Origin of the sequence: uncultured Aquabacterium sp., from assembly GCF_947366995.1 — a bacterium.
GTDB lineage: Bacteria > Pseudomonadota > Gammaproteobacteria > Burkholderiales > Burkholderiaceae_C > Aquabacterium.
The window spans coordinates 1-44821 of the sequence record NZ_CANBCC010000028.1 but is presented as its reverse complement, the minus strand read 5'-3'; the positions used below and the strand labels follow the sequence as shown (position 1 = coordinate 44821).

At 66.2% G+C, this 44821-nt stretch carries 40 protein-coding genes, 1 pseudogene and 2 riboswitches; of the genes and pseudogenes, 24 read left to right on the top strand and 17 right to left on the bottom strand.

What is annotated here, in order from left to right:
- Positions 1-696: 696 nt before the first annotated feature.
- The 17 genes from tsf to Q0Z44_RS09480 all read left to right on the top strand — a co-directional run bounded on the left by tsf (position 697) and on the right by Q0Z44_RS09480 (position 16514).
- Positions 697-1593 carry a translation elongation factor Ts gene (gene tsf, locus Q0Z44_RS09560; protein WP_298011993.1) on the top strand — a complete coding sequence of 299 codons (897 nt, stop codon included), beginning with the start codon at positions 697-699 and terminating at the stop codon, positions 1591-1593.
- Positions 1594-1788: 195 nt separating this feature from the next.
- Positions 1789-2499, top strand: coding sequence for a UMP kinase (gene pyrH, locus Q0Z44_RS09555; protein WP_109036269.1), 711 nt, complete (start codon positions 1789-1791; stop codon positions 2497-2499).
- 82 nt (positions 2500-2581) lie between these two features.
- Positions 2582-3142, top strand: a complete 561-nt coding sequence (gene frr, locus Q0Z44_RS09550; protein ID WP_298011991.1) for a ribosome recycling factor — start codon at positions 2582-2584, stop codon at positions 3140-3142.
- A gap of 110 nt (positions 3143-3252) precedes the next feature.
- Entirely contained in the window at positions 3253-4035 is a 783-nt protein-coding gene (gene uppS, locus Q0Z44_RS09545) for a polyprenyl diphosphate synthase (RefSeq protein WP_298011990.1), read from the top strand.
- 2 nt (positions 4036-4037) lie between these two features.
- A complete protein-coding gene (locus tag Q0Z44_RS09540) occupies positions 4038-4961 on the top strand; it encodes a phosphatidate cytidylyltransferase (protein ID WP_298011989.1) in 924 nt (307 codons plus the stop codon).
- Positions 4954-6159 carry a 1-deoxy-D-xylulose-5-phosphate reductoisomerase gene (gene dxr / locus Q0Z44_RS09535; RefSeq protein WP_298011988.1) on the top strand — a complete coding sequence of 402 codons (1206 nt, stop codon included), beginning with the start codon at positions 4954-4956 and terminating at the stop codon, positions 6157-6159. Before Q0Z44_RS09540 ends, dxr begins: the two co-directional genes overlap by 8 nt.
- Positions 6160-6201: 42 nt before the next feature.
- Positions 6202-7596, top strand: a complete 1395-nt coding sequence (gene rseP / locus Q0Z44_RS09530) for an RIP metalloprotease RseP (protein ID WP_298011986.1) — start codon at positions 6202-6204, stop codon at positions 7594-7596.
- A 10-nt stretch (positions 7597-7606) separates the two neighbouring features.
- Positions 7607-9910, top strand: a complete 2304-nt coding sequence (gene bamA / locus Q0Z44_RS09525) for an outer membrane protein assembly factor BamA (protein WP_298011984.1) — start codon at positions 7607-7609, stop codon at positions 9908-9910.
- Between the two features lie 2 nt (positions 9911-9912).
- Complete coding sequence (locus Q0Z44_RS09520; RefSeq protein WP_298011983.1) at positions 9913-10422, top strand: OmpH family outer membrane protein; 510 nt, start codon at positions 9913-9915, stop codon at positions 10420-10422.
- A 53-nt stretch (positions 10423-10475) separates the two neighbouring features.
- The gene (gene lpxD, locus Q0Z44_RS09515) at positions 10476-11504 is read left to right on the top strand and encodes a UDP-3-O-(3-hydroxymyristoyl)glucosamine N-acyltransferase (RefSeq protein ID WP_298011982.1); all 1029 of its coding nucleotides are present in this window, start codon (positions 10476-10478) and stop codon (positions 11502-11504) included.
- Entirely contained in the window at positions 11501-11941 is a 441-nt protein-coding gene (fabZ, locus tag Q0Z44_RS09510; RefSeq protein ID WP_294638334.1) for a 3-hydroxyacyl-ACP dehydratase FabZ, read from the top strand. Before lpxD ends, fabZ begins: the two co-directional genes overlap by 4 nt.
- A 5-nt stretch (positions 11942-11946) precedes the next feature.
- On the top strand, positions 11947-12735 hold the full coding sequence (lpxA, locus tag Q0Z44_RS09505; RefSeq protein WP_298011980.1) for an acyl-ACP--UDP-N-acetylglucosamine O-acyltransferase: 789 nt from the start codon (positions 11947-11949) through the stop codon (positions 12733-12735).
- 25 nt (positions 12736-12760) lie between these two features.
- Complete coding sequence (lpxB, locus tag Q0Z44_RS09500; RefSeq protein WP_298011978.1) at positions 12761-13900, top strand: lipid-A-disaccharide synthase; 1140 nt, start codon at positions 12761-12763, stop codon at positions 13898-13900.
- Entirely contained in the window at positions 13869-14603 is a 735-nt protein-coding gene (gene rnhB / locus Q0Z44_RS09495) for a ribonuclease HII (RefSeq protein WP_298011976.1), read from the top strand. Before lpxB ends, rnhB begins: the two co-directional genes overlap by 32 nt.
- Before the next feature lie 18 nt (positions 14604-14621).
- The gene (locus Q0Z44_RS09490; RefSeq protein WP_298011975.1) at positions 14622-15458 is read left to right on the top strand and encodes an RNA methyltransferase; all 837 of its coding nucleotides are present in this window, start codon (positions 14622-14624) and stop codon (positions 15456-15458) included.
- Positions 15459-15505: 47 nt separating this feature from the next.
- Complete coding sequence (locus Q0Z44_RS09485) at positions 15506-15724, top strand: hemin uptake protein HemP (protein WP_298011973.1); 219 nt, start codon at positions 15506-15508, stop codon at positions 15722-15724.
- A gap of 94 nt (positions 15725-15818) precedes the next feature.
- On the top strand, positions 15819-16514 hold the full coding sequence (locus Q0Z44_RS09480) for a Bax inhibitor-1 family protein (RefSeq protein WP_298011972.1): 696 nt from the start codon (positions 15819-15821) through the stop codon (positions 16512-16514).
- A 121-nt stretch (positions 16515-16635) separates the two neighbouring features.
- On the opposite strand, the gene dnaB is transcribed toward Q0Z44_RS09480, so the two are convergent.
- The 7 genes from dnaB to ppsA all read right to left on the bottom strand — a co-directional run bounded on the left by dnaB (position 16636) and on the right by ppsA (position 23592).
- Positions 16636-18063, bottom strand: a complete 1428-nt coding sequence (gene dnaB, locus Q0Z44_RS09475; RefSeq protein ID WP_298011971.1) for a replicative DNA helicase — start codon at positions 18061-18063, stop codon at positions 16636-16638.
- A 217-nt stretch (positions 18064-18280) separates the two neighbouring features.
- Complete coding sequence (gene rplI, locus Q0Z44_RS09470) at positions 18281-18733, bottom strand: 50S ribosomal protein L9 (protein ID WP_298011970.1); 453 nt, start codon at positions 18731-18733, stop codon at positions 18281-18283.
- 12 nt (positions 18734-18745) lie between these two features.
- Complete coding sequence (gene rpsR, locus Q0Z44_RS09465; protein WP_058086160.1) at positions 18746-19039, bottom strand: 30S ribosomal protein S18; 294 nt, start codon at positions 19037-19039, stop codon at positions 18746-18748.
- A 28-nt stretch (positions 19040-19067) separates the two neighbouring features.
- Positions 19068-19358, bottom strand: a complete 291-nt coding sequence (priB, locus tag Q0Z44_RS09460; protein ID WP_298011968.1) for a primosomal replication protein N — start codon at positions 19356-19358, stop codon at positions 19068-19070.
- A gap of 65 nt (positions 19359-19423) precedes the next feature.
- Positions 19424-19789: a 30S ribosomal protein S6 gene (gene rpsF, locus Q0Z44_RS09455; RefSeq protein WP_109036303.1), complete on the bottom strand. Its 366-nt coding sequence runs from the start codon at positions 19787-19789 to the stop codon at positions 19424-19426.
- Positions 19790-19925: 136 nt separating this feature from the next.
- Positions 19926-21128, bottom strand: coding sequence for an HPP family protein (locus tag Q0Z44_RS09450; RefSeq protein ID WP_298011967.1), 1203 nt, complete (start codon positions 21126-21128; stop codon positions 19926-19928).
- A 55-nt stretch (positions 21129-21183) separates the two neighbouring features.
- Complete coding sequence (gene ppsA, locus Q0Z44_RS09445; protein ID WP_298011966.1) at positions 21184-23592, bottom strand: phosphoenolpyruvate synthase; 2409 nt, start codon at positions 23590-23592, stop codon at positions 21184-21186.
- Positions 23593-23811: 219 nt separating this feature from the next.
- On the opposite strand from ppsA, the gene Q0Z44_RS09440 reads away from it, so the two are divergent.
- Complete coding sequence (locus Q0Z44_RS09440) at positions 23812-24630, top strand: pyruvate, water dikinase regulatory protein (protein WP_109038278.1); 819 nt, start codon at positions 23812-23814, stop codon at positions 24628-24630.
- On the opposite strand, the gene Q0Z44_RS09435 is transcribed toward Q0Z44_RS09440, so the two are convergent.
- The 7 genes from Q0Z44_RS09435 to Q0Z44_RS09405 all read right to left on the bottom strand — a co-directional run bounded on the left by Q0Z44_RS09435 (position 24624) and on the right by Q0Z44_RS09405 (position 35627).
- On the bottom strand, positions 24624-27371 hold the full coding sequence (locus Q0Z44_RS09435) for an ATP-binding protein (protein ID WP_298011964.1): 2748 nt from the start codon (positions 27369-27371) through the stop codon (positions 24624-24626). The two genes, Q0Z44_RS09440 and Q0Z44_RS09435, sit on opposite strands and share 7 nt — an antisense overlap.
- A 160-nt stretch (positions 27372-27531) precedes the next feature.
- A complete protein-coding gene (gene gcvP, locus Q0Z44_RS09430; protein WP_298011963.1) occupies positions 27532-30435 on the bottom strand; it encodes an aminomethyl-transferring glycine dehydrogenase in 2904 nt (967 codons plus the stop codon).
- A 121-nt stretch (positions 30436-30556) separates the two neighbouring features.
- Positions 30557-30931, bottom strand: coding sequence for a glycine cleavage system protein GcvH (gene gcvH / locus Q0Z44_RS09425; RefSeq protein ID WP_298011962.1), 375 nt, complete (start codon positions 30929-30931; stop codon positions 30557-30559).
- Positions 30932-31041: 110 nt separating this feature from the next.
- Positions 31042-32169: a glycine cleavage system aminomethyltransferase GcvT gene (gcvT, locus tag Q0Z44_RS09420; protein WP_298011961.1), complete on the bottom strand. Its 1128-nt coding sequence runs from the start codon at positions 32167-32169 to the stop codon at positions 31042-31044.
- 91 nt (positions 32170-32260) lie between these two features.
- Positions 32261-32401, bottom strand: a riboswitch (glycine riboswitch).
- Between the two features lie 21 nt (positions 32402-32422).
- Positions 32423-32519: riboswitch (glycine riboswitch) on the bottom strand.
- Positions 32520-32611: 92 nt separating this feature from the next.
- Positions 32612-33892: a TRAP transporter large permease subunit gene (locus Q0Z44_RS09415; RefSeq protein ID WP_109036317.1), complete on the bottom strand. Its 1281-nt coding sequence runs from the start codon at positions 33890-33892 to the stop codon at positions 32612-32614.
- An 11-nt stretch (positions 33893-33903) separates the two neighbouring features.
- Positions 33904-34512 carry a TRAP transporter small permease gene (locus Q0Z44_RS09410; protein WP_109036319.1) on the bottom strand — a complete coding sequence of 203 codons (609 nt, stop codon included), beginning with the start codon at positions 34510-34512 and terminating at the stop codon, positions 33904-33906.
- A gap of 86 nt (positions 34513-34598) precedes the next feature.
- On the bottom strand, positions 34599-35627 hold the full coding sequence (locus Q0Z44_RS09405) for a TRAP transporter substrate-binding protein (protein WP_109036321.1): 1029 nt from the start codon (positions 35625-35627) through the stop codon (positions 34599-34601).
- Positions 35628-35797: 170 nt separating this feature from the next.
- On the opposite strand from Q0Z44_RS09405, the gene Q0Z44_RS09400 reads away from it, so the two are divergent.
- The 6 genes from Q0Z44_RS09400 to rimO all read left to right on the top strand — a co-directional run bounded on the left by Q0Z44_RS09400 (position 35798) and on the right by rimO (position 42970).
- Entirely contained in the window at positions 35798-37825 is a 2028-nt protein-coding gene (locus tag Q0Z44_RS09400; RefSeq protein WP_298011959.1) for a PAS domain S-box protein, read from the top strand.
- Positions 37822-38463, top strand: a complete 642-nt coding sequence (locus tag Q0Z44_RS09395) for a response regulator (protein WP_298011958.1) — start codon at positions 37822-37824, stop codon at positions 38461-38463. The genes Q0Z44_RS09400 and Q0Z44_RS09395 overlap by 4 nt, the downstream gene beginning before the upstream one ends.
- Before the next feature lie 125 nt (positions 38464-38588).
- Positions 38589-39335 (top strand): hypothetical protein, encoded by a 747-nt coding sequence (locus Q0Z44_RS09390; protein ID WP_298011957.1) that lies wholly within the window; start codon positions 38589-38591, stop codon positions 39333-39335.
- Positions 39336-39337: 2 nt separating this feature from the next.
- The gene (locus Q0Z44_RS09385; protein ID WP_298011956.1) at positions 39338-40846 is read left to right on the top strand and encodes a M48 family metalloprotease; all 1509 of its coding nucleotides are present in this window, start codon (positions 39338-39340) and stop codon (positions 40844-40846) included.
- Positions 40846-41505: a hypothetical protein gene (locus Q0Z44_RS09380; protein WP_298011954.1), complete on the top strand. Its 660-nt coding sequence runs from the start codon at positions 40846-40848 to the stop codon at positions 41503-41505. Before Q0Z44_RS09385 ends, Q0Z44_RS09380 begins: the two co-directional genes overlap by 1 nt.
- A 58-nt stretch (positions 41506-41563) precedes the next feature.
- Complete coding sequence (gene rimO / locus Q0Z44_RS09375; protein ID WP_298011953.1) at positions 41564-42970, top strand: 30S ribosomal protein S12 methylthiotransferase RimO; 1407 nt, start codon at positions 41564-41566, stop codon at positions 42968-42970.
- Positions 42971-42976: 6 nt separating this feature from the next.
- Here the strand turns inward: rimO and Q0Z44_RS09370 are convergent, their stop codons facing one another.
- The 3 genes and pseudogenes from Q0Z44_RS09370 to Q0Z44_RS09360 all read right to left on the bottom strand — a co-directional run.
- On the bottom strand, positions 42977-44221 hold the full coding sequence (locus Q0Z44_RS09370; RefSeq protein WP_298011952.1) for an ROK family transcriptional regulator: 1245 nt from the start codon (positions 44219-44221) through the stop codon (positions 42977-42979).
- A gap of 28 nt (positions 44222-44249) precedes the next feature.
- On the bottom strand, positions 44250-44720 hold the full coding sequence (locus Q0Z44_RS09365; protein WP_298011951.1) for an RbsD/FucU domain-containing protein: 471 nt from the start codon (positions 44718-44720) through the stop codon (positions 44250-44252).
- Positions 44714-44821 (bottom strand): annotated as a pseudogene (locus Q0Z44_RS09360) (sugar ABC transporter ATP-binding protein); the annotation flags it as partial. The gene Q0Z44_RS09365 and the pseudogene Q0Z44_RS09360, both read right to left, overlap by 7 nt.

The window sequence follows — 44821 nt, the reverse complement described above, 5'->3', positions numbered from 1 at the left end:
GTTATCCGGTGACTGGAGTTCAGACGTGTGCTCTTCCGATCCGTGATGATGATCGGCACCAAGCGTCAGGCCCGTGACACCGTCGCCGAAGAAGCAAGCCGCGCTGGCGTGCCCTTCGTGAACCAGCGTTGGCTGGGCGGCATGCTGACCAACTTCAAGACGGTCAAGGGCTCGCTGAAGAAGCTGAAGGACATGCAAGTTCAGGTCGAAGCCGGCCTGGACAACCTGAAGAAGAAGGAAGGCCTGCTGTTCCAGCGCGACCTGGCCAAGCTCGAAAAGGACATCGGCGGCATCCAGGACATGACCGCGCTGCCGGACGCCCTGTTCGTGATCGACGTTGGCTATCACAAGATTGCCATCGCCGAAGCCAAGAAGCTGGGCATTCCCGTCATCGGCGTGGTGGACACCAACCACTCGCCCGAAGGCATCGACTACGTCATCCCGGGTAACGACGACTCGTCCAAGGCTGTGGCCCTGTACGCCCGCGCCGTGGCCGACGCCATCCTCGAAGGCAAGGCCAACGCCGTGAACGAAGTCGTGGCCGCTGCCGCTGGCGACGACGAATTCGTGGAAGTCAACGAAGCCGCCTGAGTCCCCGTGATTCGGCAAGAAGGGGCTGTTGTTCAGCCCCTTTTTTTCAACAGATTCTGATGTGACGCGGCCGTGACGCCGCGCCCCAACTCAACGGAGAACAATATGCCCGCAATCACCGCCAGCATGGTCGCCGAACTGCGCGCCAAGACCGATGCCCCGATGATGGAGTGCAAGAAGGCGCTGACCGAAGCCGACGGCGACATGGCCAAGGCAGAAGAAATCCTGCGCGTCAAGCTTGGCAGCAAGGCTTCGAAGGCCGCTTCGCGCGTGACCGCCGAAGGCGTTGTCGCCGCCGCCGTGAACGGCACCACCGGCGCCCTGGTCGAAATCAACTGCGAAACCGATTTCGTGTCGAAGAATGACTCGTTCCTGGCGTTCGCCAAGTCGGTCGCAGAGTTGATTGCGCAACACAACCCGGCCGACGTGGCTGCCCTGGGCGAGCTGCCGCTGTCGCAAGACGGCTTCGGCCCGACCGTGGAAGAAGTGCGCAAGGGCCTCATCGGCAAGATCGGCGAGAACATGTCGATCCGCCGCTTCAAGCGCTACGCTGACGGTGGCAAGCTGGCCGCCTACCTGCACGGCGCCCGCATCGGTGTGGTCGTCGAGTTCGACGGCGAAGACGTGGCTGCCAAGGACGTCGCGATGCACATCGCCGCCATGAAGCCGGTGTCCTTGTCGGCTGCCGATGTGCCCGCCAACCTGATCGAGACCGAGCGCAATGTCGCCACCGCCAAGGCTGCCGAGTCCGGCAAGCCCGCCGACATTGCTGCCAAGATGATCGAAGGCGCTGTGCAGAAGTACCTGAAGGAAGTCTCGCTGTTCAACCAGGTCTTCGTGAAGGCCGCCGACGGCAAGCAGACCGTGGAAGCCTACCTCAAGGGTGCCAACACCACCGTCAAGGGCTTCACGATGTTCGTCGTGGGCGAAGGCATCGAGAAGAAGCAAGACGACTTTGCCGCCGAAGTTGCTGCGACGATGGCCGCAGCCAAGGGCCAGTAAGCCGGCTCGACACACAGGGGGCTTCGGCCCCCTTGTGCTATCTCTGATCAACAGAACAAGATCTCGGGTGCCGGAGAGGTTTCCAAGGGGAACCTGATCCGCTTACCCCTTCTCCAAGCCTTCGGGCACGTCCGGGCGGGTTGCTGGTGCAACAGGCAGGTTGTGCGCCCTGGCACAGAACACAAGGACGACTGCATGGCCGCCTACAAGCGTATCCTCCTGAAACTTTCCGGTGAAGCCCTGATGGGCGACGATGCCTATGGCATTAACCGCGCGACCATCGTGCGCATGGTCAAGGAAATCCAGGATGTGACTGCGCTGGGTACGCAGGTGGCGGTCGTCATCGGCGGAGGCAACATCTTCCGCGGCGTGGCCGGCGGTTCGGTGGGCATGGACCGCGCCACCGCCGACTACATGGGCATGCTGGCCACGGTGATGAACTCGCTGGCCCTCGCCGACACGATGCGTCAGGAAGGCATGACGGCCCGCGTGATGTCTGCCATCAGCATCGACCAGGTCGTCGAGCCGTATGTGCGTCCCAAGGCACTGCAATACCTCGAAGAGGGCAAGGTTGTGGTGTTCGCTGCAGGAACCGGCAACCCCTTCTTCACGACCGACACGGCCGCTGCCCTGCGTGGCGCCGAGATCGGTGCCGAGGTGATGCTGAAGGCCACGAAGGTCGATGGCGTCTACACGGCCGATCCGAAAAAGGATCCGTCTGCCACCCGCTACAGCACGATCACGTTCGACGAGGCGCTGATCAAGAATCTGCAGGTGCTGGACGCGACGGCGTTTGCGCTGTGCCGCGACCAGAATCTGCCGCTCAAGGTGTTCTCGATCTTCAAACCCGGCGCACTCAAGCGCGTGGTGCTGGGCGAGGACGAGGGCACGCTGGTCCACGTCTGATCGTTCGCTGTCGTCCCATTTTCATCCTCACGCGTTTGTCACTCTTCAGGCCGTCGGCCGCACATCCGCACGGAGTCTCTCCATGAGCATTGCAGACATCAAGAAAAACGCCGAACAGAAGATGGCCCGCTCCATCGAGGCCTTCAAGAACGAACTGGCCAAGATCCGCACGGGCCGCGCCCACCCCGGCATCCTCGACCAGGTTCAGGTGGACTATTACGGCTCGCTCGTGCCGATCAGCCAGGTCGCCAACGTGGCGCTGCTTGACGCGCGCACCATCAGCGTGCAACCGTGGGAAAAGGGCATGGGCGCGAAGATCGAGAAGGCCATCCGCGAATCCGACCTGGGCTTGAACCCTTCGGCGCAGGGTGACCTGATCCGTGTGCCGATGCCTCCGCTGACCGAAGAGCGCCGCAAGGAGCTGACCAAAGTCGTGAAGGGCGCCGGCGAAGACGCAAAGGTTGCCATTCGCAATCTGCGCCGCGACGCCAATGAACAGGCCAAGCGCCTGCTGAAGGACAAGGCGATCACCGAGGACGAGGATCGCCGCTCGCAGGACGACATCCAGAAGCTGACCGACAAGGTGATCGCCGAGGTCGACAAGCTGGTCCAAGCCAAGGAAGCCGAGATCATGGCGGTCTGAGGCCGCGGGCTTTGTCATAATCCAGCGCATCGCGAGGCGGCCCGTCCGCCTCGTCGCGTTTCTGACCGTGCCGCATGTGGCGGCGCACGCTTCCCCTCCATCCACGTTTCATGGCCTCATCTTCCACCGCCGCCTTGGTTCCCCGCCACGTCGCCATCGTCATGGACGGTAACGGCCGCTGGGCCCGCAAACGCCTCATGCCGCGCGGCGTCGGGCACAAGGCGGGAGTGGATGCGCTGGTGAAGGTGGTTCAGGCCGCAGCGGACCGCGGCATCGGCTACCTCACGGTGTTTGCGTTCTCGTCCGAGAACTGGAAAAGGCCGGAAGAAGAGGTGTCGGGTCTGATGAGCCTGTTGCTCGTCGCCCTGTCCAAGCATCTGGTGAAGCTGAAGTCGGACGGCGTGCGCATCCGCATCGCGGGCGACCTCGAGAGCGTTTCGCCCCGGATCCGCGATGCGCTGCGCGGCGCCGAGGCCGACACGGTCGAGAACAGCCGACTGGTCCTGACCGTGGCCTTCAATTACGGGGGGCGCTGGGATGTGGTCCAGGCCTGCCGTGCCGCCATGGCCGAAGGTGTGCGTCCTGAGGAATTGACGGAGGCAGTGCTCTCCCGCCACATGGCGATGTCGTACGCGCCGGATCCCGACCTGTTCATCCGCACGGGTGGCGAAGTGAGGCTGTCGAATTTCCTGCTCTGGCAGAGCGCCTATGCGGAACTGGTGTTCACCGACTGCCTCTGGCCCGACTTCGATGGTGGCGAGCTCGACAAGGCGATTGCCACCTTCGCGCGGCGTGAGCGGCGTTTCGGTGACGTCGGGGCATCCGGGCAGGGTGAAGGCGCGCTGGGCGGGGCGGCCGAGCCGCAACCGCCTTCTTACTCCGAGGAGCGCTGATCATGTTGCGTCAACGGGTCATCACGGCGCTCGTCCTGGTCGCCATCCTGCTGCCCACGCTGGTGGTCGATGCGGTCTGGCCTTTCTCGCTGTTGTCGCTGGTCTTCATCTCGGCCGCCGGCTGGGAGTGGTCCCGCCTGAACGGCGCTCCGGGCGCGCGCGCCTGGCTGATGGCTGCGGCAGTGGCCGGTGGCTGTGTGTATGCGGCCCAGGTGTTCGGTCTGCCTGTCTGGCAAGCGGCTGACAGCCTGCCGGCGGCCGCGCTGACGCACGTCCACGGCGTCGCGCACCCGCTGGTCGGTTTCTTCACGCCGACCTGGGTGTGGCTCGCCGCGTTGCCCATCTGGGTGGTGGGTGGCGCGCTCGCGCTGCGCTACGGCCCGCTCTACTGGGGGCAATGGCCGGATTGGCCGCGCCGCCTGCTGGGCCTGTTGATTCTGGTGGCGGCCTGGCTGGCCCTGGCCGACATCAAGGCGCAGGGCGGCAACTTCATGCTTTCCGTGTTCTGTCTTGTGTGGGCGGCTGACATTGGTGCCTACTTTGGCGGGCGGACCTTCGGGCGCCGCAAGCTCGCCCCGGCCATCAGCCCGGGCAAGAGCTGGGAAGGGGTGTGGTCAGGCATGCTGGCCGTGCTGCTGCTGGCCGTGCTGTGGATCGCAATCGACCGCCAGGTGGGCGTCGATTCACCCAGCCTGTACAGCCGCCTCCTGCTCGGTGTGGGGCCTTTCGGCATGGTGCTCGCGCTGGCCTTTCTGGCTGCCATGAGCGTCGTCGGCGATCTGTTCGAGTCGATGATCAAGCGGCAGGCCGGCGCCAAGGACAGCAGCCAGCTGCTGCCAGGGCATGGCGGCGTGCTCGACCGTGTGGACGCCTTGCTGCCCGTCCTGCCTCTGTCGCTTGCCTTGATGGCCCTTTGTCATGCCTGATCGTCGTCACGCTGCCCCTCAACGCGTCACCGTGCTCGGGGCCACGGGCTCCATTGGCACCAACACGCTGGATGTGATTGCGCGCCACCCGGGGCGGTTCGAGGTGTTCGCGCTCACCGGTGCTCAGCGCGTCGAGGAGCTTGCCGCCTTGTGCGCCAGGTGGCAGCCGCGCTTTGCCGTGATGCCGGACGAGGCGGCCGCGGCGCGTTTGCGCACGCTGGGGCGCGAGCAAGGCTGGCGAACCGAGGTGCTCTCCGGTGCCCAAGCACTGTCCGACGTGGCGGCCCATCCGGCGGTCGACATCGTGATGGGTGCCATCGTCGGCGCAGCCGGGCTCGCGCCCTGTCTGGCGGCGGCCAAGGCAGGCAAGCGCCTGCTGCTCGCGAACAAGGAAGCCCTGGTGGTGGGCGGCGGCCTTTTCATGTCGGCCGTGCACGAAGGGGGCGCCACGCTGCTGCCCATCGACAGTGAGCATTCAGCCATCTTCCAATGCCTGCCGGAAGACCCGTCCAACTGGCCGTCCCGCATCGACCACATCGTGCTGACCGCCTCGGGTGGGCCTTTCCGCCAACGTGATCCTTCGACGTTTGCCGGCATCACGCCCGAACAGGCCTGCGCCCACCCCAATTGGGTCATGGGCCGAAAGATTTCGGTGGATTCGGCGACCATGATGAACAAGGCGCTGGAAGTGATCGAAGCGCGTTGGCTTTTCGGCCTCGCGCCCGAGCAGATCCGCGTGGTGCTGCATCCGCAGAGCATCATTCACTCGATGGTTGTGTGCCGCGACCGCTCGGTGCTGGCCCAGCTCGGTACGCCGGACATGCGTGTGCCGATTGCCTATGGGCTCTCGTGGCCCGAGCGCATCGAGTCGGGCGCCGAGATGTTGGATTTTCTCGCCCTCAAGGCCCTCACTTTCGAGGAAGCCGACGCCGCGCGTTACCCTGGTCTGCAACTGGCCTGGGAAACGCTGCGTGGTCCTGCTGGCAGCACGTGCGTGCTCAACGCGGCCAACGAAGTGGCGGTGGAGGCGTTCCTGGCGCGGCGGATCCGGTTCGACCAGATCCACCAAGTGAACACGGAGTCGCTTGCCGCCGGCCTCATCGAGGATGGCATGAGCGAATCGGTCGACGGATTGCTGGCTCTGGATGCACGGGTGCGGCGTCATGCGGGCGAGCAGGTCGTGGCCCTTGCCCGGTGAAATCCACGGTGTCCGCCGTCTGATGATCGAAGAGGTGTCGCGATGCTGATGACTGTGCTGTCCTTCCTGCTGACCATCGGCGTGCTCGTGGTGATCCATGAGTATGGTCACTACCGCGCGGCGGTCGCCTGCGACGTCAAGGTCTTGCGCTTTTCAGTGGGCTTCGGGCGCGTGCTGTGGCGCCGGCAGCGGGGGGAGACCGAGTTTGTCGTGTCGGCGCTGCCGTTCGGTGGCTACGTGCGGATGCTGGACGAGCGGGAGAGCCCGGTGCCGGCGCAGGAGCGAGACCGCGCCTTCAACCGAAAGCCGCTTCGGCAGCGGGTGTTCATCGTCGCGGCGGGGCCGGCGGCCAACCTCCTGCTTGCGATCGCGTTGTACGCGGCGGTGAACTGGTCGGGCGTGCAGGAACTCCGCCCGTGGCTGTCTGCTCCCCAGCCGGGCAGCCTGGCGGAGCACGCGGGACTGCAGTCCGGCGATGAAGTGCTGGCGGCGCGCATCGCCGGCGCTGCGCCGGAGGACGGTGAGTGGCAGGCCGTGCGCTCCCTGACCGACCTGCAGTGGCGCTTCACCCGGGCGGCCCTCCGTGGCGAGGATCTGCAGCTGCAGGTTCACGCGCGCTTGCGTGAGGACGATCCCGGCCGCGGTGTGCGCCAGCTGGCACTGCCCCTGTCGCGCATTCCGGCCTCCGAAGTGGACGGGAAACTGCTTGATCGCGTCGGCCTGACGGGCCCTTATGCAGAGCCCCTGGTCGACGATGTGGTGGCGGCAGGGCCGGCCGCGCGCGCGGGCCTGATGAAGGGCGACCGCGTCCTGCGTATCAATGGGCAGGTGCCGCGTGATGCGGCCGAGCTGCGTCGCCTGATCCGCAGCAGCCTCAAGGGCGGGCAGGCACAGCCGCTGGCGCTCGACGTGGAGCGGGCAGGGCGCACGGTCAACGTGGTCGTTCAGCCCGTCATCAAGGACGTGCAGGGGCAGAAAGTGGCGCGCATCGAGGCTGCCCTCGGCGCCATGCCGTCCATTGTCGAGGTGCGTTACGGTTTGGTCGAAGGCCTGGGCATGGCGCTCGAGAAAACCTGGGACACGGCCGTCCTCAGCCTCAACATGCTGGGCAAGATGCTGATCGGCGAGGCGTCGATCAAGAACCTCAGCGGCCCTCTGACCATCGCCGACTACGCAGGCAAATCGGCCTCGCTCGGCTGGGTGCATTACCTCGGGTTCCTCGCGCTGGTGAGCGTGAGCCTGGGCGTGCTGAACCTGCTGCCGCTGCCCGTCCTCGATGGCGGGCACCTCATGTATTATCTTTTTGAAGGCGTCACGGGGCGTCCGGTCTCGGACCTGTGGCTGGAGCGCCTCCAACGTGGTGGCGTGGCCATCATGCTGGCGATGATGTCGCTGGCGCTTTACAACGACCTGGCCCGCCTGATCGGCGCGCACTGAGTTTCACTGCATGCACATCCCCTCCATGACGTCCGCTCGGCTGAAGCCGACCCTGCTGGCTGCCTTGTTGGCTTCCTCGCTGTTCCAGTCTGCATGGGCCGTCGAGCCCTTCGTGCTCAAGGACATCCGCGTCGAGGGCCTCCAGCGCGCCGATGCCGGCACCGTGTTTGCCGCACTGCCGTTCCGTGTGGGTGACACCTACACCGACGACAAGGGCGCGACAGGCCTGCGTGCCCTGTTCGCCACCGGTTTGTTCAAGGACGTTCGCATCCAGATCGACGGCAACGTCGCTGTGGTGGTGGTGGAGGAGCGTCCGGTGATCTCGCGCGTCGAGTTCGTCGGGACCAAGGAGTTCGACAAGAACAACCTTGTGAAGGCGCTCAAGGACATCGGCATCGGCGAGGGCCAGCCGTTCGACCGCGCGCTGGCCGACCGCGCCGAGCAGGAGCTCAAGCGCCAGTACCTGTCGCGCAGCCTATACGGCGTCGAGGTCGTCACGACGATCACGCCGGCCGAGCGCAACCGCGTCAACGTGACCTTCACCGTCACGGAAGGCGAGGTCACCAAGATCAAGTCCATCCGCATCACCGGCAACAAGGCCTTCTCGGAAAGCACGCTGCTGGGCCAGATGGACCTGACAACCGGCGGCTGGCTCAGCTGGTACACCAAGTCCGACCAGTACGCGCGCGCCAAGCTGAATGCCGACCTGGAAACGATCCGCTCGTACTACCTGAACCGCGGCTACCTTGAGTTCCGCATCGACTCCACCCAGGTGGCGATCTCGCCGGACAAGCAGGACATCTCGATCGCGATCAACGTGACCGAAGGTCCGCGCTACGTCGTCACGGGCGTGCGCCTCGAAGGCGATTTCCTGGGGCAGGACGAAGCGTTCCGCAACTTGGTGACCGTCAAGCCGGGCGAGCCCTATCGCGCCGAAGACGTGGCGTCGACCACGCGCGCTTTCACCGACCGGTTCGCCGCCTTCGGGTATGCGTTTGCCAAGGTCGATTTCCGCCCTCAGCTCGACCGCGAGAAGGGGCAGGTCGAGGTCGTGATGGTGGCGCAGCCACAGCGGCGCGTGTACGTGCGCCGCGTCAACGTGGCCGGCAACTCCCGCACGCGTGACGAAGTCATCCGCCGCGAGTTCCGGCAGTTCGAGTCGGCCTGGTATGACGGCCAGAAGATCAAGTTGTCTCGCGACCGCGTGGACCGCCTGGGTTACTTCAAGCAGGTCAGTATCGACACCGTCGAGGTGCCAGGCACTGCCGACCAGGTGGACCTCACGATCACCGTGGAAGAAAAGCCGACCGGCAACCTGATGCTGGGTGCGGGCTTCTCGAGCGCCGAGAAGTTCACGGTGACGGCCTCGATCCGCCAGGACAACGTATTCGGCTCCGGCAACTACCTGGGCCTGGACGTCAACACCAGCCGGTACAACCGGACGATCGTGGTCAGCGCCACGGACCCGTACTTCACCGACAACGGCATCTCGCGCACCTACGAGGTCGCGCACCGCACCTCCCGCCCGTACAACACCACCTCGGGCGACTACAAGATCGTCACGCAGTCGGGCACGATCCGGTTTGGCGTGCCCTTCACCGAGTTCGACCGTGTGTTCTTCGGGGCCGGCATCGAGCAGAACAAGATCGAAGGCAGCACGGGTCTGCCGGTCCGCTTCACTCTGGCTCGCGAACAGTTCGGCTCGCCGGCCACGTCTTATCCGCTGAGCGTGGGCTGGGCCCGCGATTCCCGCGACAGCGTGATCGCTCCGACGCAAGGCCGCTACCAGCGCCTGAACGTGGACGTCAGTCTGGCCGGCTCGACGCAGTACGTGCGCGGCAACTACCAGGCGCAGCAGTACATCCCGTTCAGCAAGGCCTACACGCTGGGCCTGAACGGTGAAATCTCGTACGGCAAGGGACTGGGTGGCAAGCCTTATCCCGTGTTCAAGAACTACTACGGCGGCGGCCTGGGCACCGTGCGGGGCTTCGAAGTGAGCTCGCTGGGTCCGGTCGACATCGAAGGCTCCTACCTGGGCGGCAACAAGCGCCTGAACCTGAACGCCGAGTTCTATGTCCCCTTCCCGGGCGCCGGCAATGACCGGACCCTGCGGCTGTTCGGTTACGCGGATGCCGGCAACGTCTGGGGCGAAGAGCAGTCCATCCGCGCGCAGGACCTCCGCGCCTCGGTGGGCGTGGGCATCAGCTGGGTCTCTCCGGTGGGACCGCTGAAGTTGAGCTACGCGAAGCCCTTGCGCTATTTCGATCAAGATAAAATCCAGCGTCTCCAGTTCCAGATCGGCACCGCATTCTGACCATGACCTCGTACCTCAAGACCCTGGTGGCCGCAGGCCTCCTGATGGGTGCCCTGGCTGTGCAGGCGCAGGAACTCAAGATCGGTTTCGTGAATCTCGACCGCGTGCTGCGTGATGCGGCACCGGCCAAGTCGGCCCAGGTCAAGCTGGAGTCGGAGTTCGGGCGCCGCGAGAAGGATCTGCTCGACAACGAGAATCGGCTCAAGGCTGCCTCGGACCGTTTCGAGAAGGACGCCCCGACGCTGGCCGAGAACGAGCGTGCGCGCCGTCAGCGGGAACTGATCGAGCAGGACCGTGAGCTCCAGCGCAAGCGCCGGGAGTTCCAGGAAGACCTGAACCAGCGCAAGAACGAAGAGCTGTCGTCGGTGCTGGACCGCGCCAACCGTGTGGTGCGTCAGATCTTCGATCAGGAAAAGTACGACCTCATCGTTCAGGAAGCCGTGTTTGCCAGCCCCCGCGTGGACATCACCGACAAGGTCATCCGGGCCTTGAACGGCGGATCGAGCAAGTGAACGGGCCGGCTTCCGATGACCGTGCACCTGTAGCCGACAGCCAGCCCACCGGGATGGCTGTTCGCCTCGGTGAGCTGGTGGCCGCCCTGGGCGGTGAGCTCCACGGCTCTGCCGAGCAGCTGGTTCACCGCATCGCGCCTTTGGAATCGGGCGACGCAGGCAGCATTGCGTTCCTCTCCAACCCCAAGTACCGAGCACAGTTGACCACCACCCAGGCGGGTTGCGTGATCGTCAGCCCGGCGGTGCAGGAAGAGGCAGTCGCTCGCGGTGCGGCCATCGTCACGGCCGATCCTTACCTCTACTTTGCGCGTCTGACCCAATGGTGGGCCGAGCGCGTTCGCCCCCGCCCCGCGGCCGGCATTCACCCGAGCGCCGTGGTCGATGGCACGGCGGTCATCGGCCAGAACGTGCACATCGGACCCCTGGCTGTGGTCGAGGCGGGTGCCATTCTGGAGGACGGCGTCGTCATCGGACCGCATTGCACGGTGGGTGCACGCGCGCGCATCGGTGCCGACACGCGCCTGGCGCCCCGCGTCACCATCGGGTTCGACTGCGTGGTGGGTGCACGCTGTCTCTTTCACAGTGGCGTGGTCATCGGTGCCGATGGCTTCGGCTTCGCGCCCCACCAGGGCACGTGGGAGAAGATCGAGCAGTTGGGCGCCGTCCGCATCGGTGACGACGTGGAGTTGGGAGCCAACACCTGCATCGACCGCGGTGCGCTGGAAGACACGGTCATCGGCAACGGCGTCAAGCTCGACAACCTCGTGCAGATCGCCCACAACGTCCACATCGGCGACCACTCTGCGATGGCCGGCTGCGTCGGCGTGGCCGGCAGTGCCCGCATCGGCAAGCACTGCACGGTGGGCGGCGCGGGCATGATCCTCGGACACCTCACGCTCGCCGACCACGTTCACGTGTCGTCGGGCACCCTCATTTCCCGCTCGGTGCTCAAACCGGGCCTCTACAGCGGCGCCTTCCCGTTTGACGAGAACGCGAACTGGGAGAAGAACGCGGCGACCCTGCGTCAACTCCACGCGCTCCGCGACCGCATCCGTACCCTAGAAAAGCAAGTGAAAAGCTGATGGACATCCACAAGATCCTTCAAAAGCTCCCCCATCGTTACCCCTTCCTGATGGTGGACCGTGTGCTCGAAGTCGAGAAGAACGTGCGCATCCGCGCGCTGAAGAACGTCACGATCAACGAGCCGTTTTTCCAGGGTCACTTCCCGAACCGTCCGGTGATGCCCGGCGTGATGATGCTCGAAGCCCTGGCCCAGGCGGCCGCGCTGCTGGCGTTCGAGACGCAGGGCAGTGGGGTGGACGACAACTCGGTGTACTACTTCGTCGGCATCGACGGCGCGCGTTTCAAGCGCCCGGTCGAGCCGGGTGACCAGCTGTTCCTCGACGTGGCCATGGACCGCAACAAGGGCGGCATCTACAAGTTCAAGGCGCGTGCGCTGGTGGGCGAAGAGCTGGCGGTCGAAGCCGACCTGATGTGCACTGTGCGCAAGGTGTCCTGAGCGCCATGGCGAGCATCCATCCGACCGCCATCGTCGACCCGAAGGCCGAGCTGGCCGATTCGGTCACCGTGGGGGCGCACACGCTGATCGGCCCCAACGTGCGGATCGGCGAGGGCACCACCGTCGGGCCGCACTGCGTGATCGAAGGGCACACCACGATCGGCTGCGACAACCGCATCTACCAGTTTGCCTCGCTGGGTGCCGACCCGCAGGACAAGAAGTACAAGGGCGAGCCCACCCGGCTCGTCATCGGGGACCGCAACACCATCCGCGAATTCACCACGTTCAACACGGGCACGGTGCAGGACAAGGGGCTGACCGAGATCGGCCACGACAACTGGATCATGGCCTATGTGCACGTGGCGCACGACTGTGTCATTGGTGACCACAATGTGATCGCCAATGCGGTGCAGTTCGCAGGCCATGTGCTGGTGGGCAACCACACGCTGATCGGCGGCATGAGCGGCATCCACCAGTTCGTGCGCATCGGTGACTTCGCCATGTTGGGCTTCCAGACCCGTCTGTCGCAGGACCTGCCGCCGTTCACGGTGGCCGCCGGCAACCCGGCCGAAGTGCAGAACGTGCATCAGGAAGGGCCGCGTCGCAAGGGCTACTCGCCCGATCGGCTCAGCATGCTCAAGCAGGTGCACAAGGTGCTGTTCCGTCGTGGCCTGACGCTCGAGGCCGCCAAGGCCGAGATCGCCGCGCTGCGTGGGCAGCAGCCCGATGCCGACGCGGACATCGACAACATGCTGTCCTTCCTGGCGCTGGCCAGCCGGGGCATCGTGCGTTGATGATGGCGCAGGCAGGAGCGGGCGCATGACCCGCATCGCGATGGTGGCCGGCGAGGCGTCCGGCGACCTGCTGGCTGCGCTGATGCTGGGCGGCCTGAAAGGACGCTGGCCCGATTTGCAGGCCGCAGGCATTGGCGGCCCCCGCATGGCGGCCGAAGGGTTCGAGGCCTGGTGGCCAAGTGACAAGCTGGCCGTGCATGGTTTCAACCTCGAACTGGTGCGCCGCTTCCGGGAGATCTGGACCATCCGCGAGCGCCTGGGCGACCGGCTGCTGGCCGACCGCCCGGACGTGTTCGTGGGTGTGGACGCGCCGGACTTCAACCTGGGCCTGGAAGCCCGCCTGAAGGCCGCGGGGGTCCGGACGGTGCACTTCGTGAGCCCGTCGATCTGGGCCTGGCGTGGCGGGCGCATCAACAAAATCCACCGCTCGGTGGACCACATGCTGTGCCTGTTCCCGTTCGAGCCAGAGCTTTACCATGCCAAGGGCATTGGCGCGACCTTCGTGGGACACCCGCTTGCCGACACGATCCCAATGACGCCGCCGCGCGAAGCGGCGCGGGCTCGCCTCGCTGTGGCTGAGGGCACGCCACTGGTGGCCGTGCTGCCCGGCAGCCGGCGTGGCGAGATCCGCTACATCGCACCCGCGTTCCTGGACGCTGTGGCCCTGCTGGCCCGGCAGCGGCCCGACCTGCGCTTCGTGCTCCCCATGGCGCCCGGGCTGCGCGGGATGATCGAGCCGCTGGTGCAGGTTCATTGCCCGGACGCACCCCTGACGCTGCTCGACGGCCAGTCGCACGATGCGTTGGCCGCCTGCGATGTGACGCTGATCGCATCCGGCACAGCCACGCTCGAAGCGGCCCTGTTCAAGCGTCCGATGGTAATCGGCTACCGCATCAGCACCCTGAGCTGGCACATCATGCGGCACATGGGCTACCTGCCGTGGGTGGGGCTGCCCAACATCCTGGCGCGCGATTTCGTGGTGCCGGAACGGCTTCAGGATGCCGCCGAGCCCGCGCAGCTCGCGCGCGATGTGCTGGACTGGCTGGACAACCCGGCCCGGGGCGAAGCCGTTCAGCAGCGTTTCATCGAACTTCACCACAGCCTGCGCCGCGACACGGCCCGGGCTGCCACCGATGCGATCGCCCAGGTCATCGGCGCGCGCTGACCCCCAGGCGCCTCCCGAGCAGTTGGATCTGCTGTGGACGCCGCCCGTGATCGGTCTGCTGGCCGGGGTCGACGAGGCGGGGCGCGGGCCGCTCGCCGGGCCGGTGGTGGCCGCCGCGGTGATCCTCGATGACCTTCAGCCTATTGCTGGGCTGAACGATTCGAAGAGGCTGACGGCCCGTGCCCGCGAGCGTCTGTTCGACGAGATCCGGGCGAAGGCGCTGTGCTGCTGCATCGCCGAAGCGAGCGTCGAGGAGATCGACCGGCTGAACATCCTGCACGCGACCATGCTTGCGATGAAGCGGGCGGTGGACGGCCTGCGCCTCAAGCCGGCCCTGGTGCAGGTGGATGGCAACCGGGTGCCACCGCACCTCGGTGTGGCCGCCCAGGCCATCGTCAAGGGCGATGCGAAGGTGCAGGCCATCTCGGCGGCATCCATCCTGGCCAAGGTCCATCGCGACCGCCTGTGCGATGCACTGCATGCTCGCTATCCTCACCATGGTTTCGAGTCGCACAAGGGGTATCCAACGCCAGAACACCTGGCGGCCTTGGGTGAGCACGGCGTGACGCCGGCCCATCGGCGCAGCTTCGCCCCGGTGCGCCTCGCACTCGCCGAGGGCCGCGTCGCGGTACCGGTCGAGCTCGCCACTTCGCCGGACGTGCTGTCCACTGCCGCCGCGGCCGACGGTCTGTCGTTGGCGTGATTGTTTGATTTGTCTGCCATGAGCCACACTGACCGCGCCACCCCGCGCCCGCCGCAGTTCGTCACTTCGCGCGACAACGCCCTCGTGCAGCGCTTGCGCAAGCTCGGGCAGGACCCGACCGCCTACCGCAAGCTCGGTGAGGTCTGGCTGGAGGGCGACCACCTGTGTGCTGCCGCCGTTCAGCGCGGTGTGCCGGCAGACACCGCCGTGGTGGCCGACACGGCGTGGCTGGGCGAACACGGCTGCGCGAGTGGCCAGGATGCGCAGGCGGCCGCCCTGAGCCAGTTGGCCCGCCATGCGGCCCGTGTGGTGGTGGTGCCCGAAGCGCTGTGGCGGCATTTCACGGGCTTGGAGTCGCCTGCGCGCATTGGCTTCCTGCTGTCGCGAGCGGATGCCAGCGAGGCGTTGCGCCCCGGTCTGGCGACCGTGGTGCTCGACCGACTGCAGGACGCTGGCAATGTCGGCTCCATCCTGCGGAGTGCCTCGGCGCTGGGTGTGCAACAGGTGGCCGCCATCAAGGGCACCGCAGCACTGTGGTCGCCCAAGGTGCTGCGCGCCGCCATGGGGGCCCATTTCGGCCTCCATCTGGTGGAGCAGGTGGAGGTGGCCGAGCTGGACGCCCTGGCCGTGCCCCTGGTGGCCACCAGCTCTCATGCCGAGCACCTGCTGCCGGCGGCGCCGCTGCCGGATCCTTGTGCCTGGGTTCTGGGGCATGAGGGGCAGGGCGTGGCTCCGGCGCTGATGACGCGGTGCGCCATGACGGTGTCCATCCCGCAGCCCGGGGGCGAGGAGTCGCTCAATGTGGCCTCGGCTGCGGCAATCTGTCTGTACGAGTCGCTCCGACGTCGCCATTGATCGCTTTGTCTCTTGTAGTGCGAATTATTCGCATTTAGAATGATGGCATGCAAGAACTTCCATGCGACTCCGAGTCGGCGGCTGGCCGACCGGTGCCCGGTGCTCCCGTCCAATCGGCCAACCCGGATGGCGTTGCCGAGGCGGCACTGCAGACCGTGGACAGCGAGCAGCTGTTTCGCGGTGGTCGAGTGCTGCACATCCAGCACGAAGGTGCGCTCTACCAGCTTCGCCTGACCAAGCTCGGCAAGCTCATCCTCACAAAGTGACGTTGCGGGCAGGGCCTGCGAACCCACCCGTACAATGCGCTCATGTCAGAATCGCGCGCCGCGCGGTCTGTAGCTGTCTTGCTGGAGGATGAACATGGATCGCTCGCTCAAACCCCTTGACGTCGTGTATGGCGGCCAGGCCGTCGGTGCACAGCGTCGCGTGTTGCGCAACACCTATGCCTTGCTGGCCCTGTCGATGGTGCCGACCGTCATCGGTGCCTGGTTGGGCGTCTCGATGGGTTTCAGCTTCTTCAGCGGCAGCCCGCTGATCGGCTTTGGCATTTTCATGGCCGTCGCGTTCGGCTTCTTCTTCGCGATCGAGAAGTTCAAGCACTCGGGCGTCGGGGTGCTGCTGCTGCTGGGCTTCACTTTCTTCATGGGCCTGATGCTCTCACGGCTCATCGGGGCGGTGCTGGGCCTCTCCAATGGCGCCCAATTGATCGGCTTTGCCTTCGGCGGCACCGCGGTGGTGTTCGGCGCCATGGCCACGCTGGCATCGACCATCAAGCGCGACCTGTCCGGCATGGGCAAGTGGCTGTTCGTGGGTGTGTTGGTCGTGCTGGTGGCCGCTGTGGCCAACATCTGGCTGCAGATGCCGGCGCTGATGCTCGCCGTGTCGGCGCTGATGGTCGGCATCTTCTCGGCCTACATCCTGTACGACCTGAAGCGCGTGATGGACGGCGGCGAGACGAACTACATCACGGCCACCCTGGCCATCTACCTGGACATCTACAACGTGTTCACCGCACTGCTGCAGTTGCTGGGTATCCTCGGCGGCAGCGACGACTGATCCGCATCCCGGTGCGTGCGCGCACTTGGAACAAGGGCCGCACGCCTGGCGCGTTGCGGCCCTTTTTTTGTTCGCAGGAACGTAAGCGCCCCCGGCAACGCCCTTGAGGGCGACACCTGGGTCAGTATTCGTCGCCGCCGATGTAGGTCCCTGGGGCCAGGTTCTCGAAGCGCGTGTTTGCCTTCAGGAAGGCCAGGTGCACCGCACCCACCGGGCCATTACGCTGCTTGCCGATGATGATCTCGGCCATGCCCTGCAGCTTCGATTCGCGGTTGTAGTACTCATCGCGGTAGATGAACATGATCACGTCGGCGTCCTGCTCGATGGCGCCGGATTCCCGCAGGTCGGACATCATGGGGCGCTTGTCGGGTCGGGTTTCGACCGAGCGGTTTAACTGCGACAACGCGATCACCGGGCACTGCAGTTCCTTGGCCAGTGCTTTCAGGCCCCGGGAAATTTCGCCGATCACGGTGGCGCGGTTTTCCTCGTTGCCGCCCGAGCCGCTCATCAGCTGCAGGTAGTCGATGATGATGAGGCCCAGCGTGCCGCCGAACTGACGCGCCAGCCGGCGGGCGCGTGCCCGCAGTTCATTGGGCGAGAGGCCCGGTGTCTCGTCGATGAAGACGTTGGCCGTACGCAGCTTCTCGACGGTTTCGCTCAGGCGGCTCCATTCGTCGTCGGTCAGGCGGCCGGTACGCAGGTTCTGCTGGTTGATGCGCCCGATCGAGCCCACCATACGCAGGGCGAGCTGCGAGGCGCCCATTTCCATCGAGAACACGGCCACTGGCAGGCCTTCGTTGACCGCCACGTTCTCGCCGATGTTCAGCGCGAACGCCGTCTTGCCCATGGACGGGCGGGCCGCCAGGATGATGAGGTCACCCTTCTGCAGACCGGCCGTCATCTTGTCCATCTCGATGAAGCCAGTGCGCACGCCGGTCACGTCCTCGGAGCCGTTGTCGGCCAGTTCGGTCACGCGGTCCAGCAGGTCGACCACCAGACCATCCATCGAGTGGAAGCCCTGTTTGCTCTTGTTGCCTTCTTCCCCGATCTTCATGATCTTGGCCTCGGCTTCGTCCAGGATGTCCGAGACGTTGCGGCCGGCAGGATTGAAGGCGTTGGTCGCAATCTCGTCGCTGACGGTGACAAGCTTGCGCAGCACCGCGCGCTCGCGAACGATTTCGGCGTAGCGGCGCATGTTGGCCGCGCTGGGCACGGACTGGGCGAGGGCGTTCAGGTAGGCCAGGCCGCCCACCTCGGCGCCTTTGCCAGCCATCTGCAGTTGCTCGTAGACCGTGATCACGTCTGCCGGCTTCGATGCGTTCACCAGCTGCTGGATGGCGGTGAAGATCAGCTGGTGCTCATGGCGGTAAAAATCGCTTTCGCTCAGCAGGTCGGAGGCGCGGTCCCAGGCGCTGTTGTCGAGCAGCAGGCCGCCCAGGACGCTCTGTTCGGCCTCGATGGAGTGGGGCGGCACACGCAGCTTGGCGATCTCGTCGCTCGGGATGCGGGTGTCGTTCGAGGCGTTGGAGGAGGGGAACACAGCGGCCATGACGCAATGATAAGTGGGGCAGGGCCCGTGCGGCATCGCCGTTTCGGGGCGCCTGTGGACAAGGCTGTGGGCAAGCCTGTGAACGGGCGTGGGACAGCCTGGGGGCGACCTGTGCAATGCGGTGGACAAGTCGACGCCCAAAATGAACAAGGCCGGCAAAAGCCGGCCCTGCAGGGTCGAGCCGGAACGAGCCCGGCTCAGTGTGTGCGTGACGCGATCAGACGGTTTCGCCGACCACAGCCACGGTCACGTCGACCACCACATCGGTGTGCAGGGCGACGGAAACCGGGTGCTCGCCCACGGTCTTCAGCGGGCCGTTCGGCAGACGGATCTGCTGCTTGGCCACGTCGAAACCAGCGGCCTTCAGGCCGTCGGCGATGTCGTGGTTGGTGACCGAGCCGAACAGACGGCCGTCCACGCCAGCCTTCTGGCTGAGGGTGACGGTCTTGCCGGTCAGCTTTTCGCCGACGGCCTGAGCGGCGGCCAGCTTCTCGGCCTGAGCCTTTTCCAGCTCGGCGCGGCGGGCTTCGAACTCGGCCACAGCCTTTTCGGTGGCGCGACGGGCCTGCTTGGTCGGGATCAGGAAGTTACGGGCGTAGCCGTCCTTGACCTTGACCACATCACCCAGGTTGCCCAGGTTGGCGACTTTTTCGAGGAGGATGATTTGCATGACGAGGACTCCTTAGACGCGGTGCTGATCGCTGTAGGGCAGCAGGGCCAGGAAGCGAGCGCGCTTGATGGCGGTGGTCAGCTGACGCTGGTAGATCGCGCGGGTGCCGGTCAGGCGAGCGGGGATGATCTTGCCGTTTTCAGCGATGAAGTCGCGCAGGGTGTCGACGTCCTTGTAGTCGATCTGTTCGACGCCAGCGACGGTGAAGCGGCAGAAGCGCTTGCGGCGGAACAGCAGGGATTGCGTGTTGCGCTTGCCCTTGCGGTCTTTGGAGAACTTGCCGTTCTTGGAGCGGGGAGCAGCCATGATGACCTCTCAGTATCCGAATGGATGTTTAAACGATGTCGTTGAGTTCGGTGATGTGAAGCAGCACACCTCGTCCGTTGCGCGGAGCCCCGAGGAAGCCGGTGATGCCGATGGGCACGCCGGTGTCCTGCCGGTTCAGGCGATTGGCGATGTCGCCAAGCGCCAGGGCCTTGAGTTCCAGCTTCACCTTGCGGGTCTGCTGGGCTTCCGTCACCTCGGATTCGTGTTCAAGCACGAGGTCGAGGGCGGGGAGGCCGGCGGGGGTGTATCTCAACGCCTTGCGCTCGATGATCTTGGCGGACAGCAGGACGTGGTTCATGTCGTGCAGTGCCCGCGCAGACCCCGATCGCGGGGACGCGGTGCCTGGATGCCTTGCGGCATCAATCAGGCGGCGGCTTGCTCCTGAGCGGCCTTGCGGGCCTCTTCACGCTCAACTTGCTTCATCATCACGGAAGGAGCGGTCTCGGCCTTGTCCTTCTGCACGGTCAGGTGACGCAGCACGGCGTCGTTGAACTTGAAGCCGGTTTCGATTTCAGCCAGGGTTTCCTTGCTGATTTCGACGTTCAGGCACAGGTAGTGCGCCTTGGCCAGCTTGTTGATCTGGTAAGCCAGCTGACGGCGGCCCCAGTCTTCAACGCGGTGCACCTGGCCACCGTTCGTGGTGATCAGGGTCTTGTAGCGCTCCAGCATGGCCGGAACCTGTTCGCTTTGATCCGGGTGGATCAGCACGATGATTTCGTAGTGACGCATGGAAACTCCTTGTGGATTCCAGTTGATGGAAGCCGTCGCGAAGCGTCAAACCCGCTGACGGCAAGGGCTGTGTGCCGCGCACTAAGAAAGCGCACGACACCCAACATTCGGGAAAGCCTGCGAGTCTAGCACCGATTCAACCCTGCCGCCAACCGTCGTGCACCGCGCGTGACCAGGCACGCAGGAAATCGGACTGCGTCAGGATGCCGACGAGCCGCCTGTCGTCGCTCACGATCGGAATGTGGTGGTGTCCGCCCTCGGTGAACAGGGGCAACAGGTCGATGAGGGGCCGGTCGGCGCTGGCCACGCGCACCTGGCGCGTCATGATCTGGCCCACAACCTCGGCCTTGTCGGAGTCGGTGCCCGGGGTGGGGCGCAGCAGGGTGCGGAGTCGCTCAGCCAGGGCCCGCACCTCGCCGGCGGGTTGTCCGGCGACGCGGTCGGCGTGGCGCATGAAGTCGGCGCGTGTGACGATGCCCACGAGGTGCTGGTAGCGGTCAACCACGGGCAGTGCCTTGATGTCATGCCGGGTGAGGAGGTTCCACGCTTCCTGCAGTGGGGTGCCGAACTGCACCGTGATGGGTGGCGAGGACATGATGTTGCTGCAGCGCAGGGCGCTCAGCCGCTCGCGGTAGGCCAGCCGCTCCGTTTCGTGGAGCAGCGCTTCGAGGTCGTCGCGGCTGATGTCGAGGACCTGGTTGTAGCGTTGCAGGACCTCGCTCAAGGCATCGGGTTCGGCGGGCCCGGGGCGCCCATCGGAGGGGCCGGGCGATGGGGCGCCTTGCGGGTGCGGGTAAGGGCGTCCGGTCATGCTGTTGTAGACGGCGCCCACGCACACCAGCAGGAGCGTGTTCACGAACACGGGAAACAGCGGATAGGTCCACTGGGTGGTGTGGGTGAGCACGGCCGTGAGGGCCACGGCGCCACCCGGCGGGTGGAGGCAGCGCAGGGCCAGCATGCAGAGCATGGCCGCACACACGGCGATGGGGCCGGCCCATTCGGCATCCAGCCCGGTGAAGGCAAAACCGAGCCCGATGAGCGAGGACAGGGTATTGCCACCGAGCGCCGCCCATGGTTGCGCCATGGGGCCCGCCGGGACGGCGAACACCAGTACCGCCGAGGCGCCGAGCGGTGCCATCAGCCACAGGTTGGCCGGTCCGGATGGGCCCAGTCCGTGGCACACGAGGGCCGTGATCAACAGGCCGATGCCGGCTCCGACTGCAGCGCGGATGCGCTCTTTGCGGCTGGGCCGTGTCGGGGAAGGCCAGAGCAGGATTCTGGCGCGCCGCAGCCACGCCGGACTGGGTGTGCGCTGCAGTGAATTGAGGGGGGTGGTCATCGGGCCATGAAAAAAGGGGCCGAAGCCCCTTTCCTGAGTCGCGTCCCGACGGAGATCAGGACTTGGCGGCCAGGCGCTGCCAGGTCTCGACCACGGTGTCGGGGTTGAGGGAGATCGACACAATGCCTTCTGCGGCCAGCCATTCGGCAAAGTCCGGATGATCGCTGGGGCCTTGTCCGCAGATGCCAACGTACTTGCCATGGGCGCGGCACGCCGCGATGGCGCGCGAAATCATGGCCTTCACAGCTGGGTCGCGTTCGTCGAAGTCGGCGGCCAGCAGTTCGAGGCCGGAGTCGCGGTCCAGGCCCAGGGTGAGCTGGGTCAGGTCGTTCGAGCCGATGGACATGCCGTCGAAGTACTCGAGGAACTGCTCGGCCAGGATGGCGTTCGAGGGCACTTCGCACATCATGATGACGCGCAGGCCGTCGGTGCCACCCTTGGCGGCGCGCACCAGACCGTGGTCGGCCAGCATGCCGGTCACGCGCTCGGCCTGCTTCAGGGTGCGCACGAAGGGCACCATGATCTCGACGTTGGTCAGGCCCATGTCGTTGCGCACGCGCTTGAGCGCTTCGCATTCCATGGCGAAGGCTTCGCCGAACTCGGCCGAGATGTAGCGCGAGGCGCCACGGAAGCCCAGCATCGGGTTTTCTTCTTCCGGCTCGTAGCGCGAACCGCCGATCAGCTTCTTGTACTCATTGGACTTGAAGTCCGACAGTCGCACGATGACGGGCTTGGGCCAGAAGGCGGCAGCGATCGTGGCCACGCCTTCAGCCAGCTTGTCGACGTAGAAGGCGCGGGGCGACGCGTGGCCGCGGGCCACCGATTCGACTGCCTTCTTCAGGTCGCTGTCGACGTTCGGGTAGTCGAGGATGGCCTTGGGGTGGACGCCGATGTTGTTGTTGATGATGAACTCGAGGCGGGCCAGGCCCACGCCGTTGTTCGGCATCTGCGCGAAGTCGAAGGCCAGCTGCGGGTTGCCCACGTTCATCATGACCTTCAGGCCGATGTGGGGCATCTCGCCGCGGGTCACTTCGGTGACTTCGGTTTCGAGCAGGCCTTCGTAGATGTAGCCGGTGTCGCCTTCCGAGCAGGCCACGGTCACCAGGGTGCCGTCCTTGAGTCGCTCTGTGGCGTTGCCGCAGCCCACCACGGCGGGGATGCCCAGTTCACGCGCGATGATGGCGGCGTGGCAGGTGCGGCCGCCGCGGTTGGTCACGATGGCGCTGGCGCGCTTCATCACCGGCTCCCAGTTGGGGTCGGTCATGTCGGTGACCAGCACGTCGCCGGGCTGCACGCGGTCCATCTCGGTGATGGAGTGCACCAGGCGCACGGGGCCGGTGCCGATCTTCTGACCGATGGCGCGGCCTTCGGCCAGCACGGTGCCGGTGCCCTTGAGCTTGTAGCGCTGCTCGGCCTTGCCTTGCTGCTGGCTCTTCACGGTTTCCGGACGGGCCTGCAGGATGTAGAGTTTGCCGTCGGTGCCGTCCTTGCCCCATTCGATGTCCATCGGGCGGCCATAGTGCTGCTCGATGATCAGGGCGTAGCGGGCCAGTTCGGTGACGTCTTCGTTGCTCAGCGAGTAGCGGTTGCGGGCCTCGACCGTGGTGTCGACGGTCTTGACCAGCTTGCCGGTGGCGGCCTTTTCCTCGGGCGTGCTGAACTCCATCTTGATCAGCTTGGAGCCCAGGTTGCGGCGGATGACGGCCTGCTTGCCGGCCTTCAGTGCGGGCTTGTGGACGTAGAACTCGTCGGGGTTGACGGCACCTTGCACCACGGTTTCGCCCAGGCCGTAGCTGGAGGTGATGAAGACGACGTCGGAGAAGCCGGATTCGGTGTCGATGGTGAACATCACACCGGCGGCGCCGAGGTCGGAGCGCACCATGCGCTGCACGCCGGCCGACAGGGCGACCACGTCGTGGGCAAAGCCCTTGTGCACGCGGTAGGAGATCGCACGGTCGTTGTACAGCGAGGCGAAGACTTCCTTCATCTTGTGCAGGATGTCTTCGATGCCGACCACGTTCAGGAAGGTTTCCTGCTGGCCGGCGAACGAGGCGTCGGGCAGGTCTTCGGCGGTGGCCGACGAGCGCACGGCGAACGAGGCCTGGAGGTTGTCACCAGCGAGCACCACGAATGCGTCGCGGATGGCCTTTTCCAGGTCGGCGGGGAAGGGCTGGGCTTCGACCCAGCCACGGATTTCGGCACCGGCGGCGGCGAGGGCGCGCACGTCTTCGGTGTCGAGCGTGGCGAGGCGCTGGCTGATGCGGTCGGCCAGACCGTCGTGCTTCAGGAACTCGCGGAATGCGTGGGCGGTGGTCGCGAAGCCGGTGGGCACGCGCACGCCGTCAGGCAGCTGCGAGATCATCTCGCCGAGGCTGGCGTTCTTGCCGCCGACGACTTCCACGTCGGACATGCGAAGTTGTTCGAAAGGCACGACCAGGGCGGTCGGCTCGAATCGTTGGGTCATGACAAAGCTCCGGATGGTAAAAAAATGGGTCGGTACACCGCCGGAGCGAGGCCTGTAATGGGGCTCACGTTGTGCGTAAGCCTTTGATTCTTGTGGGCCTTCACCGGTGTTGTGCACCAGATGGGCGAGATTGTAGGGGGCTGGCACGCCTGGCGGAGGCAGAATGTGGGTTTTTGGGCCCTTTGTCCGTGGGGCCGCAGCCCCACGGCGCGTTCTGTCATGAGTGATCGCAGCGTTTTCTTCGTGTCCGATGGCACCGGCATCACGGCCGAAACCATGGGCAACTCCATCCTGGCGCAGTTCGCGATCAAGCCGCGCCATGTGCGGAGACCGTTCATCGACACGGTGGACAAGGCGCATCAGGTGGTGCGCGAGATCAACACCGCCTGCATCCGCGAAGGCAAGCGGGCCATCGTGTTCACGACGCTCGCCAACGACGAGGTGCTCGACATCCTCAAGGGATGTCAGGGTAAGGTCTTCGATGTGATCAAGACCTTCGTGGAGCCGCTCGAGCACGAGTTCAACATGAAGTCGAACCACCGCGTGGGGCGCTTCAGCGATGCCAGCCAGGATCGTGAGTACAACGACCGCATCGATGCGATCAACTTCGCGCTGGAGCACGACGATGGCCAGTCGTCGCGGAACCTGGAGACGGCCGATGTGGTGCTGGTTGGGGTGAGCCGTTGCGGCAAGACGCCGACGTCGCTGTACCTGGCGATGCAACACGGCATCAAGGCGGCCAACGTGCCGCTGATTCCGGAAGACTTCGACCGCGGCTTTCTGCCGAGCATGCTCAAGCCGTACAAGAAGAAGTGCTTCGGGCTCACCATCGACCCCGAGCGCCTCAGCCAGATTCGCAATGAGCGCCGCCCTGGCAGCCGCTACGCGGCGCTGCAGAACTGCCGGATCGAGGTGCAGGCCGCCGAGTCGATGATGCGGCGTGAGGGCATTTCCTGGCTGTCGTCCACGCACAAGTCGATCGAAGAGATCGCCACGACCATCCTGCGCGACCTGCGGCCTGATCGGTTGATCTACTGATCCGCCCGCGGTGTTTCGGCGGCATGCAGTTGCTGCAGTGCCGCCATCAGGCTCTTCAGTGAGCCAATCAATTCGCGCGCCGTGTCCCACATGTCGGGCACTTGTGAGCGCGCCTGGGTGAGCCCGGTGATGGCCTGCGCCGTGAGCATCGGGGCGTGAAGGTTCAGGCCGGTGCCCTTGACGTTGTGCAGGACCCTGCCGAGGGCCTCGGGATCCTGGGAGGCGAGCGCGGCTTCAAGCTGGTTGATCAGTTCGGGGACGGTGTGGCTGAGCGCTTCCACCAGCCGGGTGCGCAGTGCGGGCTGGGGCGCGTAGTGGCTCCAGAAGGCGGCGGCGTTGGCGTCCACATTGGCCGGTCGGGCGGGCCGCGATGGTGTGTCCATGATGGCTGGCGCGTCGACGGCTGTGGGGGTCGGCTTGCGTCGCGCATGCCTCAGCACGGCCTCCACCAGCGGGGTCATCAGGTAGGGTTTGGTGACGTAGTCGACCATGCCAGCCTGAAGCGCACGTTCGCGCGCCGCCTGGAAGGCATGTGCCGTCAGGCCGACCACCGGCAGGCCGGGGGCGAGGCGCGCGAGCGCCTGCGTGGTTTCGTAGCCGTCCATCAAAGGCATCTGGATGTCGCACAGGACGAGGTCGAAGTGCTCGGCGCCATGGGCGCGAACCAGCTCGAGCGCCTGCAGGCCGTCGCCGGCAAAGTGAACCGATGCACCTTCCTGAATGAGCATCTGCTCCAGCACGAGCCGGTTCACCGCGTTGTCTTCAGCGGCCAGGATCTGCAGGCCCTCGAGCCGAGGGCGCCCGGCCTGTGGCGGCGGCGCAATGTCGGCCTGCTGCAGCGCGCGCAGCACCCGAAGCGGGCTCAGCGGGGGAGCGATCACGCGGGTGGCGCCCGCGGTGTGCGGCGGCAGGGAAGGGGGCGTGCTGGAGGTGCCGACGACGAGCAGCTTGCAGCCTTGACGGGCCAGCGACTCGAGCGCGGCAGGCGGTGCGCGCAGGAGCTGGTCGACTTCGAGCAGCAGGGCCTGGGGCGCTTGCGTTGCAGGTGGGAGGTCGCTGACCAGCAGCATCTGCGGCTCGCGTGCCTGAAGCAAGTGGTGCAGACGCTGCAGCGCAATCCGGTCGTGCCGCCAGACCACCAGATTGCGCAAGGGGCGCCAGTCGACCGGTTGGGGGGAGCGCAAGGGCAGCGAGAAGGTGAACGTGCTGCCCTGGCCGGAGCCGGAGGAGAGCGTGATGTTGCCACCCATCAGCTGCGCCAGCCGCTGACTGATCGCCAGACCCAGGCCTGTGCTGCTTTCCCGACGGCTTTCGTCGATGTGGATCTGTTCGAAGGGCTGGAAGAGCCTGTCCTGTGCTTCAGGCGGGATGCCGATGCCGGTGTCGCGCACCGTGAGGCGCAGGGTGGCGTTGCTGGCATCGACGTCCACGTGGACCATGCCCTGGTCTGTGAACTTGATGGCGTTGCTGACGAGGTTCAGCAGGATCTGGGCGCAGCGGGTGAAGTCGCCTCGGAAGTGGCCCGGCACATCGGGCGCATCGCTGAGCAGCATCGCCAGGCCCTTGGCTTCGGCCTGGGTGGTGCACATGGATAGCACGTGGTCCAGCAATTGCGCCAGGTCGATGTCGCCGTCATGAATGGACATCTTGCCGGCTTCGATCCGGGAAAAATCGAGCACGTCGTTGATGAGCGCGAGCAGATGCTTGCCTGTGGCCAGAATCTGCTCGAAGGTGCCGCGGGCGGCGTCGGAGCCCGGCTGGCGGGCGCCCATCTGCGCCAGTCCGAAGATGGCGTTCAGCGGTGTACGCAACTCGTGGCTGATGTTGGCGAGAAACACGCTCTTGGCCTGATTGGCTGACTCTGCGGACTGCCGGGCCGCCTTCGCGTCGCTGATGTCGAACACCATGACGACGAAACCTTGGACCTCGCCCTCGCGCCAATCGGGCAGGTAGTGCGCCTGGCAGTGGCGGAGTTCGCCGCGGCGCGTGCGCATGTCCCGCTCGAAACACTGCGCTTCGCCGCGCAGTGCCGCCTCCATGAAGGGGCGATTGCGCTCGAAGAGCTCGTCCCCGAGCAGGTCGCGGATGTGCAGTCCGACAAGCTCCTGCGGCGTCTTGCCAAACCACTCCAGGTACGCATGGTTCGCGAAGCGATTGCAGAAATCCCGCCCCCAGTAACCCACCATGCCCGGGATGCCGTCGAGGATGTGCTGCAGGCGGTGCTGGTGGTCCGACAGCGCGGCGGTCCGTTCGGCGACGCGTTGCTCCAGCGTGGCGTTCAGTGCCTGCAGTGCGATCTCCGCCTCGCGCCGCTCAGTGATGTCGAGCACGACTCCGGTGTAGAGCAGGGCACCGAGGCGATCAGCGGGCTGGCCCCTCGCGAGCAGCCAGCGCACCGGGCCGTGTGCAGGGTTTGTGCGCCAGGTGAGCTCGAAGGCCTGTCGTCGGGCAGAGGCTTGCCGCACGGCCGCGCATGCGTCATCCCGGTCGTCGGGGTGCAGGCTGATGAGCCAGCTGTCAAAGCATGGCGGGTAGGTGTCGATGTCGAGGCCGTACAGTCGCCAGACGGCGTCCGACCAGATGTTGACGTTGCTTTCGGTGTCCCACTGCCAGATGCCGGTGACGGCCTGGTTCAGCGCATAAAGCAGGGCGTCCTGATCGAAGGCCGGCTCGGCGCGGGCCACTGGCACGGTGGGCCGGAGGCCATGAAGACCAACGGCAGGCGGTACGGCTCCCGACATCAGGCCCTCCCGGCACGCCCTTCGAGGGGCGGCGCGCTGCTGATCGGGCTCGCATGCCAGGGGCGCCAGTGAGCCCGGGGCCGACGCCTGTTGAACGCCACTGTCGCCGCACACCGGCGTAGTGGCAATTCAATTCCGGGTCAACACCTCGGGCTTTTGGTCAGGCGTAATCGCCGACCGGCACGCAGGAGCAGAACAGGTTGCGGTCGCCGTAGACGTTGTCCACACGGCCCACCGGCGACCAGTACTTCTGCAGGCGCAGGCTGCTGACCGGGTACGCGGCGGTTTCGCGGCTGTAGGGGCGGGCCCACTCGCCTTGCAGCAGGCTGGCGGCCGTGTGCGGGGCGTTCTTCAGCGGGTTGTCGTCCTGCGGCCACTGGCCTTGCTCGACCTGGCGGATCTCTTCGCGGATCGCGATCATGGCGTCGCAGAAGCGATCCAGTTCGGCCTGCGATTCGCTTTCGGTCGGCTCGACCATCAGCGTGCCAGCGACCGGGAAGCTCAGCGTCGGAGCATGGAAGCCGTAGTCGATCAGGCGCTTGGCCACGTCTTCTGCGCTGACGCCGCTGGTGTCCTTCAGCGGGCGCAGGTCGAGGATGCACTCGTGCGCCACGCCGCCACCCTTCACCTCGGCCTTGCCGCTGCTGAAGTGGATGTCGTAGTGGTCGGCCAGGCGGGCGGCCACGTAGTTGGCGTTCAGGATGGCCACTTCGGTGGCCGCCTTCAGGCCGTCTGCGCCCATCATGCGGATGTACATCCAGCTGATCGGCAGCACGGCGGCGTTGCCCAGCGGCGCGGCCGAAACAGCGCCCACCTGCACGTCGGTGCCCAGGCCGGCCGAGCGGTGTGCCGGCAGGTAGGGCACGAGGTCTTCGACCACGCAGACGGGGCCGACGCCGGGGCCGCCACCGCCGTGCGGGATGCAGAAGGTCTTGTGCAGGTTCAGGTGGCTGACGTCGCCGCCGAACTCACCGGGACCGGCCAGACCGACCAGCGCGTTCATGTTGGCGCCGTCCACGTACACGCGGCCGCCGTGCTGGTGCACGAGCTTGCACAGCTCGGTCACACGGGTTTCGAACACGCCGTAGGTGGAGGGGTAGGTGATCATCACGGCGGCCAGGTTGGCGCTGTGCTGTTCGCACTTGGCCTTCAGGTCGTCGAGGTTGACGTTGCCGTCGGCGTCGCACTTCACGACCACGACCTTCATGCCGACCATCTGGGCGCTGGCCGGGTTGGTGCCGTGGGCGCTTTCGGGGATCAGGCAGATGTCGCGGTGGCCCTCACCGCGGGCGTCGTGGTAGGCCTTGATGACCAGCAGACCGGCGTATTCGCCCTGCGAGCCGGCGTTGGGCTGCAGGCTGATGCCGGCGTAGCCGGTGGCCTGCGACAGCCAGGCGCACAGTTGCTCGTCGAGCAGTTCGTAGCCCTTGAGCTGGTGGCGCGGGGCGAACGGGTGGATGTGCGCGAACTCCGGCCAGGTGATGGGAATCATCTCGCTGGTGGCGTTGAGCTTCATGGTGCACGAGCCCAGCGGAATCATGGTGCGGTCCAGTGCCAGGTCCTTGTCGGACAGGGCGCGGATGTAGCGCAGCATCTCGGTTTCGCTGTGGTGCGTGTTGAACACCGGGTGCGTCATGAAGTCGCTGGTGCGGCGCAGGGCTTCGGGCAGGCGCAGCGTCAGGCCCTGGGCCAGCGTGTCGATGGCCGGCACGGCCTGACCGTTGGCGAACAGCGCCAGCAGGTCGCTCAGGTCCTGGCGGGTGGTGGTTTCGTCCAGCGTGATGCCCACGGTGTCGGCGCTGGCCGCACGCAGGTTGATGCCCTGGGCTTCGGCCGCGGCCAGGATGGCGTCGCGGTCGGCAGCCAGCACCTGCACGGTGTCGAAGCCGGTGTCATGGATCAGCTGGCGACCCAGATGCTGCAGGCCCTTGGCCAGGATGGCGGTGTAGCTGGCCACGCGCAGCGCGATGCGCTTGAGGCCTTCGGGGCCGTGGTAGACCGCGTACATGCTGGCCACGACGGCCGGCAGCACCTGTGCGGTGCAGATGTTGGAGGTGGCCTTTTCGCGGCGGATGTGCTGTTCGCGGGTCTGCAGGGCCAGGCGGTAGGCGGTGTTGCCATGGCTGTCCACGCTCACGCCGACCAGGCGACCGGGCAGGGAGCGCTTGAACTCGTCCTTTGTGGCCAGGTAGGCGGCGTGCGGGCCGCCGTTGCCCATGGGCATGCCGAAGCGCTGGGTGGTGCCGCAGGCGATGTCGGCACCCAGCTCGCCGGGGGAGGCGAGCAGCGTCAGGGCCAGCAGGTCGGCGGCCACGATGGCCAGCGCGCCCTTGGCGTGCAGGGCATCGATCAGCGGGCGCAGGTCGCGGACCTGGCCGTTGACGCCGGGGTACTGCAGCAGCGCGGCAAAACAGTCGTGGCTCTGCAGGTGCTCGGCCAGTTGCGCCGCGTGCACCACGTCGACGGTGATGCCCAGCGGCCTGGCGCGGGTCTGGATCACCTCCAGCGTCTGCGGCAGCACGTCGTGGCAGACGACGAAGCGGGTGCTCTTGCTCTTGCCGCCGCGGGCAGCCAGCGTCATCGCTTCGGCAGCCGCGGTGGCCTCGTCCAGCATCGACGCGTTGCCGATGGCCATGCCGGTCAGATCGGTGACCATGGTCTGGAAGTTGACCAGGGCCTCCATGCGGCCTTGCGAAATCTCGGCCTGGTAAGGCGTGTAGGCGGTGTACCAGGCGGGATTCTCGAGGATGTTGCGCAGGATGACACCGGGCGTCAGCGTGCCGTGGTAGCCCTGGCCGATGAAGTTGCGCATCAGCTTGTTCTGCCCGGCGATGGCCTTGAGTTCAGCCAGCGCCTGGGCTTCAGTCAGCGGCGCAGGCAGGTCCATCGGACGGCTGCGGCGGATGGACTCGGGCACGATGGCGTCGATCAGGGCCTGGCGCGAGGCCACGCCGACCACGCTCAGCATGTGGGCTTGTTCGGCATCCCAGGGACCGAGGTGGCGGGCCTGGAATTCGGAGGCGTTTTCGAGTTCGGCGAGCGAGGGCAGGGCGGTGTTCGGCATGGCGTTCGGCGGCGGTGGCCCGGCAGCCAGCCGGGCGGGGATCAGGTCGGTCTGCCGCGCGAGGCACAGCGGGCAGACCGGTTCAAGCAGCAGCGCGGGGTGTTCGGCCCCGCGGCGTGCCTCAGGCGTTCTTCAGCAGAGCGTCGTAGGCGGTTTCGTCCATCAGGGCGTCGGCTTCGGCCGGGTTGGCCAGCTTGACCTTGAAGAACCAGCCGGCGCCCAGCGGATCGGTGTTGGCCAGGGCGGGGTCGTCTCGCAGGCCTTCGTTGACTTCGACGATTTCGCCGGTCAGCGGCATGTAGACGTCGGCAGCGGCCTTGACGGACTCGACCACACCGGCGACGTCCTTGGCGTTGCAGGTGGTGCCCACGGCGGGCAGGTCGACGAAGACCACGTCACCCAGGGCGTCCTGGGCGTGGTGGGTGATGCCGACGATGGCGGTGCCGTCGGCTTCGATCTTCAGCCACTCGTGGTCGGGGGTGTACTTGAGGGACATGGTGTGGTCCTTTGAATGCAGAAAAATGAGGAATGGGCAGAGCCCGGGTGTGCCGAACGGGCGTCAGTATCTCAGGCCTGACGGGCGCGCGGGCGCATCGCCCGGGTGGCTCAACCGCGGTGGTAGCGGTGCGGCGCGAAGGGCAGCGGGCTGACGGTCATGGCGACGCGCTTGTCGCGCACCACGGCGTAAACGGCGGTGCCGACGGCGGCGTGCGGGGTGGCCAGGTAGGCCAGTGCCACGGGCTGGTTCACGGTCGGGCCGATGGAGCCGCTGGTGACCACGCCGATGTCGGTGCCGTCTTCGGTGACGACGCGGGCGCCTTCACGCACGGGCATGCGCTCGGTGCTGATCAGGCCCACGCGCTTGCGCTGGGTGCCCTGGGCGAAGTGGGTGTCGATCACGGCAGCGCCGGGGTAGCCGCCAGCACGGTCGCCACCGGCACGGCGCACCTTCTGGATGGCCCAGGTCAGCGAGGCCTCCACCGGCGTGGTGGTGGTGTCGATGTCGTGGCCGTACAGGCACAGGCCTGCTTCCAGGCGCAGCGTGTCGCGGGCGCCCAGGCCGATGGGCTTGACTTCAGGCTGGGCAAGCAGCGCACGCGCCAGTTGCTCGGCCTTGTCGGCGGGCACGGAGATCTCGAAACCGTCTTCGCCGGTGTAGCCCGAGCGCGTTGCGAAGCAGTCGATGCCGTCCAGCACAACGTGGGCGCCGGTCATGAAGACCAGTTGCTGCACGGCGGGGTTCAGGCGGGCCAGGGCCGTGGCGGCCTGCGGGCCTTGCAGCGCCAGCAGGGCCTGGTCGGGCAGGGGGGTGACGGTGCAGCGCTGGCCGATGCGGGCCTGCAGGTGGGCGATGTCCTGCGCCTTGCAAGCGGCGTTCACGACAAGGAACAGGTCGTTTTCGCGGCGCGTGACCATCAGGTCGTCGAGGATGCCGCCCTGGTCGTTGGTGAACAGGGCGTAGCGCTGTTTGAACGGGGCGAGGCCGACGATGTCGACAGGCACCAGCGTTTCCAAAGCCACATCGGCTTCTGCGCCAGCGAGGGTGACCTGACCCATGTGCGAGACGTCGAACAGGCCGGCGGCGGTGCGCACGTGGCGGTGTTCGGCAAGGATGCCGGTGGCGTACTGCACAGGCATGTCATAGCCGCCGAACGGGACCATCTTGGCGCCGAATTCGACATGCAGGGCATGCAGCGGGGTCTTGAGCAGCGGGGCGGCGGTGTCTGCGGACATGGCAAGAGCCGGCTTGCGAGGCCGGTAGAGGGCAATCCAATCGTCCCGACGCGCGCTTTCTGGCCACATGGCCGGCTGGCGTGTGCCGGGTGCTGCCCTCCCTGTCCGCTTTACCTGAGAGATTGACCCATCGCGCCGGCTGGCCGGTGCGGTTCGGGCTTGCCCCTTCGGTGGCCTGGCTGCGCACGTCATATGGGATGACGACGGCCCGACTCTCTCCAGTGAGGATCATGGTCAGGGCGCCATGCCATGACCATGCTTGCCAGTCCTTTTGCCTGAGCGTTCGGGCGACCAAAACCGCCCTGCGCCTTCGGCGACCCCTCAAGGGGGTTCTCTCCTGGCTGTTGCGGATTGTAAGGTGAAACCCGCTCGAGGCGACGAAAAAAAGCCCCCAGGCCGGTGAGGCGAGGGGGCTGAGGACGATCCGCGGACCGTCAGTCGCTTACTTCATAAGCAGATTTGGCAGCCACAACGACAGCGGCGGGTAGTAGGTGACCAGAACCAGGAAGCCCAACATGGTCAACAGCCACGGCCAGACGGCCACAGTCAGTTCGGTGATGCCCATCTTCGTGATGCCGGAGGCGACATACAGGTTCAGACCCACCGGCGGATGGCACATGCCCACTTCCATGTTCACGACGATCAGGATGCCGAAGTGCACAGGGTCGATGCCCAGCTTGACGGCGACCGGGAACAGGATCGGCGCCATGATCAGCACGATCGACGACGGCTCCATGAAGTTGCCGGCCACCAGCAGCAGGATGTTGACCACCAGCAGGAAGGCGATCGGGCCCAGGCCCATGCCCACCAGCCAGTCGGCCAGTTGCTGCGGGATGTTCTCGTTGGCGAGCACGAAGCTGAACAGCACCGCGTTGGTGATGATGTACAGCAGCATCGCGCTCATGTTGGCCGAGTTCAACAGCACGCGCGGGATGTCCTTCAGGCTCAGGTCCTTGTAGACGAACACGGCGATGATGAAGGCGTACACGGCGCTCATGGCTGCGGCTTCGGTCGGCGTGAACATGCCGGTGTAGATGCCGCCCATCACGATGACGATCAGCATCAGACCCCAGAAGGATTCACGCAGGGCCTTCATGCGCTGGGCAAAGGTGGCCTTCGCCATGCGGGGGTAGTTGAACTTGCGTGCGCGCCACCAGGTCGTGAAACCCAGCAGGCCGGCCAGCATCAGGCCAGGGATCACGCCTGCCATGAACAGGGCGCCCACCGAGGTGTTCGTCGACACCGAATACATCACCATCACGATGGACGGAGGGATCAGGATGCCCAGTGCGCCGGAGGTGGTGATGACGCCCGCACCGAACTTGTTCGGGAAGCCTGCCTTGACCATGGCCGGCAGCAGGATGGAGCCGATGGCCACCACCGTGGCGGGCGAGGAGCCCGACACCGCGGCGAACAGCGCACAGGCCAGCACGCCAGCCAGACCCAGGCCGCCATACCAGTGACCCACCATGCTGGTGGCAAAGTTGATCATGCGCTTGGCCACGCCGCCGTGCGTCAGGAAGTTGCCCGCCAGGATGAAGAACGGGATCGCCATGATCTCGAACTTTTCGATGCCGGTGAACAACTTCAGCGCCACGGACGCCACGGGCACTTCCGTGAACCCGAAGATGAAGGTCAGGACCGTGAGGCCCAGGGAGATGGAGATGGGCATGCCGGTCAGCATGAGAACCAGCAGGAGCCCGAAGATGATGATGCCGCTCACGTTGATACTCCTCAGGCGCTTGCGTTGGCGGGGTCTTCATCGTCCAGGCCATCGACGTGGCCATGGTCGTGATGCGGCAATTCACCGGTCTTGGTGAAGTTCCAGGCAACCTGAAGGAAGCGGAAGCACATCAGCGAAGAACCCAGGGGGATGGCGGAATAGATGATCCAGGTGGGCCACTCCAGGTCGGGCGTGGTCGGGCCTTCGATCAGGTCGGTCATGTCGAGGCCGAACGCGTTGTGGAACGCCCAATTGGCGCCGTTGTGCCACACGAAGCCGGCGCCCATCGTGGCGACCAGACCCGTGAAGAGCGCACCGGCCAGCAGACCGAACAGCACGAACTTCTTGCGGTTGTTCGGCGCAAGCTGGTTGATCAGCACGTCGACCCCCACGTGGATCCCGGTGCGCACGCCGTAAGCGGCGCCGAACTTGGCCATCCAGACGAAGAGATAGATGGTCGCTTCCTGCGCCCACGCGAAGTTCAGGCTCAGCAGCCAGTCCTGCAGGGGGGTGTGGAAGCCCGCCGCGTATCGGTGGACGACGGAAACGAAGATGATGAGGGTGGCAAGACCCATCAGGGTCGCAATCAGCCACTCCTCCAGGTGATCGAGCCATTTCATGCGGGCTCTCCTTGGATGAGTCAGTGACAGTTCAAAAAAATGGCCCACGTCGACAACGTGGGCCAGCAGCGATCAGCCCGGCTGGATCACATCTTCGACGGGTCGAAGTTGGTGGTCTTGTAGATCTCGCTGATCGTTTCCTGGCCGATGCGCGAAGACATCTGCTGATGCACCGGGAACATCGCCTTCTTCAGCAGGAAGCGTTCGGCCATCGTCGGCTGGTGGATCGTCGTCTTGCCCGATGCCTTGACCTTTGCCAGCGCGTCCTGGTTGTCCTGGAAGGCGGTGTCGTTGGCCACCTTGGTGGCGTCGGCCATGGCTTTGGTCAGGGCGGCGCGGATGTCGGCAGGCAGCCCATCCCAGAACTTCTTGTTCACGACGACGGCGTAACCCAGGTAGCCGTGGTTCGTGACGCTCAGGTGCTTTTGCACCTCATGCATCTTCTGGGTGTAGAGGTTCGAGGGCGGGTTCTCGGTGCCGTCCACCACGCCGGTCTGCAGGGCCTGGTAGGTTTCCGAGAAGGCCAGCACCTGGGGCACTGCGCCGACAGCGCGCATCTGAGCGTCCAGCACCTTGGACGACTGGATGCGCATCTTCACACCCTTGTAGTCCTCGACGCTCTTGAGCGGCTTGTTGGCCGACATGACCTTGAAGCCGTTGTCCCAGTAGGCCAGGCCGGTGATGCCGCGCGACTCGAGCTTCTTCAGCAGCTTCTGGCCGACCGGGCCGTTGGTGACGGCATGCAGGTCGGCGTAGTCGTCGAAGATGAAGGGCAGGTCGAAGGCTTCAAATTCCTTCACGCCGAGCGGTGCGAACTTCGACAGCGACGGGGCCAGCATCTGGACGGAGCCCAGTTGCAGCGCTTCCATCTCTTCCTTGTCCTTGTAAAGCTGGCTGTTCGGGTAGACCTCCACCTTCACACGGCCCTTGGTCAGCTCCGCGGCGCGCTTGGCGAAGAACTCGGCACCCTTGCCCTTGGGCGTGTCTTGAGCCACCACGTGGCTGAACTTGATGACGATGGGCGCCTGGGCGAACGCGGCGGGCACGAGGGCCGCCGTGGCTGCCAGGGTAACGAGGCTGCGGCGCAGCAGGCTGGTTGCAGAGCGGGGGATCATGTGGATGGTCTCCGTATCGGTGTGGTGAAACGAATTGTTCCTTCTGCACCCCTGCCCAGAGAATTGTGGACATCCACATTTGGACCGCATCGTGGCCCGATGTGAGGGTAAACGATAGGGTTCTGCGCCTAGACTGCGGGGCCATGCTTGCGCTCCATGAGGCTTTGTCGATGAGTCCGTCTGTCAGCGTGCCCCCGCGGCCCGCTGTCGCCTTGCCCCCCGTGCCGCGTTTGCGTCTGTTCGGGGTTGCGGTGCGTCTGGTGCCGGGGCTCTGGGCATGGCCGCTGGTACTCACGCTGGTGTTCGTGGTGGGGGTGATGGCCTGGCTGCGGGCGGTCGAGCATGCCGATCGCGAGGCACAGGTGGCGGCCATGATTTCCGATGCGCTCTCGCTGGAGGCGCAGATCAACGGCAGGCTCGACAGCGAGCTGACGCGCATGAAGGTGCTGGCCGACGGCATCAGCGGCCGGCGGCTCGGGCCGGACGCCTTTGCGCGACACCCGATGGTGCTGGACGGCCTGCGCCGCTTCTGGGTCAGCGTGACGTGGATAGGCAACGAGGGACGCATCATGGCCACCGTGCCCGAGGAGACGCCGGCGCAGCGCTCGGCGGCCCAGGCGACGCTGGACGACGTTGGCCTGACCGGGCATCTGCACCTGCCGCTGACGGATGGCAAGGGCCGGGTGGCCGGGGCGCTGGTGGTGCGCTACTCCACCAGCGAACTGCTGCGCCAGAAGGTGCCCTGGTGGCTGGCCAGCAGGTATGACGTGCGGCTGGTGGACGACCTGGGTGGCGTGTACGCGTCGACGCAGCCCGGCCCGCGGACGCCCGAGCAGGCGTGGTACCGCGTCTCGATGGGCCCGACCCTGCCTCAAGCCTGGCTGGAGCTGAGTGCGCGCGACCGCATCCCCCCCTGGTGGCGAACCTTGCCGGTGGCCTTGATGGGCGGCTTCGTGCTGCTGCTGTTCGCAACCAGCGCCATGTTGCGGCGGCAGATGCGCAGCGTGTCGCGCGCCGAAGAGGCGTGGCGCACCGAGGCCGCCTGGCGAACGGCCATGGAGGATTCGCTGGCGGTGGGGCTCCGGGCGCGTGACCTGGACGGGCGACTGGTGTACGTCAACAAGACAATGGCCGACATGGTGGGCTACCAGCCGGAGGAGCTGGTCGGCCTGTTGCCGCCCATGCCGTACTGGCTGCCCGACGAAATCGGTCAGAGCATGACGCGGCACCTGCGCAACATGGCAGGCAAGGCGCCTCGCATGGGCTACGAGTCGCGATGGCAGCACCGCGATGGGCGTGTGGTGGATGTGATGATCTTTGAGGCCCCGCTGGTGGACGCCAAGGGGCAGCAGATCGGCTGGATGGCCTCGGTGCTGAACATCACCGAGCGCAAGCAGATGGAAGAGCGCGAACGCCGGCAGATGGAGGCAATGGCGCACCAGGCACGCCTGACGATGCTGGGCGAGGTGGCGTCGACGCTGGCTCACGAATTGAACCAGCCACTGACGGTGATCGCCAGCTACAACGCCGGGGTGATCAACGCGCTGTCACGCCAGCCGGAGGCCGACCCCCAACTGCTCAAGGCCCTTCAGCGTATGGGCGAGCAGGCGGCGCACGCGGGCCGCATTGTCAAGCGCATCCGGGAGTTCCTGACCCGGCGAGAGCCGCAGCTGGAGCCCTGCGGGCTGCCCGCGGTGATCGAGTCGGGGATGGCGCTGTTACGCAAGGACATTGCCCGGCTCAACGTTGAGCTTGCCATGGATTGCCCGGCCAACCTGCCCCAGGTGGTGGCCGACCCGGTGTTGCTTGAGCAAGTGGTGGTCAACCTTGTTCGCAATGCTTGTGACGCCGTGGGCGCGCAGGACGGCCCACGACGGGTGAGCGTGCGGGTGGCGTGCCTGCCGGCTGATGACGGCGAACGCGCCCGGGTGCGCGTGTGTGTCGAGGACAATGGCCCCGGTCTGGGCGGGCGGACCACGGAGCAGATCTGTGCCCCGTTCTTCTCGACCAAGGCAGAAGGCATGGGGATGGGGCTGGCGATCTGCCGCTCGATCATCGAACTGCACTACGGCACGATGGAGGCGGCGGAGCGGCCCGGGGGCGGTGCCAGCTTGTGCTTCACGCTGCCCGTGGCCGACGGGGTCGCAGAGGTTGAAAGCGAGCGCGAGATTGCGGGTCGAAAGGCACAGGAGGCATGACGAGCATGGTGGCGAACGAACCAGGCGTGGTTTACCTGGTGGATGACGAGGCCGTGGTGCGTGATGCCCTGGTGTTTCTGCTGGGCTCACGGGGTTTGCTGGTGCACGCGTTCGACAGCGGGCCCGCGTTGCTCGATTTTCTCGAGCAGGCGACATCGCCGGTGCGTGGGGTGTTCCTGCTCGACGTGCGCATGGAGCCAATGTCCGGCCTGCGGCTGCATGAAGAGCTCGTGGCCCGTGGACACCGCAATCCGTTGCTGTTTCTCAGCGGCCATGGCGACATCCCGATGGTGGTCGAGGCGCTGAAGAAGGGCGCCTTCGATTTTCTCGAGAAGCCGTACAGCGACAACACGCTGGTCGATCGCGTGGAGCAGGCGCTGGCGGTCGAGGCGGCTTCGTATGCGCAGGATGCGCTGGCCGTGGAACGCCAGGCCCGCCTGGCCAGCCTGAGCGACCGCGAGCGCGAGGTGATGCACCGGGTGGCCGCGGGCAAGCTCAACAAGGTGATTGCCGACGAACTGCACATTGCGGTGCGAACCGTCGAGGTGCACCGGGCTCGCGTGTTCTCGAAGCTGGGCGTCCGGTCGGCTGCAGAGCTGGCCGGCTGGTTGGCCGCGCAGGGCCCCACCGGCAGCTGACCCACCGAACGGCCGAGGACCCTGCTCACGGCGCCGCGTTACACTTTTTTGCCTTCTGGCCGAAAACCTTTTCGGGCGCAGGCAGGTGGGCAAGCGCGCAGAAAACGCAGTTCGAGGAGGTCTGAGTGCAAGTGTCGCGGGATCGACGCCGCCTGGTGCTGGGATGCAGCGCCGTCACGGCGATGTGGCTGTCAGGGTGCGGGGCGCGGGGCATCATCCGCCATGATCTGGCGGGCTCTGGGCAGACCGGGCCAAGGCGGGTGCTGGTGGTGCCCGCCGACTTCGTGATCACCGAGATCACCTTCGGGAAAACCGAGGAGCGGGTGGTGGCGGCCGAGCGGCGTGCCGCCAGAACGCTGGTGGAACAGGTTCGCGAACTGGGCGATAAGGACAAGTCCTTCAAGGTGGTCACGCTGGAATCGCTGGAGGCCGACGAGCGCGAGACCATGCTGCAGCACCGCGCGCTGTTTGCCACCATGGTGAGCCAGATGCTGCAGGTCAAGGAAGGGGCGGTCGATGTGTGGTCCGACAAGGCGCGCTACTTCGACTACACCCTCGGCGCTGGCATGGCGGACATTGCCCGCGAGCGCCAGATCGACACCGCGATCTTCGTGGTTGGGCGAGACAAGGTGCGCAGCATGTCGCGGAAGGTGCTCGACACGCTGAATGCCGTGCTGCCCCTGGGTGAGTCGCTCAGCTCGCAGCCCGCGGCCGTGGTGACGGGCGTGGTCGACCTGCGCAGTGGCGATGTCCTGATGTTCGATGCCGACACCGCCACGCGCAAGTCGCTCACGAACGACGACGACGTGCGGGCGATGAGCGAAACGGTACTCAGCGACTTCCGCCGGGCGCTCAAGGCCCGGAAGGGGTGACGATGCATCATCCCTTGCGCAAGTCCGCCGCGCTGCTGGCTGTGCTGGCTGGCCTGGTGGCTGGTGGTCCGGCCCACGCGCTGTTCTACGACCCGTTCCCCGACGCCGGAGCGGTCAGGCCGAGCGACGAACTCGAGGAGCGCATCTGGCACGAAGCGGAAGTCTTCCGAACGCAGTTCGTGCGTGGCCAGACACCCGAGCGCCTGCGGCCGCTGCAGCGCAGCGTGCGCGCGGTGCTGGCCCGGCACTGGCCCGATCTGGCCCCGAAGCTGGACCTGGTCGTGATCGACAATGCCGACGTGGTGGCGGTGTCCAGTGCGAACGGCGACATCGTCGTGAGCACCGGCATGTTGATGCGGCTCGACAACGAGGAGGAGCTGGTGGCGGTGCTGGCCCGGGAAGTGGCGCACGTGCTGCAGCGTCATGCCGTGCGCACGGTGTATGCCGCCCGGCTGGGCGCGGGGGCCAACGTGGTGTTCCAGACGGTGGTGAAAGCGAATTCACTGATCTCCACTGCAGGCCTCATCACGGCGTTCCAGGTCACCCCTGAAATGTTGCTGGTCGATGGCGGCAAGGCGTTCATCCAGGCGCAGCTGGGACGGCTCAAGGAAACCATGGCGGACAACTTCGTGCGCCGCATGTCGGCCACGGGATTCGACGCCATGGTGAAGACCTCGCTGTTCGGCTATTCCGAGGCGCTTGAAACCGAGGCCGACGAGTACAGCCTGTCGGTGCTGAGCAAACGTTTTGGCCGCACCGAGGCGTTCCCGCGCGTCATGCAGCGCTTGCTGGACGAGGCGAGGGTCGACGAGAAGAAATTCTCGGCGTTCTACGCCAACGAAGAGCGGCTCGCCCAGCGGGTGGAGGTGGCGCGCCGGGCTGCTGCGGCCACCGAGGCGTCGGTCGCTCCGTCTGCGGCGACCAGTGGGCCTGTGGCATCCGATGTGCAGGCTGCGGTCGCCCTGCCGGCCGGTGCACTCGAGTTGCCTTCCCAGGTGGCCGTGGCCATGGTGGTGGTGGGCGATGAGCCCGCTGGTGACGAGGCCGCTGTCTCGCCCACCGCCATCCGCGCCGCGGCCATCACCACGTCGGTGGCCGAAGCGGAGGCACTGCCGTATGGCGACTTGCTCGCGCCCTGGGCGCTGCCCGTCTTCGAGACCGAGCTGGAGGCGGGGCGCCTGAACCGCCTCATGCGCAACATCGAGCGCCCGCGTGCCCATGTCGTGCTGCCGTCCGGCGCGCGCGTGCTGCTGGCCGAGGCGTGGGCCGCGCACCCCGACACCACGCACGCCCCTCGGGTGGCTGCCGAACTGAAGGCCCATGTCGAGGCGCACCCCGATGACGCCCGCGCGCTCAAGTTGCTGGGCGTGATGGCGTTGCGACAAGGCGACCTCGAGGCTGCGCGCACGCACCTCACCCGCGCCCGCGAACTGGCCCGCACCGACGAGGAGCGTGGCTTCATCGACCAATACCTCGGCCTGGCCAACAAGAAGCCGGGAAGTACATCGTGATGCTCCAACGATTGACCTGTGGTGCCCTGTTTGCAGTGGCGGCTTTGCTGGCGGGCTGTGCGCCCACCTGGCAGCACGTGCAGAAGCAGGAAACCGTGAAAGGCCCGACGCGCGCCTACATCGCCGTCATTCCCGAGGGCTGGAAGCGCGCGCCCACCGACAGCGACGTGCTGCTCATCACCCGGGACGGGCTGTTCCTGCAGCAGATCAGCATCACCCGACGCTCGGTGGACGAAGCGTTCGCGGGCCGCAAGGTGAACGCCAGCATCCCCACGCAGGACCTGGCGCTGTGGCAGTACCAGCGCATGCGCGACGACGAGCCCGATCTGGCCCGCACCGACCGCGACGAACTGAAGGGCGTGATGGGCCTCTTCCCTGTGGGGCATGCCAAGCCGCTGGCGGGCACGACGGAGCGGGTGTCAATCAAGCCGTTCGCGCAGGACGGCGTGCCGGCCTTCCGGATGGACACGCGCAGCCAGAACGGCTGGGGGCTGGAATACTTGAGCCAGAGCGTTGGTTTCGTCCACCAGGGCGATTTCTGGGTGGTGCGCTACCTGGCCCCGCGCCTGCACTACGCCAGCCGCGATCAGGCCACCTTCGAGGCGTTTCTCGCGAACCTGAAGCTCAAGGAGAAATGCCGGCTGTTCTGCTCGGACTGAGGCGTGGGGCGCCCTTGGCCATCGCAGGGGCCTGCGATTTCCGGGACAATCACGCCCCATGAGTTCCGAACAGACCCCCACCGTCACCCCTGCCAGCGCGCCCAAGATCGGCTTCGTCAGCCTCGGCTGCCCCAAGGCGTTGACCGATTCCGAGTTGATCCTTACGCAGTTGCGCGCAGAGGGCTATGAAACCAGCAAGACCTTCGCCGGCGCCGACCTGGTGATCGTCAACACCTGCGGCTTCATCGACGATGCGGTCAAGGAAAGCCTGGACACCATCGGCGAGGCGCTGGCCGAGAACGGCAAGGTCATCGTGACCGGCTGCCTGGGCGCCAAGGCCGGTGCAGGCGAGGGCACCAACCTCGTCAAGGACGTGCACCCCAGCGTGCTGGCCGTGACGGGCCCCCATGCCACGCAAGAGGTGATGGATGCCGTGCACCTGCACGTGCCCAAGCCGCATGACCCGTTCATCGACCTCGTGCCCGAGGCGCGCGGCGTGGCCGGCATCAAGCTCACGCCCAAGCACTACGCCTACCTGAAGATCTCGGAAGGCTGCAACCACCGTTGCAGCTTCTGCATCATCCCCAGCATGCGAGGTGATCTGGTGTCGCGCCCGATCGGCGATGTGCTGAGCGAGGCCAAGGCGCTGTTCGAGTCCGGTGTCAAGGAACTGCTCGTCATCAGTCAGGACACCAGTGCCTATGGCGTGGACGTGAAGTACCGCACCGGCTTCTGGGACGGCAAGCCCGTCAAGACCCGCATGTACGACCTGGCCGCCCGCCTGGGTGAGATGGCCCGCGAGCACGGCGCCTGGGTGCGCATGCACTACGTCTACCCCTATCCGCATGTGGACGAGGTGGTGCCGCTGATGGCGGAAGGCCTGATCCTGCCTTATCTCGACGTGCCGTTCCAGCACGCTCACCCCGACGTGCTGAAGCGCATGAAGCGCCCGGCCAACGGCGAGAAGAACCTCGACCGCCTGCGCCGCTGGCGCGAGATCTGCCCCGAGATCGTCGTGCGCTCGACGTTCATCGCCGGCTTCCCGGGCGAGACCGAAGAAGAGTTCGAGTACCTGCTCAACTTCCTGAAGGAAGCCGAGATCGACCGCGCCGGCTGCTTTGCCTATTCGCCGATCGACGGAGCACCGGCCAACGAACTGCCAGGCGCCTTGCCCGATGAGGTGCGCGAGGCGCGCCGCGCCCGCTTCATGGCGGTGGCCGAAGAGGTCTCAATTGCCAAGCTGCAGCGCCGCGTGGGCGCCACCATGCAGGTGCTGGTCGACAGCGCCCCTGCACTGGGCCGCAAGGGCGGTGTAGGCCGCAGCTACGCCGACGCACCCGAGATCGACGGCACCGTGCGCCTGCTGCCGCCGGAGAAGGCCAGCAAGACGCTGAAGGTGGGTGAGTTCACCCGCGCGCGCATCGTGGCGGTGGAAGGCCACGATCTGATCGCGCTGCCGATCTGATCGCGCTCAGGCTTCGAGCTTCAGGAACAGTTCGCGGTCCGGCGCAAAGTTTGCGTAAAGCGGCATCAGCGCGCCACCCAGCGCGCGGGCATCCGACCCGATCATGCCGCCCATGACCTGGGGCTCGAAGATCCCTTCCCAGTTGTACTCGGCCAGCGCACTTTGCACGGCGGCCAGCAGCGAGGCCAGCAGGCCGCGGCTGAACGAGCCGTCGACGATGACACCTTCCAGGTCGAGCACGCACGCCGTCGTGTTCACCGCCATCGCGATGCCGCGCGCGGTCTGGTCGACCCACACGGCGGTGTGCGGGAGCCAGGGCGACTGCATCGCGCGCTCATCGTAGGCCGCCATGGGGTCGAGGCCGTGCGCTTCGAACGCCTGCTCAAGCTTGACGAGCGAAGCCACGCTCAGCAGCTGAGCCGGCAGCGAGGCCTGCCCGGCCCGCGCGGGCGACAGCGGCAGCGAGCCCACGGCGCCGGCATTGCCGTGGATGCCGCCGCGCAGGTGGCTGTCGATGACGAGGCCGCCGCCGATGAAGGTGTCGACAAACACGTAGAGGAAGGTGGGCACGCTGCGGCCGCGACCTGCCACCAGTTCGGCCACGCAGGCGGCCGATGTGTCTTTCACGAAGTGCACCGGCAGCCGGGTGGTGTGCTGCATGCGCGATGGAATGTCGATGGCCTGCCACGTGCGCGCCTTGGACTCCGGCATGCCGAGCAAGGTCTGCCAGCCACCCAGCGAGAAGGGCGCTGCCACACCGACACCCAGCAGGCGATCGGCCTTGCCGGCGCCCAGCGTGTCGTGCAGGTGCGCTTGCAGCAAAGCGACGTGCCGAGCGATGTCATCGAACAGCGTATCCGGATCCGGCCAGGGGTAGGGAAAGGTGTGCCGCTGCCGCACGCGACCGGTGAAGTCGACAAGCAGGGCGTCCATGTTGCGCCGCCCCACCTTGATGCCCACCGAGAACGCACCGTCCGGATTCAGTGAAATGGGCACCGAAGGCTGACCCACCTTGCCTCGCACCCGGGCCTGCTTGATGACCAGATCGTCTTCCTGCAGGCGCTCGATGATGATGGACACCGTCTGGGGGCTGAGGTGCGTCAGGCGGGCTAGGTCGGCCTTCGGCAGGGCGCCGTGCAGTCGGATGGTCTGCAGTACCACGCGCTCGTTGTACTGCCGCACGCCTTCCTGGTTCGAGCCGCGCGGGCGCAGGCGAGGGTGGGTGTCGACAGAGGCGGCGGGGGGCGTCATGGGCTTGTGAGGAGGAGGCGGCGTGCGATCAGGTGCGCAGGGGCTCGCCGATGACCCCTTTCTTCAGCAGCACGTTGCCGTAGGGCTGAAGATCGCTGGTCAGCACGATCGCGTGGGCGCGCCGCACCGCATCATAAAAGGCGAAGCGCTCGATGGTCTCGCAGTCATCGGGCCCGGCCAACCCGCGGGCGCTCAGCATCCCGATCACCTCGCGTTGCAGGCCACTGAGGTAGCCCTTCGGCGTGTTGCACACCTTCATGAAGGCCACCGGCTTTTCGTCGGGGGTACCCAGGGGCAGCAATGACAAGATGGCCTCGCACGCCCGCTGCACTGAAGCCCCGGGCAGGTGGATCAAGGGTTTGTGGCCCCCACCCGGTATCCGGGCCAGCGTGGCGGCCGTGAAGTTGGCATCGGCCACCACGACCGCATCGCCGTGGCCCATCTCGGCCAGCACCTTCAGCAGGTCGGGCGTCAGCAGCGGGTCGATGCCTTTCAGCACAGGGCCTCCGCGGGCAACTGATCGGCTGTCATGGCGCCGGTCATCACCGCCACGGTGTCGGACATGCTGACCACCTTGGGGTTCAGGATCGCGGCGCGCCG

What these genes read in the sequence shown, in the direction of transcription:
- tsf (WP_298011993.1), top strand. Translation starts at nt 697, where the DNA reads ATGCCCGCAATCACCGCCAGCATGGTCGCCGAACTGCGCGCCAAGACC.
- pyrH (WP_109036269.1), top strand. Translation starts at nt 1,789, where the DNA reads ATGGCCGCCTACAAGCGTATCCTCCTGAAACTTTCCGGTGAAGCCCTG.
- frr (WP_298011991.1), top strand. Translation starts at nt 2,582, where the DNA reads ATGAGCATTGCAGACATCAAGAAAAACGCCGAACAGAAGATGGCCCGC.
- uppS (WP_298011990.1), top strand. Translation starts at nt 3,253, where the DNA reads ATGGCCTCATCTTCCACCGCCGCCTTGGTTCCCCGCCACGTCGCCATC.
- Q0Z44_RS09540 (WP_298011989.1), top strand. Translation starts at nt 4,038, where the DNA reads ATGTTGCGTCAACGGGTCATCACGGCGCTCGTCCTGGTCGCCATCCTG.
- dxr (WP_298011988.1), top strand. Translation starts at nt 4,954, where the DNA reads ATGCCTGATCGTCGTCACGCTGCCCCTCAACGCGTCACCGTGCTCGGG.
- rseP (WP_298011986.1), top strand. Translation starts at nt 6,202, where the DNA reads ATGCTGATGACTGTGCTGTCCTTCCTGCTGACCATCGGCGTGCTCGTG.
- bamA (WP_298011984.1), top strand. Translation starts at nt 7,607, where the DNA reads ATGCACATCCCCTCCATGACGTCCGCTCGGCTGAAGCCGACCCTGCTG.
- Q0Z44_RS09520 (WP_298011983.1), top strand. Translation starts at nt 9,913, where the DNA reads ATGACCTCGTACCTCAAGACCCTGGTGGCCGCAGGCCTCCTGATGGGT.
- lpxD (WP_298011982.1), top strand. Translation starts at nt 10,476, where the DNA reads ATGGCTGTTCGCCTCGGTGAGCTGGTGGCCGCCCTGGGCGGTGAGCTC.
- lpxA (WP_298011980.1), top strand. Translation starts at nt 11,947, where the DNA reads ATGGCGAGCATCCATCCGACCGCCATCGTCGACCCGAAGGCCGAGCTG.
- lpxB (WP_298011978.1), top strand. Translation starts at nt 12,761, where the DNA reads ATGACCCGCATCGCGATGGTGGCCGGCGAGGCGTCCGGCGACCTGCTG.
- rnhB (WP_298011976.1), top strand. Translation starts at nt 13,869, where the DNA reads ATGCGATCGCCCAGGTCATCGGCGCGCGCTGACCCCCAGGCGCCTCCC.
- Q0Z44_RS09490 (WP_298011975.1), top strand. Translation starts at nt 14,622, where the DNA reads ATGAGCCACACTGACCGCGCCACCCCGCGCCCGCCGCAGTTCGTCACT.
- Q0Z44_RS09485 (WP_298011973.1), top strand. Translation starts at nt 15,506, where the DNA reads ATGCAAGAACTTCCATGCGACTCCGAGTCGGCGGCTGGCCGACCGGTG.
- Q0Z44_RS09480 (WP_298011972.1), top strand. Translation starts at nt 15,819, where the DNA reads ATGGATCGCTCGCTCAAACCCCTTGACGTCGTGTATGGCGGCCAGGCC.
- dnaB (WP_298011971.1), bottom strand. Translation starts at nt 18,063, where the DNA reads ATGGCCGCTGTGTTCCCCTCCTCCAACGCCTCGAACGACACCCGCATC.
- rplI (WP_298011970.1), bottom strand. Translation starts at nt 18,733, where the DNA reads ATGCAAATCATCCTCCTCGAAAAAGTCGCCAACCTGGGCAACCTGGGT.
- rpsR (WP_058086160.1), bottom strand. Translation starts at nt 19,039, where the DNA reads ATGGCTGCTCCCCGCTCCAAGAACGGCAAGTTCTCCAAAGACCGCAAG.
- priB (WP_298011968.1), bottom strand. Translation starts at nt 19,358, where the DNA reads ATGAACCACGTCCTGCTGTCCGCCAAGATCATCGAGCGCAAGGCGTTG.
- rpsF (WP_109036303.1), bottom strand. Translation starts at nt 19,789, where the DNA reads ATGCGTCACTACGAAATCATCGTGCTGATCCACCCGGATCAAAGCGAA.
- Q0Z44_RS09450 (WP_298011967.1), bottom strand. Translation starts at nt 21,128, where the DNA reads ATGACCACCCCCCTCAATTCACTGCAGCGCACACCCAGTCCGGCGTGG.
- ppsA (WP_298011966.1), bottom strand. Translation starts at nt 23,592, where the DNA reads ATGACCCAACGATTCGAGCCGACCGCCCTGGTCGTGCCTTTCGAACAA.
- Q0Z44_RS09440 (WP_109038278.1), top strand. Translation starts at nt 23,812, where the DNA reads ATGAGTGATCGCAGCGTTTTCTTCGTGTCCGATGGCACCGGCATCACG.
- Q0Z44_RS09435 (WP_298011964.1), bottom strand. Translation starts at nt 27,371, where the DNA reads ATGTCGGGAGCCGTACCGCCTGCCGTTGGTCTTCATGGCCTCCGGCCC.
- gcvP (WP_298011963.1), bottom strand. Translation starts at nt 30,435, where the DNA reads ATGCCGAACACCGCCCTGCCCTCGCTCGCCGAACTCGAAAACGCCTCC.
- gcvH (WP_298011962.1), bottom strand. Translation starts at nt 30,931, where the DNA reads ATGTCCCTCAAGTACACCCCCGACCACGAGTGGCTGAAGATCGAAGCC.
- gcvT (WP_298011961.1), bottom strand. Translation starts at nt 32,169, where the DNA reads ATGTCCGCAGACACCGCCGCCCCGCTGCTCAAGACCCCGCTGCATGCC.
- Q0Z44_RS09410 (WP_109036319.1), bottom strand. Translation starts at nt 34,512, where the DNA reads ATGAAATGGCTCGATCACCTGGAGGAGTGGCTGATTGCGACCCTGATG.
- Q0Z44_RS09405 (WP_109036321.1), bottom strand. Translation starts at nt 35,627, where the DNA reads ATGATCCCCCGCTCTGCAACCAGCCTGCTGCGCCGCAGCCTCGTTACC.
- Q0Z44_RS09400 (WP_298011959.1), top strand. Translation starts at nt 35,798, where the DNA reads ATGAGTCCGTCTGTCAGCGTGCCCCCGCGGCCCGCTGTCGCCTTGCCC.
- Q0Z44_RS09395 (WP_298011958.1), top strand. Translation starts at nt 37,822, where the DNA reads ATGACGAGCATGGTGGCGAACGAACCAGGCGTGGTTTACCTGGTGGAT.
- Q0Z44_RS09385 (WP_298011956.1), top strand. Translation starts at nt 39,338, where the DNA reads ATGCATCATCCCTTGCGCAAGTCCGCCGCGCTGCTGGCTGTGCTGGCT.
- Q0Z44_RS09380 (WP_298011954.1), top strand. Translation starts at nt 40,846, where the DNA reads ATGCTCCAACGATTGACCTGTGGTGCCCTGTTTGCAGTGGCGGCTTTG.
- rimO (WP_298011953.1), top strand. Translation starts at nt 41,564, where the DNA reads ATGAGTTCCGAACAGACCCCCACCGTCACCCCTGCCAGCGCGCCCAAG.
- Q0Z44_RS09370 (WP_298011952.1), bottom strand. Translation starts at nt 44,221, where the DNA reads ATGACGCCCCCCGCCGCCTCTGTCGACACCCACCCTCGCCTGCGCCCG.